The sequence below is a fragment of the Rhizobium sp. 10N414 genome (genome assembly GCF_056394785.1).
The window spans coordinates 1-57,671 of sequence record NZ_JBFTIN010000032.1 but is presented as its reverse complement, the minus strand read 5'-3'; the positions used below and the strand labels follow the sequence as shown (position 1 = coordinate 57,671).

Here is a 57,671-nt window from a genome sequence, read left to right as displayed (position 1 = left end):
TGAAATGCTGGAGAAGGGCTGCCATTGCCCGGTTGCCACAACAATGGCGCTGATGATGAAGATGATAACGACAGTGCGGATCAGCGTGGCGAGATCGGAATTGATGCCGACGACGCCGATCTTTGCAAAGATCGCCGTCAACGCAGCAAACGCCGCCGAAAGCACCGCCCAGAAAATCCAACTCTGTGTCATCAGAACTCCACGCCGGGCTGTCCCTTGATGCCGGAACGGAACGGATGCTTGATCAGCTCCATCTCGGTGACGAGATCGGCGATCTCGATCAGCTCATCCTTGGCGTTGCGCCCGGTCAGGACGACGTGGGTCATATACGGCTTCTCGTTCTTCAGGAACTCGACCACTTCGTTGATATCGAGGTAGTCGTAGCGCAACGCTATATTGATCTCGTCGAGGAGCACCATCGAATTCCGTTCGTCGCGGATCAGTTCTTTCGCCTTCTCCCAGGCTGTACCAGCCGCAGCCACATCGCGAGCGCGATCCTGCGTCTCCCAGGTGAAGCCCTCGCCCATGGTGTGGAACTGGCAGATGTCGGAGAAGTGCTTTTCGATCAGGTCGCGCTCGCCGGTCCACATCGCGCCCTTGATGAACTGAACGACGGCAGACGGCTTTCTGTGCGCGATATGCCGGAAAATCATCCCGAATGCGGAGGACGACTTGCCCTTGCCCTTGCCGGTATGGACGATGATGAGGCCCTTTTCGTCCGTCTTCGTCGCCATGATCTTGTCGCGGGCGGCCTTCTTCTTCGCCATCTTCTCGGCGTGGCGCGCGTCGTCGTGGCCAGCGGTTTCGGTATTTTCGGCAGTCATCTCAATTCTCCCCGGATGCAAGCTTGAATGTGTCTGAAAGGTCGAAGCGCGCGGAATTGCTGCGCGGCGTCCAGAGATGGCGATCGATGGCCTCGAGCAGCCGCTCCTTGATATCCTCGAAGGCGGCTGGGTTCTTCTCGATCATGAAATCGCGCACCTTCGGATCAACCACGAAGGCCTGGTAGACGGCTTCGAAATGATGATTGCCCACAGCGCCCGTCGTTGCCGCAAAGGCAAAGAGGTAGTCGACGGTCGCGGCGATCTCGAAAGCGCCCTTGTAGCCATGGCGCATGACGCCGTCGATCCACTTCGGATTGACGACACGGCCGCGCACGACACGCCCGATCTCCTCTTCCAAAGACCGGATCACCGGCTTCTCGGGCCTGGAGTGATCGTTATGGTAGATCGCTGGCCGATCACCCGCGAGCATTTCGGCCGCAGCCGCCATACCGCCCTCGAACTGGTAATAATCGTCGCTATCAAGAAGGTCGTGCTCGCGATTGTCCTGGTTCTGCACGACCGCCTGGATCGAGCGGAGGCGCTCTTCGAAGACACCACGCTCTGCCCGGCCCTCTTCGCCGGCGCCATAAGCGTAGCTTCCCCACACGAGATAGGCTTCAGCGAGATCGGCCCGGCGTTCCCATCCCTTCTCGTCGATCAATGCCTGCAAGCCGGCACCGTAGGCGCCTGGCTTCGAGCCGAAAACGCGATAGCCGGCCCGACGGCTTGCTTGGGCCGGGTCCAGTCCGGCCGCTTCAAGCCGTGCAGCCTCGCCGCGCATGCGCTGCGCAATCGGGTTGTCGGTAGCATCTTCTTCCAGCGCCCCGACGGCACGGATTGCCTTGTCGAACAGTGCAATCTGTTCCGGAAAGGCATCCCGGAAGAAGCCTGAGATACGCAGCGTCACATCGACACGCGGATGCCGCAGCAATGCGGGCGGGATGATTTCATAGCCGGTGACGCGCCGCGAGGTCATGTCCCACACCGGCTTCACGCCGATTAAGGCCAGAGCCTGGGCGATGTCATCGCCGCCCGTGCGCATGTTCGAGGTGCCCCAGGCGGTCAGGCCGAAGGAGACCGGCCATTCGCCGTGATCCTGCACGTAACGGCGGATCACGAGTTCAGCGGACTTCTTCCCGAGCTCGTAGGCCGCCGGCGTCGGCACGGCACGGCTGTCGACCGAGTAGAAATTCCGCCCTGTCGGCAGCACATCGGGACGTCCTCGCGTGGGCGCACCTGACGGACCGGGCGGCACGAAACGCCCATCGAGCCCGCGGAGCAGACCTTCGATCTCCGCCGTCCCACAGGCGAGAATGGCTGGCCTGAGGCGCATCTCGATCTCCTCAAGAACGGCGCGCGTCGCTGCCCAGTTCTCCGGGCAGGTGAACTCAGCTGCCACCAACTTTGCGGCAAGAAGTTCGATCCGCTCGACTGTATCGCCGTTCGTTCGCCAGACAGCGTCCGTGATGCCCACGAGAAAATCCGGATGCGGTCCAGCCCAGGCCTCGGCCATATCGCAATCGAGCGGGTCGAACGCCAAGTCGAGATCCGCGGCAATCGCACGCTGAAGGCTACGGTCACCTCCCTGTCCGAGCCCGCGCGGAACCCGGGCCAGCGCGACCGTCAGATCCGTCAGCAACCGTCCCTGCGGCGAGACGCCGAAAACATGCAGGCCGTCGCGGATCTGCATCTCCTTGAGATCGCAGAGATAGGCGTCGAGCTTCTTCAAAGCCTCCGTCTCGCTCTCACCCTTGTCAATGCCGGCATCGCGATCGAGGCCGATGTCGGCCACGAGATCGAGGATCTGCTTGCTGAGAAGCCGGATGCGGCGCGGATCACCGCCCGACGCCTCGTAGTATTCGTCGACCAGCGCTTCCAGATCCTTGAGCGGCCCGTAGCTCTCGGCACGCGTCAGCGGCGGCGTCAGATGATCGATGATCACGGCGCCGGCGCGACGCTTGGCTTGCGTCCCCTCGCCGGGATCGTTGACGATGAAGGGATAAAGATGCGGCATGGGGCCGAGGACAGCTTCGGGGTAGCATTCCACTGACAAAGCCAGCGCCTTGCCCGGCAGCCATTCCAGATTGCCGTGCTTGCCCATGTGAATAACGGCGTGGGCACCGAATTCGTGGCGAAGGAAAGCGTAAAAGGCAAGATAGCCATGCGGTGGCACGAGATCCGGGGAATGGTAGCTTTCCTTTGGATCGACGTTGTAGCCGCGCGCCGGCTGGATGCCGACCAGCAGCTCACCAAGACGCATGAACGGCAGCGCAAAAGCGCCCTCCACGACATAGGGATCGGCCTCGGGTGCGCCCCAACGCCCACAGATTTCATCCTGAATCTTTTTGGGAAGACTTCCGAAGAAAGCCTTGTATCGACTCACTGAAAGCGATTCGCGAACAAGCTTCCCATCCTGTCCTGAACTTGTCGGCCCTTCCATCAGGCGTCGTATCAGCGCATCGCCATCATCGGGAATATCCGCGACTGGATAGCCGGCGCCACCCATTGCCTTCAGCACCTCAACGGTGCCGGCGGGCGTGTCCAACCCGACGCCGTTACCGAGTCTGCCATCGCGGTTCGGATAGTTCGCCATGACGAGAGCGATGTGTCTCTTGCCGACGGGTGTCGTCCGCAGATTGGCCCAGTTGGCTGCAAGCCGCGCTGTATAGCGCATCCGCTCGATATCCGGCTCGCTGCCGACAATATTGGCCTCGACGCGCGCGTCGTAGCGCGATGCCGACTTGAATGAAACCGCTCGGGCAAGCACCCGTCCGTCAACCTCCGGCAGCGCAACATTCATTCCAAGGTCGCGTGCGGAGAGCCCCTGCGAGGAAGCGGCCCACGCTTGGCGCGACGACGCCGAAAAGATCGCCTGAAGCACCACCGCGTCGTTCGCCTCGAGCACGGTCTGCTCGCGATCCGCACCAGGCGCAGACACGGCAAAGCCTGTCGTATTGATCACCACCTCGGGCTTGATGGCGTTAAAAACACTTTCGAGAATGCCCTTCGAGACAGGATCCTTGAGGCTGTAAGCAAACACCGGCAGCGGCCGGATGCCTTCAGCCAGCAGCGTATCGATCAAGGCTTCGACAGGCTTGGTCTCTCCGCTTTGCACGAGCGCGCGATAGAAGCTGACCGCGACCACAGGCGTTTGTGACACTCCCTGTACGAAGCGCACCCGTTCGTCGCACGCCGACCTCCACTCGTCGACGCCGACGACGCCCTTGCCCGGCCACCAGATCCCAGCCTTCATCAGCGGCGATGCCGCTTCCGGCTTTTCAGTTCCCGAGAGCATCGCACCGGCATAGTCCAGAAACGCCCGCGAATTGGCATCGCCGCCTTCGATGAGATAGGCCCAAAGGGCGTTCAGGTCTTCAAGCGGTACATTCGAAAATGGTGTCAACCCCGCATCGGACTTCGAATCTCCGGGCAGCACGGCGATGAACGCGCCAGATCGAGCTGCCGCCGTATGGAGCGCCTCCAGCGCATAGTGGAAGTAGCTGGCGCCACCCAGCGCCCTCACGACGATTAGCTTGGAGTGGCGGGCCGTCCGCTCGATATAGGCATTGACCGACATTGGATGCTTCAGGCTCATCAGGCTTGCCAGCCGCAGCGAGAAGCCGGCCGACGGTTCGTCATAAGCGGCGGCTATCGCGGCAAGCTCGGTATCGGCAGCCGACAGGAACAGGACATCGCCGGGCGATTGACCGAGATCGATCGCCTCCTCGGCGTCACTGATTGTTCCCTGCTGTGCCAGAAGCAGATGCATCGGTCTTGCCTTATGCCAGCGCTTCGATCGCCTTGCGCACCGCCGCTTCGTCCATCTCGTGCAAGCCGATGACGACAAGACGGGTGCCGCGTGCTTCGCCCGGCGACCAGGCGCGATCGAAATAGTGGTCGATCCGGCTGCCGACCGCCTGCAACTGCAGGCGCATCGGCTTGCCGGGAACATCGATGAAGCCCTTGAGCCGCAGCACGTCATGTTCCCCGATGATGCCCCTCAGCGCATCCACGAAGGCTGCCGGATCGGCAACAGGACCAAGCTCGACCACGAAGCTGTCGAACTCGTCATGATCGTGCGGCACGCCGTCCTCGTGTTCGAGTTCATGGTGGGACTTGCGATTGACCACATCGTCTTCCGTACCGACGCCGAGCCCGAGCAGCACGCTTGCCGGAACCTCGCCATTGCGCGCCTCGATCATGACAGGCTTGCGAGCGATACGGGAAGCAACCTCATCGCGCACGCGACCAAGGCCGGCGGTGTCGAGAAGGTCGGTCTTGTTGAGTACGATCAGATCGGCGCAGGTCAGCTGGTCCTCGAAAAGCTCCTCGATCGGGCTCTCATGGTCGAGCGACTCGTCTTCGACCCGACGAGCCTCGACGGCATCGTGATCGTCCGCGAAGCGGCCCGCGGCAACGGCGGCGCTGTCGACAACGGTAACGACGCCATCGACGGTGACCTGCGTGCGGATATCAGGCCAGTTGAACGCCGCAACGAGCGGCTGCGGCAGCGCGAGACCGGATGTTTCAATAACGATATGGTCGGGGCGCTGTTCGCGCTCCAGAAGCTTGGTCATCGTCGGAATGAAGTCGTCGGCAACCGTGCAGCAGATGCAGCCATTAGTGAGCTCGATGATGTCATCCTCGGTGCAGTTCTCCGCGCCGCAGCCCTTGAGCACGTCGCCGTCGACGCCGAGATCGCCGAATTCGTTGATGATAAGCGCGATCTTCTTACCGTTGGCATTGGAGAGCAGATTGCGGATCATCGTCGTCTTGCCGGCGCCGAGGAAACCCGTGATCACGGTCGCCGGAATTTTCTGCTGGTTCATGAAATTCAACCCTTCATCTTCAACGGCAGTCCAGCCGCGATAAAATACACATCCACGGCCTCGGCCGCGATCATTTGATGCAGACGGCCGGCATGGTCCCGAAACTCCCGCGCCATGCGGTTTTCCGGCACGATACCGAGACCGACCTCATTGGAAACGATGACGAGACGGGCTCGTGCCGTCGGCAGATACGCCACAAGCGAGGCAAATTCCGCCCCTATGTCGCGGTCTTCCATCATCAGATTGGTGATCCAAAGCGTCAGGCAATCCACCAAAACTGCCCGCTTCTCGCCATCGATCGCCCGCAGGCAGCCGACAAGATCCAGCGGCTCTTCATGGGTATGCCAGAGATCGCCGCGATCGGCTTTGTGCTTGTCGATCCGGGCGCGCATCTCGTTGTCCCAAGCCCGACCGGTCGCCACGTAATGGTGCTCCAGGCCGCTCGAGACGACCAGTTGCTCGGCAAAACGCGATTTGCCCGAGCGCGCGCCGCCCAGGATGAAAGTCGCGCCTGATGATATCGGGCTCATGGAAAACGCTGACCGATCTTCGGAAGCCTTCCGCGAGAGACCGGAACGACTGCGGAGCGCAGCCGGCAAATCTGTCTTTCAGCCATGACAACCTCCGTGCTGGCAGCGGGCATCACCCAGGAATGGGCTTTTCGCCCGGCACAGTTGGCAGGTCTCCTGGCTCGCGGGTCTTGGCCGCGATCGGGGCAAACCGGAAACCGGTCGCCCCAGATCGTGCCAGCGGATCTTCCTCGCCTTCCCGGCTGCATTTCATGAAAAGGCGGACGATTCGTAGACGTAAGAGGCGTCCTGCCCCGGTTGATCATGATGCACTGCCAGTGACTTTTCCGTCGCCACTTTCGCACAGCCCGCCTGCACCCTTGCAGGCTGTCAGCCACGCGAAACCAACGCCGGACGGAAAACCCTGACCGCTCTACAGTCGCGGGGTCGGCTCTGATGACGGTGCCCGAATTGGGTCCACCGCTTCACATTCCCTTTTCATCCGCACCGATTCAACCGGTCCGGAACCATCCGTTATGGCGTCATCGTTAGGCAAGGCCACTCCTGAAGTCAATCAAAAGCCGTCGCTCCTAAGATTGCCGTCATCGCCGCGAAACGCTGTCAAGTCGACCTACTCTACAAGATTTATCGTCTTTTATCAGTGGCTTACGTCATAAATAATTATTGTCCGCGCCGGTCTTTTGCCGCAATTGCATCGCAAGCGGGTCGCGCCACTGATTTGCCCCTCCCTTCCTCGCACTTGAACGCGCCTGCGCCCGCCTAGTTTTCCTGCCATGCTCCTCAAAATCGATATTCGCCGCTTCGGTCCGTTTCATACCCTTCTCGATATCGGGCGGATGCGCGCCCTGCTGCGCCGCAGCGAGATGGGGATGGTCATCGCCGGCGCGATCGTCGGTGTCATATCGGGTTTGGCGGTGACCGGTATGGGTCTCATTTCCCGCGAAATGCACAGCCTGATCTTCGGAATCAGCGACGTCGAGAGACTGAGTTCGTCGCAGATCGACAACAAGCTGCTGTTGCTGACGGCGCCGGTCTGCGGCGGCATTCTCCTGGGTCTGTTGCTGTTCGTGCTTGCCAAGACCCGCAAGAAGCCGATGGTGGATCCGATCGAGGCGAACGCACTGCATGGCGGTCGGCTATCTCTCACCGATAGCATTCTGGTCGCAGTCCAAAATCTTATTTCTAATGGTTTCGGGGCCTCCGTCGGCCTGGAAGCCGGTTACACGCAGCTGGCGGCCGGACTGGCCTCGAAGCTCGGGCTGAAGCTGCAGCTTCGCCGCTCGGACCTGCGCGTTCTCGTTGGGTGCGGCGCAGCGGGTGCGATTGCCGCTGCCTTCAATGCCCCGCTGACCGGCGCATTCTACGCCTTCGAGCTCATCATCGGCTCGTACACCATCGTCTCGCTAACGCCGGTTGTGGTTTCTGCGCTGGTTTCGACGCTGGTGGCTCGGCTGCTCGGTGGCAGCGATTTCCTGATCGACGTTGGCGAATTCGGTACGGTCATGCCGGCTGATTACGTCCCGGCTCTCCTGCTCGGCGCATTCTGTGCGGGTGTCGGTATCATGATCATGCAGGGCGTTGCCTGGATCGAGGAATTGGCTCGCCGGAGTTCGATCGCGACGCCGCTGCGCCCTGCCCTTGGCGGCATCGTCGTTGGCCTCCTCGCGCTGATCACACCGCAGGTGCTGTCGGCAGGACATGGCGCGCTCCACCTCAACCTCGGGCGCGACGTCGCGATTCCGGTGCTCGTGGGCCTGTTCCTCCTGAAAGCCTTCGCCTCCGCGATCTCGATCGGTTCGGGCTTCAGAGGCGGTCTGTTCTTCGCGTCGCTGTTCATGGGCGCGCTGGTAGGCAAGTTCTTCGCCTATTCCGCCCCCTACTTCGCTCACGCTACGCTGACACCGGTCATCTACGCGGTCGTCGGCATGAGTTCGCTTGCGGTCGCCGTCATCGGCGGGCCGCTGACGATGACGTTCCTTGCTCTCGAAATTACCGGCGACTTTCCGATCACGGCGCTTGTGCTGGCGGCGGTCATCACCTCCTCGCTCGTCGTCCGCAGCACCTTCGGCTACTCCTTCGCAACATGGCGCTTCCACCTGCGCGGCGAGAGCATTCGCAGCGCGCACGATGTCGGCTGGATCCGCAACCTAACGGTTGACCGGCTGATGCGCGCCGATGTGAAGACCGCCAATGCCGCTCTCTCGATCGATGAGTTCAAGGAACGCTTCCCCATCGGCTCGGCGCAGCGGGTCGTCCTGGTCGATGGTACCGGCAAGTACAGCGGCCTCGTGCTCGTTCCGGAGATTTACGCGAACCTGACCGATACCGACGAAACCGGCAAGGATCTCAGCGAATTCATCCGCTACAAGAACGATTTCCTGCAGCCGCAGATGAACGCCAAGCAGGCAGCTGCCATCTTCGACAAGACCGAAAGCGAAGCGCTCGCCGTCGTCAACAATCTGATTGAGCGCAAGGTTGTCGGCCAGTTGAGCGAGGCGCATACGCTGCGCCGTTACAGCGAAGAACTCGATCGCCGCCGCCGCGAAATATCCGGCGAGATCTAGCCGAGAAGTTCGTCCAGCCAGCGCCGGTCAAGACAGGCTTCCAGCTCGGCCGCAACGTCGTCCAGGGCTTTCTCGACGCCGGCACGATAGTCATTCGTGTCGCCCGAAAGGCCAAAGCTGCGCAGCAAGCGAGAACGGTAGATGTCGCTGGCGAACAGCCCATGCAGATAGGTTCCCGCAATCCGGCCGTCTGCCGATACCGCGCCATCCGGCCTGCCATCGACGATCGCGAACGGCCGGCCACAGTCTTCGCCGGAGGTGATACCGAGATGGATCTGGTAGCCGGAAAGCGGGGACCCGTCCTCCACTGCTGTCGCAACACTGTTGCGGACGGTCTTTTCAGGCGCCATCTCCGTCTCGACGTCAAGCAGCCCGAGGCCCGCCATATCCACCGCATGTCCCTCGATGCCCAGGGGATCATGGACCTTGCGCCCGAGCATCTGATAGCCGCCGCAAATCCCGATCACCCGACCACCCCGCTTCACATGGGCCAGTATGTCGGCATCCCAACCCTGCGCACGCATATCAGCCAGGTCTGATATCGTTGATTTCGAACCGGGCAAGATCACCAGCCGCGCGTCCGCAGGCAGCCGCTCGCCCACGCGGACGAAAACCAAATCGACATCCGGCTCCGCCTTCAAGGGGTCGAGATCATCGAAATTTGCGATGCGGGTAAAGACCGGCACGGCGACCTTGAGTGCCCCCGTGCCGCCGCGTGCGAGGCGTTCCAACGCCACCGAGTCCTCGGCCGGCAGACGCGAACCGTGCTTGAGCCACGGCACGACACCGAAGCATGGCCATCCGGTGAAGCGGCGCACCGCATCGATACCCGTATCAAAGAGCGAGACGTCGCCACGGAACTTGTTGATGAGGTAGCCGGATATCATTGCCCGGTCGTCCTCGGAGAGGATCGTATGCGTCCCAACCAGCGAGGCGATCACGCCCCCGCGGTCAATATCGCCGACAAGCACGACAGGCACACCGGCACGGGTGGCAAATCCCATATTGGCGATATCGCCGGCCCTGAGATTGATTTCGGCGGGCGAACCTGCGCCTTCCACGATCACAAGATCCGCTCCGGCCGAAACGGCCGAAAAGCTCTGCATCACGTAGTCGAGGAGCGCTGGCTTGAGTTTCTGATAGTCCCGTCCCTTGGCCTGCCCCCAGACCTTGCCCTGAACGATGATCTGGCTGCCGTATTCGGATTGCGGTTTGAGCAATACAGGATTCATGTGCACCGAGGACGGCACACGCGCGGCAAGCGACTGCAGCCATTGCGCCCGGCCGATCTCGCCGCCGTCGTCGGCGACCGCGGCATTGTTCGACATGTTCTGCGGTTTGAAGGGACGGACCGAAAGGCCACGATTGGCAGCAAGACGGCAAAGCCCCGCGACAAGAACGGTCTTGCCGACATCGGAGCCGGTCCCTTGCAGCATGATGGCCTTGGTCATTGTCACGGAACTCCGGAGAACCCGACCCCCGCCTACAACGGCCTCTCTGCCGTGGTCAATCGCGAGCGCCGAAAATGCGAAGGCCACGTCACCCGCTTAGGGTAGCGCGGCCTGCCGAAATACGCTGGCGCATTCGCCCATACACGGCGAAGCTCACGTTCTCCGGGACGCATTACCTGATCCGGAGAAGCGGCGGTGTCCCCCGCCACGGAAGAACAGATACCGCCACATTGTTACCGGACGGTTAGCAACTCCCTAAGCAAAGATGAATTTCGGCATTTTCCGGCTTTGGGACGCTCGTAGTAACCTTTTGGTGGGGCTGGCAATACGTTTTCAAATCAGACGCTTAGACTTCACGCCTCATGCACAGAAGAACGATTGATTTCCACAGCCGAACGCGTAGGCTGCCATTCCAAGGCATCAAGACGAGCGCCACAGCAATAGCCGGACAAACAGGATAAAGTCTCCGCAAGACGCGGAACGCCTAGTTGTGGCGGGGCAGCAAGAATGGGAAGGCAAATGAGATCTCTCTGCACGTCGATCCTGCTCGCCGCGGGAATCTGTGCGGCCGCTACGACTGCGCAGGCTGCCGAATGCGGCAACGTCACCATCGCTGAAATGAAGTGGGCTTCGGCGGGTATTGCGGCCAACTTCGACAGGTTCATTCTTGAGAAGGGTTATGGCTGCTCTGTCAAAATCGTCCCGGGCGACACGATGCCGACCTTCCTGTCGATGAACGAGAACGGTGAGCCGGATATCGCTTCGGAGTTCTGGATCAATTCCGTCCGCACAGAACTCGACGGTGCGGTCAAGGAAGGCAGGCTGATCCTGGCGGCGGAAATCCTTTCGGAGGGAGCTGTCGAAGGCTGGTGGATACCCAAATTCGTCGCCGACGCTAACCCCAATATCCGCAGCGTACAGGATGCGCTCAAGCATCCGGAACTCTTCCCCGCGCCGGGAAATGCATCGCAGGGCGCCGTCTTTAGTTGCCCCGTCGGCTGGAGCTGTCAGATTTCGACATCCAACCTGTTCCGCGCGCTGGACGCCGAGAAGAGCGGGTTTCAGTTGATCGAAACCGGCAGCCCACAGGACCTTGATGATTCTATCGCAAACGCCTTCCAGAAAAAGGAGGGCTGGCTTGGCTATTACTGGGCACCCACGGCCGTCCTCGGCAAATACGACATGACGCGCCTGAGCTTCGGCGTGGGTCATGACAAGGCAGAATGGGATAAGTGCACATCTGTCCCCGGCTGCGCGCGGCCGCAGGTGAATTCCTATCCCGTCTCACGGGCCTTTACGATTGTCACCAAAGCCTTCGCCGACCGTGCCGGACCGGCCATGGATTACCTGAAGCTCCGCTCGTGGGACAATACGACAATCAACGAAGTGCTCGCCTGGCAGGATGACAACCACAAGAGCAACGAGGAAGCCACCGTCTACTTCCTCCAGAACTACGCCGCGCTATGGACCAAATGGGTTCCTGCCGATGTCGCGCAGAAGGTCAAGGCCGGGCTCTAGGAAGAGCAAAGCAATCGCTCACCAGACGGTGCAATATTCTTCGATTGGTCAGCGCAGGATTCGCGCAAGAGTGAGCGGGCAAAAGGAGCAGCCGTCTTCTGACGGTATCGGTTTCCTGTAAGCGGCGGCACCCAATCGTGCCAAGCTGCTTGCCCAGACGAAGAGAAAAAAGATGACATCCACCCCGTTTCCCGACCGCGACACAATCGCCTCGAAGCTTGCCAGCCTGGAGGAGCAGGAAAAATCCTACGTCTCCCTGCTGATGGAAAATGCGGCACAGGACGAGAACGTCATCGATGGTCTTCACCGTCACCTGAACAATGCCGCGAGCGCGCCATTCCTGAATACGCTGAAACTCGAGAGCCTTGGGAAATGGATTGGCGGCGCAGCGCCGGCCCGCCTGCAGATACGCCTCATGGAGGCAGCGAAATCAAGCCAGCACCCGGCCTATGCGGCGTTCCGGAGTGGGCTTTCGCGTCCCGGCGGGCTGGAAAGGGCCTACCCGCCGGCGGTGATCTGACGCCGTCTTACCTGGTGGCCGCGCGACCGACCGAACGACCTGCATCCTGAGTCGCGTTTACGGCATTTGCCGTGTCGCGACCGATGCCGCGGATTGTGTTTCCACACGAAGAAAGCACGAGCAGAATTGCGAGGGCGGAGCCGATCTTGGCCATTGTCGTCATTGCGAAATCCTTCTTTTCAATCGTCCACGCGCGGGCGACTCCGCGCGCATTAAACCCCGGAGGAAGAAAAGAGGTCCGTACTAAGTTGTCAAGCCGCTACGGCCTTGGCTTTTTCCGCAAAGGCAAAGCGGATGCTATCGGCTACCGCCCGCATCGGGTTGTTCATCTGTGACGCAGTGAGCAGCCTGATGTCGAAGGAACCGAGTTCGGGCAGCCCCTCCTGCACGCCGAGAATTGTCATCTCATCAGTGACATAGGAGCGCGGCAGGGGCGCGATCGCGAGGTCGGAAACGACGGCCGCTCGCTGGGCCATGGTGTGGCCGCTAAGAAAAGCGACACGATAGCCGCGCTTCATTCGCTCAAGCTGAGACAGTGCCTCAGAGCGCCAAATGCAGCCATCCTCCCAGATCGAGATCGGCAGCGGATCGCGGCGGTGCGCCGTACCACATTTGGCACCGGCCCATACAAGCCTCTCGCGGAAGACGATCTCCCCATCCGTCGGCAGCGGACGCGTCGCGCAATTGATCAGTGCCAGGTCCAGGCGCTGCTCTTCCATGCGCTTCTTGAGGCCGATGCTCATGTCTATGGTGACATCGACCATGATGCTCGGGAAACTCTCGGCGAAGCTTTTCAGGATATTCGGCAGCAGCCGTTCGCCGATATCTTCAGGCGCGCCGAGCCGCACCACGCCGCTCAGCTCGGGCATGATGAACCGCGAGACGGCCTCGTTCGACAGAGCGAGGATGTTGCGCGCGTAGGAGAGCAGCACTTCGCCATGCTGGGTCAGACTGACCGATCGCGCATCACGCAGAAACAGCGTGGCGCCGAGTTGCTCTTCCAGCTTCTTGATCTGCATGGATACCGCCGACGGCGTCCGATAGACGGCTTCCGCGGCCGTGGAAAAATTGCCGGTCTCTGCAATGGCAACGAAGGTGCGCAGCACGTCGTTGTCAAGCAAAGGAATGGGACGGCGAAAGGGAATGCTCATCGTCACATCTTTCAATTTTTCTGAATTTGACTTCCATATCATTTTGTTTGATTGAAAGTCAACCCGACAATACCCTTGGTTCATAGCGGCTAGTACTGATGAAAGGAGGCCGCGATGAACACGCTCATTGTAATCTTCGACATCTTCTACGCATTCAGATCTCGTCAGATCTCACGTCAGACACGCAATCGCACACGAGATCAGTTGGCTCGACTGCCGAGGCATCTCGCTGATGACCTCGACCTACAGGCACTAGGTATGACCGTCCCTCGCTGAAGATGCGAGCGCCGCCAGCGGCTTCAAAGACGCATCGAAAGGTTCTAATATACGCTCCGGGCGCGGCGACGGAGCGTAAGGACCATCGCGATGAACGATGCGTGTTTCCAAGGCGATATCCCTGCAGCATACGATCGGTATCTGGTGCCGATCCTGTTTGACCCTTATGCCGCCGATCTGGCGCAGCGCCTGGCATCGGTTCATCCGCACCGCGTTCTCGAAGTCGCAGCAGGGTCCGGGGCCCTCACGCGCGCGATATCGTCGGCGCTTCCGCACGCCCAAATCATCGCCACCGATTTGAACCAGGCGATGCTGGATGTCGCCGCATTGAGACATTCTGGCGGGCATATCGCATGGCGACAGGCTGACGCGTTGAGCCTGCCCTTTCCCGATCACATCTTTGACACCGTCACATGCCAGTTCGGCGTCATGTTCTTTCCCGATAAGCAACGCGCCTACCGCGAAATCCTCCGCGTACTCAAGCCGAAAGGGACCTTCCTCTTCAGCACCTGGGACTCCCTCGAGAGCAACGCCTTCGCAAAGGTCATGATGACTGAGACGGATGCATTGTTTCCAGAAGATCCGCTGGACTTCTTCCGGCGAACGCCGCACAGCTATTTTGATGCCGAGGCGATCCTCTCGGAACTCGAACGGGCCGGATTCGAGTCGGCCGCTTTCACCAAGGTCGAAAAGACTGCCCATGCGTCCTCGGCAAGGGACGCCGCAACCGCCTTCTGCAAGGGCAGCCCGCTCCGCATGGAAATCGAAGCCCGCAACCCGAAATTCGACGTCGTGGCACGAGTCACGGCGGCTCTCGAGCAGGCTTTCGGCAAAGGTCCGATCGAAGGGCCGATGTCAGCGCTGGTGTTCACCGCCGAGGCGCCACGGTAGATATCACGCGCACGGCAGCCGCTCATTGTGCCGACGCGCGAAGGCGCGCACCAAAACACGGCTCGTCCGACAATGCCTCGAATTGTCGGAACATCCGATGCTAGGAGGCGTTCCTTGTGGGCAACGCACGCTTTGCTTTGTCGTTGCGCTGACTGCGTTTCCCTCAACTGCAGTCGCAGAGGCCCGGCGCTGTCCAAACCAGCACCGGGCTTTGTCCGCTCATCTCGACGATCTCCCCTCCATCTATTTCAGTATTGACTAAAATAAAACTTGAAATCGCCGCGTCGGAAACGATGATGCTTGCTGTCAGCTAGGAGGGGCGTTGATGTCACAGTATCAGGAGACGCGGCGGTTCAAATGCACGGGCGGCGCAGGAAATCCCTGCATTGTCATCGAACAGATCAGGGTTGCCGATGAAGCCATCCCTAGGCCCAGAACCGATTACATGACAATGGATGGCGAGGTCGCCAATCGCCTCGACAAGAAGCACTTCCTGATCTTGATGAAGGGTGAGGTTGTGAAGATCCAGAGGGCGCTGAGGAAGAAACTCTGAGCCGGGGCCCGTCGGCATCGGCGTCGCGGCGGGCAAGCCGGTCCTCTTCGGCAGACAGATCCTGTGGATCTTCGCATGACTAAGGCGTCACCGTTGGGTAGATGTCATCATCGCGTCATCTGACGGTGATGTTTTGACTCACCGAGCGCTGAGACTCGTTTTCATTCCGGCGCTGTTCACCGCTGGAATGACTGATGCTGTATATCATTGCCGTCGCCGGTGCCCTGCTGGCAGCCAATACCCTCAGCCTTATGATCGCGGGATGGCGAATTCGGTCCCGCCAAGACAAGACGCCAAGTGTCGCTGTGCGTCCGCCTGTCTCGATCGTGATACCCCTTTGCGGCATAGAACAGTTCTCGCGGGAAACACTCGAAAGCGCGCTGATCCTGGATTGGCCCGACTACGAAGTCATTTTTTGCGTTGCAGACAAGGCCGATCCGATCATTGGTCTGGCGGAGAACACCCTCCGAGCAAGGCCGCTGGCAAATGCAAGGATTTTGATCGGGGATGACCGCATCAGCGCAAATCCGAAACTCAACAACTGCGTCAAGGGCTGGAGCGCGGCGGCGCATGAATGGGTCGTCCTTGCCGATTCCAATGTCCTGATGCCGGCGAACTATCTCGCACGCCTTATGGCCGCATGGCGACCCGACAGCGGCCTCGTTTGCTCGACGCCACTTGGCTCCCGTCCGAGCGGATTTTGGGCGGAGGTCGAATGTGCTTTTCTCAACACCCACCAAGCCCGTTGGCAATATGCCGGGGAAGCGCTTGGATTCGGCTTCGCGCAAGGCAAGAGCATGCTCTGGCAAAAGACGATCCTCGACGCCCACGGTGGCATCCAAGCCCTTGCGGCCGAGATCGCAGAAGACGCCGCCGCCACAAAGCTGGTCAACAGCATGGGCCTCAAGGTGCATCTCGTCGCCGGACCATTCGAGCAGCCCCTAGGCAGAAGGACCTTCCGCGAGCTCTGGGCCAGGCAGTCTCGTTGGGCGCGGCTGAGACGCGTCACTTTCCCGCACTTCTTCGCGCCGGAGATCCTGCTTGGCGTGGTTCCTCCCCTATTGCTGGGCCTGAGCGCTGCCGTCGTTTCCGGCACCAGTCTCGTTACTACAACCCTGGCAGTCTTATGCACCGCCTACGCGCCGGAACTTATTCTTGCAGCCCGCAAGCATTGGCACCTATCCCTGCTGTCACTCCTCGCAATGGTTACCCGCGATGTCTTGCAGCCAGCGATCTGGACACGGAGTTGGTTGAGAGGCAGTTTCGATTGGCGCGGAAACATTATGGTGATCAGATCGCAGGAATCGCGCCTGGAGGGTGGAGTAGCCGAACCGATTGCAGACCCCTAAACTAGGGCAATCGACATACCGCGGCGGCCGCCAGCCGCCCAAGTTGCCCTCGGGACATATGAATCCGCCCCGCCAGATCGGCCACTGTTCCGCCGGCAGCGCTGTGCCCGCATCTCCCTTTAGATCAACACCATGCGTGGCGGCTCCTCCCCGCGCCGCCGGTAGGCACGACGCCCCTCGAATTGAATTGGCCGTGTCGGCAGATATCAATCCGCCGCGCGTCGCCATCGTTCAAAATCACTGATGATATCCATAAATGCTATTCGTTTGATTGATGGGACGAAAACACCCATATTTTACTCATCAAACAAGGCGTCATCCGACGAAGAAAGGAACGGCTATGACGACGATTACCTTCAGGCACACCAAGGCGTCCTCAAGCGAAGCTCATGCGCATATTGTCGACTATGCCCGCAAGCTGGTTCATGCTTGGCACCAGTGGCAGGCCGCCCGCGAAATCGAATCCATGCCCTTCGACATGCGTAAGGACATTGGCTGGCCGTCGGCGGATGGCGAGGATGAACGCAAGGTTATGTAATGAATCCGACATTCCTCCCCGCGTGAGAGCGGCGCCCGCCTTCGTGCAGCGCCGCTTTCTCCGTCTTTAGGGGCTCCTAATTAAATCTTGAATTTCAGAGACATATATTTTCTTCGAGCGCCTTTTTCGAACTTTTGAAGAACGCAAACGTCATTTGACCATCGTCAATTTCAGCAATGTCGCAAATTTGCTCTTTGCGGCCGCATTTATCCATGAGAATGTCGCTTTCAGGATATCGAAACGACGTATTCCAAGCAACGAATAGTGCATTCGCACCTCCAGCACGGATTTGTCTCATGAACAAGATGTCGCACAAGCAACGCTCTCTCGTCTTCTTCATGGTTCCGCAGTTTACGATGCTGCCCTTTTCAGCGGCGATCGATACCCTGCGCATAGCCAACCGCATGCTCGGCTACCAGGCCTACACGTGGCGGCTGACCTCGGTTGACGGGCAGAAGGTCTATTCTTCCTGCGGCATCGGCGTCGAGGCAAATACGTCGCTGGCCGATGAGCGCCGCAATCTCGGCGGCGAATATCGCCCGAGCATGGTGCTGGTCTGTTCCGGCATCGATGTCGAAGACTTCAACAACAAGTCCGTCAGTGCTTGGTTGCGCGAATCCTACAACCGCGGCGTCGCCGTCGGCAGCCTTTGTACCGGCGCGCACATCCTCGCACAGGCGGGGCTTCTGAACGGCAAGCGCTGTGCTATCCACTGGGAAAACCTGCCGGGCTTTTCGGAAGCCTTTCCGCAGGCCGAGGTCTATGCCGATCTCTATGAAGTGGACAGTAATCTCTACACCTGCGCCGGCGGCACGGCGTCGCTGGACATGATGCTGAATCTGATCGGCCAGGATTTCGGCGAAACGCTGGTGAACCGGGTCTGCGAGCAGCATCTGACGGATCGCGTCCGCAGCCCGAACGATCGCCAGCGCCTGCCGCTGCGCGCGCGCCTCGGCGTCCAGAATGCCAAGGTTCTCTCCATCATCGAACTGATGGAAGGCAACCTCTCCGAACCGCTCTCGCTGCTTGAGATCGCGGACGGCGTCGACCTGTCACGCCGCCAGATCGAGCGGTTGTTCCGTCAGGAAATGGGGCGCTCGCCGGCGCGGTATTATCTGGAAATACGGCTTGATCGCGCCCGCCACCTGCTGGTGCAGTCCTCCATGCCGGTCGTCGAAGTCGCCGTCGCCTGTGGCTTCGTTTCGGCCTCACACTTCTCCAAGTGTTATCGCGAACTCTATCATCGCTCGCCGCAACAGGAGCGCGCAGAACGCAAGATGACGATGGCAACCGCACGCCAGGCCATCGCCGCGTGATCTCAGCCCGGGCGGCTATTGAGCCGCCTCCGCCGTCATCCGCGCGTCGGAATAGACCTGATTGCGCCCTTTGTGCTTGGCCATATAGAGAAACTGGTCGGCGGCATTGAGATAGTTGTCGAAGGTTTCATAGTCGGAAATCTCGGCAACGCCGATCGACACGGTGACGGAAAGCTCCTCGTCATCGGCCATCACCTTCATGCGTGAGATATCCGACCGTATCTCATCACACAGCTTGCTCGCGGCCATTGAATCCATCATCGGGAACAAGATCGCAAACTCCTCACCACCGAGGCGCGAAAGAAGGTTGTCGCTTCCCTCGAAGATCGTTGCAAGACGGTCTGCGACCGCCTTCAGCACCTCGTCTCCGATCTCGTGCCCGTATGTATCGTTCAACCGCTTGAAATGATCGATGTCGAGGATCGCGACAGCGGCCGCGGTCTTCTGGCGCAGGCAGTCATTCACCAGCTTGGGCCCGAGATCGTAGAAGTAGCGGCGATTGTAGAGGCCAGTGAGGTAGTCGCAGGCCGCAGCCGCCCGAAGCTGCTTCAGCTGCGCCAAAGTCTCGACGTTGTTGGCGACCCGGCACTGCAGTTCCTCAGCCACGAACGGCCTATAGAGAAAATCCGAAGCGCCGGCCTTCAGAAAGCTCACAGAGAGCAGGCGATCGCTCGAAGATGAAACCCCGATGATCCGCAGCCGATCAGAGCCGAAGTGCCGCCGTATCCGCCGCGTCAGCTCGCAACCGCGCATGTCGGGCATATGATGATCAGTGATGACGACCTCGATATCGTCGTAGGTCTCAAGCGCGGCGAAGGCCTCGAGGCCGGAAGCGGCTTCCACAACCATATACTGTTGCGCTTCGAGCAACCCGACCAGGAGTTCGCGCGCGGAAGGGACATCGTCGACCACGAGCACCCGTATCTTCCTGTTCGATAATGCCCGCCTGACGCTGGCAACAACGCTATCGAGCGCGAACTCGTTGTCTTTCAGCACATAGTCGATGACATTGCGCTCCATGATGCGATTGCGCGTATCGAGGTCGAAAGTGGCGGTGAAGACAATGGTCGGGATACTGGCCTGTATGGTGCAGTCGAGCGCCTCGCCATAGGGTGCGTCCGGCAAATTGAGGTCGACAATCGCCATTGTGTAATCGTTTGGCGACTGGGCGATCGTCTCTTCGAGGATTTTCAGGGAGGCGCACGGTTTGACGTTCAGGCCGAGTTCTGCATGAAGCCGGTGGCACAGAACCGCTGAAAACATCCGGGAATCTTCAACCAGGAGCACCCGCTGGCCACCAAAACGTGGTCCGAATCCATCCCGATGGAGATCCTCCTGGAACGCCATTCACTCCTATCCCCCAGAAAGCCGCCGCAGTCCGAATCGACCGTCTTCTCGACTTTTATGAAGATAACTCACAGAAACACGCCTGAGAAGATATCGAGACTTGGCAACACCGGAAATTGCATAAATCTCCGTTTCCGGGGGCTTGAATGCGTCCCATCTACAATCCTCGAGCGCAGGAAGTGCGTCAGGCAACGGCCCGCTCCCTGCGCATCAACTGGATCTGCAGCAGCGTGTCGAGGTTCTGGTTGACGCGGCAGTAGAACTCTTCGTCGATGAATGGGCGCAGCATGAAGTCGTTACCGCCGGCTTTGAGGAACCGCGCCGACAGCAGCCGGTTGGACGATGACGACACGCCGATGATGCGCAACTCGTGCGAGCCGATGTTGGCGCGTATGCGTCGCGTCAGCTCGAAGCCATCGATATCGGGCATGTTGTAGTCGGTGATCATCAAGCCGATGTCGCGATTCGCCTTGAGGATTTCGAGCGCCTTGGCGCCGCTTTCCGCGGTGTTGACCCGGAAATTGTAGCGCTTGAGGCGGCTCGAGAGCAGCGCGCGGGCCGTAGCGCTGTCATCGACAATCAGAACATGATGACGATGATTGGTAAGGAAGCGGCAGATCGATTCGGCAAGAAGATCAACCGCGAAGACATTGTCCTTGAGGATGTAATCGACGATGTCCTTGGCGATCAGCTTGTCGCGCATACCTTCTTGGAACGTGCCGGTGAAGACGATGGTCGGGATGCTGAGATCGACCAGATATTCCAATGCTTCGCCATTTTCGGCACCGGGCAGATTGATGTTGGAAATGGCAAGCGTGATCGGGTCGGTGGACTTGTCATATGACAGCTGCAGCTCTTCGAAACTTCGGCAGATCTCCACGTCGATATCGAAAAGCTCCTTCAGCCGCCTGCCGATCATCGATGTGAAGACATTGGAATCCTCGGCGAGAATAATGCGCGCACCGGCAAACATGCCTCCGGAATATTGCATTCCTGAAATACCCAAAAACGCCATTTCGAAACCTTTTGATAAAATGGTATCCCCGCTTCAAAGCGGTACAGTAGCCGGTTTGAATAAGTATTAATCGGCTGCGGTCACTGACCAACAAAAAGGCGGCCACGAGGGCCGCCCTGACTTTCTTCGAAACATGCTTAAAGGACTATGCCCTCAGCGCGGCGTTGTCCGGATCGAAGGGGCTCTCGCCGACGACGGTGGCGTTGTACGTCGTGCCGAGGATCTTGATCTTCAGCTTCGTGCCTTCCTTGGCGTAGTCGGGACGCAGCATCGCCAGCGCCAGCGACCGATTGATGCGGAAGCCGAAGGTGCCGTTTGTCGCACGTCCGACGAGCTCGCCAGCCTCGTTGTAGATGGCTTCGGAACCGCGGGCATCGACATCGTTGCCGGTCTCGACGACGAGGGTCGCGAAGTTCCACTTCAGCCCCTTGTCCTTGTAGGCCAACAGCCCCTCACGACCGAGGAACTCCTTCTCCGGCTTGATGAAGCGATCAAGCGCCGATTCATAGGCGTTGTACTCGATCGACATCTCGCGGGGGATGAGACGGTAGGACTTCTCGATCGACATCGACAGCATCGCGCGAATACCGAACGGCTTGATGCCGAATTCGGCCCCGGCTTCCATCAGCTTGTCGAAGATGTAGTTCTGCATCTCGATCGGATGATGCAATTCCCAGCCAAGCTCGCCGACGAAATTGACGCGCAGCGCATGTGCGCTCGCAACGCCGATCGAGATCTCCTTGCCCGACAACCACGGGAAGTCCTTGTTCTCAAGGCTCGTCCGCGTGAGCTTCTTGAGCAGGTCACGCGACTTGGGACCGGCAAGCACCAGCACACCGAGTCGCTGCGTGATCTGCTGCAGCCGAACGGAACCATCGGTCGGCGCGAGCCTGCGCAAATAGTCATGGTCGTGCGCCTCGTAGGCGCCGGCTGACACAAGGTAGAAGCGGTTCGGAGCCCATTCATAGACCGTGAACTCGGCGCGAACGCCACCGTGAACCGTCAGCATGTGGCAGAGCGCGATGCGACCGCGCTTCTTCGGGATGGCGTTGGCAAAGATCGATTCCAACCAGGCGCGTGCGCCGGGGCCGGAGACTTCCATCTTGGCGAAGGCGGACATGTCGAGCACACCGACATTCTTGTGCACATTCATGACTTCGTTGCCGACATGCTCGAAGTAGTTCGAGCGCCGGAACGACCAGCGTTCAAGGATGCGACCATCCTCTTCAGGATCGGAGTGATTATGGTTGGTGAGGACATCCTCGCCAACGCCAATCTGATCCTTCGGCAGGTCGTAGCCTTCAGGTGCAAACCAGTTGGCGCGCTCCCAGCCATAGACGGAACCGAAAACAGCACCCAGCCTCTTCAGGCGATCGTAGACCGGCGTCGTCTTCAGCGGACGAGCGGCACCGCGCTCTTCATCGGGATAGTGCATGGTGAAGACGTTGGCGTAGGCCTCTTCGTTCTTGGCGATGAGGTAGCCTTCGGTCGCATAGGGACCGAAACGACGCGGATCGACGCCCATCATGTCGACGGTCGGCTCGCCATCCACGATCCATTCCGCCAACTGCCAACCGGCGCCACCGGCTGCGGTGATCCCGAAGGAGTGCCCCTCGTTGAGCCAGAAATTGCGGAGGCCCGGTGCGGGACCAACAATCGGGTTGCCATCGGGCGTATAGGCGATCGCGCCGTTATAGACCTTCTTGATGCCGACTTCACCAAAAGCAGGGACGCGGGCGATCGCGGTCTCGATATGCGGCATCAGGCGATCGAGCTCTTCCTGGAAGAGTTCGTACTCGCTCTCATCCGACGGACCGTTGACGTAACAGACTGGCGCGCCGTGCTCGTACGGCCCGAGAATGAGGCCGCCATTCTCTTCGCGCATGTACCAGGCGCTGTCGGATTCGCGGAGCACGCCCATCTCCGGCAGGCCCTTGGCCTTGCGCTCGAGGATCGCCGGATGCGGCTCGGTGACGATATACTGGTGCTCGACCGGGATAACCGGAATGTTGATCCCGACCATCTCTCCGGTCTTGCGGGCAAAGTTGCCGGTACAGGAGATGATGTGCTCTGCCGTGATCTCGCCCTTGTCCGTCGTCACCTTCCAGAGGCCATCATGCTGCTGCTCGATCGCGGTGACTGTGGTGTTGCGATAGATCGTGGCACCGCGGTCGCGCGCACCCTTGGCGAGCGCCTGGGTCAGATCTGCAGGCTGGATGTAGCCGTCATCGGGATGCTGGATCGCGCCGAGGAGACCATCCGTCTCGCAGAGCGGCCAAATCTCCTTGACCTGCTCCGGCGTCAGTACGTTGACCTTGACGCCAATCGTCTCCGCGATGCCGGCATAGTACATGTACTCGTCCCAGCGATCCTTGGTGCGCGCCAGACGAATGTTGGAAACCTGGCTGAAACCGACGTTCATGCCGGTTTCCTTTTGAAGCTCCTGATAGAACCGAACCGAGTACTTGTGGATCTGGCCGACCGAGTAGCTCATGTTGAACAAAGGCAGCAGACCCGCGGCATGCCATGTCGAACCGGAGGTCAGTTCCTTGCGTTCGATCAGGACGACATCGTCCCAGCCCTTCTTGGCGAGGTGATAAAGCGTCGAAACGCCAACGACGCCGCCGCCGATGACCACTGCGCGCGCATGTGTCTTCATGGAGAATTACCCTCTGTTCTACTAACCTGTCCGACGAATGCCGCCGACGGAAATCGCCTTAGCGAACTATGCAGCGAGGCCGGGCTTGCCAAATGCCTGTTTACGACATGCGAAAAGCTTGCCGCGACTGCATGCAAATAGGCAAGCCGCAAAAGGCCTTTGGTCGAAAATCCGTGGACAAAAATTGTGATCAGAGCGCGCCGTCGTTCACTTTACGACGGCCGATCCCTTGATGATGTCGATCGTTTCGCCGCCATCGAGCCCGATGCGATCACCGTCAGGCGTTGTGATGAAGCAGCCCGACTGGCAGAACGTCTCGGATGCACCAGGATCGAGCACGAGCTGCATCTTGTGACCGCCCTCGGAAAGGACGATCACAACAGCGGCGCTATCGGTATTGGTGATGGAAGCTGCGTGAGTTTGGCCTACGGCCATGAGCGAAAAAAGCAGTACGACGGCAAATCTTGCCATGCAGTGCGGCGCGGATGTTGCGCCCTCCCTCGGAGCGTCTCGGCGCTGCTGCCCCCAGCAGCGAAAACCCGATTGCAGGCGTTATACGGCGACCGCTCTGAACGATCGCTGAACAACGCCTTTACCCCTTGAGATTGCCATCAGCCGACTTACCGCGCAACCGGCGCACAGTGCCGGCCTCGTCGTCCATTTCGCTCGTCTCGGAGACATCTTCGATCTTCGCCGGCGCCTTGCTTGCGGGAATTGCCCCTCCGACTTGGTCCGGCTGGCGATGGAATACGACATCGCTTTGCGGAAGCGGGATTTGGACGCCCTCCTCCCTGAATCTCTTGAGGATCGCGATCCGGAGATCGTTCCGGACCTTCAGGCCGTCCCCCATGTCAGCAAGCATGAAGCGAAGCTCGAAATCCAGCGAATACGGCCCGAAGCGAAGGAACTCGACATGCGGCTCAGGATTGCGCAGGACGACAGGCACGGCATTCACCAGCTCCAGCAGGATGTCCATCACCTTCTGCGGATCGGAATCGTAGCTCACCGAAACCGGAATTTCGGAGCGCCCCATCTTGTTGCGATGGGTCCAGTTACCGACCGATGCGTTGATCAGCTCGGAATTCGGCACGATGATCGACTGCTTGCGGAATGTCTCGATCTCGGTTGCGCGCACGGAGATGCGCTTCACGATGCCCTCAGCGGTACCGGAAACCACGTGGTCGCCGACCTTGAACGGCCGTTCTACGAGCAAAATCAGACCGGAAACGAAGTTCGACACGATGTTCTGGAGGCCGAAACCGATGCCGACCGAAAGCGCCGAGGCAACGAGCGCGAGGTTTGAGAGGTCGATGCCCGCAGCGGAAACGCCGACAATCGCCGCAAGACCAACGCCAAGGTAGCCGATTCCTGTCTTGACCGAATTTCGAACGCCGAGGTCGACGTGGCTCCGCGCCATGACGTTGCTGTCGAGCCAGCGCTGGATCCAGCGCGTCAGCAGGTAGCCGCCTGCAAAGAGAAGGACACCAGTCATTATCCCGACCAGCGAAATGCTGATCCCACCCAGCCTGACCTCCGTGAGAAGGCGATAGGCGATAAGTTCAAGATCCTGGATGTGGAAGCCCCACAGGAGCAGCACCAGCGGAATCCCAACTATCAGCGCGACGGCCGAGATGCACATGCCAACCAACAGGCCCGCTTGGTCGATGGCAACAGGGCCGAGTTTGAAACGCTTTTGGAGGAAACGACCAAGCGATGTCTCGCCAAAAGTCTCGCTGCGTGAAATCGCTTTGCCCGACAGGAGACCGATATAGGTCGTGACGATGATCGCGCCGGTGATGATCAACTGGGTCGCAACAAAGCGCGCAAGCCCGACATAACCAGTCAGCGCGGTTATGATCAGCCCCGCACCCAGGACGCGCAGAATGATCGCCATGCCCCGCGGCCAATGGCGTCCCGGCGCGTCAGGATCGCCATTTCGCGCCAGCATCGGCCTGCCAAACGAGGCAGCAATCAGGATGAAGCCGATGATCAATGCCGCAATCAAACTTTTGACCACGGTCAGGACGAGTGGGGACCCCATCGCCTCGCTGATGCTGCCGAAGAGGTAGTCAAGCGCATTGACGATGGCCATCGCGAGCAAGCAGGCTCCGATGGAACTCGCACCGCGGTTGGAAAGCTTGACGAGACGCCATTGCGGCTCCTTCGGTGCGAACACCGCATTGGTGAAACGCCTGACGAAATAGATCAACCCGATCGCACCGAAGAGCGCCCCGATGATCGGCGCGATATCCGGTCTCAGAACGTTGAAACTGTTGAGGAAGAAATAGGAGGTCACCAGGAGCGTAGTAAGCGCGAACGTCCGGATCAGCGTCGACCAGAAAGCAATCGAGAGACGATTGATATAGGAGGGCTGCTCGTCCGTTTCCTTACGCTGCAGGTAGCGACCGAAGATGCGGTAACCGCCGGACAACAGCACCAACGCCGTCACAAGCGACATGAAGATGGCCGCGAAGAACGCGAAAGCCTTGAACTTCAGTACAAATCCCAGCCAGCTTCCAAGGGCTTGGACAAACTCCGACCCCTCTTGGACGAAGGCGCGCGCCGCATCGTCAATAACAGAAACCGAGACATCGGTGCGTCGCAGCAAGGTCGCGGCGAAAAGCTGTCGGCGTGTTTCAGCGATAACGTTACCAAGCTTGCTGATGGAAGCAGAGAGGGTCTCGGCATCACCGGTAACGGCGTTAATCTGGGCGCGCTCGGCCGTCAGGGCGTTGCGTTCGGTCGTAACGATCTCCGCTTCGGCCGGCTGCCCTTCCTTTGGTGGATCGCCTAGCTCGCCAAGGCGGTTCTTGATCTGGTCGAGCCGCGGCCGGAGGCCGACGGATATGTTGAGAACCGAGCGCCCAAGTTCGTCGGTCTTTCCGGCGAGAGCCACCAGCGCGTCGTCATCGTCGCCTTTCTGCCTTACGCCGTCCTCGAGCGCGACGAGGTCCTGCTTTGCCTTCTCCAGCGCCTTAGCGGCCTGCTCGATCGGACCGTCAGCAACTGAAGCCTGCTCGGTCGCCTGGGGCTGTTGCTCGGCCTGCGGTTGAGGCGCCTGCGCGCTTGCAAGGCTCGCGCCAACGGTCGCCAGCGCAGCGACTAGGAAAATGCGAAGCAAGAGTTGGGTCGGCCGCAAAATATCCCCGCTCGGAAGGTTCTGGATCAAAATTGGAGTCCAGTTTTTCATAAGAAAGAAAGGCAACAGAAAGGCGACGCGCTCAGAAGCCTGCACCCGGCTGTGCCAGATATTCTAGTTCTGCCACGGTCGATTGTCGTCCGACGATGGCGTTTCGATGCGGAAATCGACCGTGGGCGGCGATCACCTTATGGTGGCGAAGCGCATAGTCGATATATTCCTCATCGCCAAGCGCCCTGAATAGTGCCACGGCACGATCCTGCTCGGCCAGATCTTCGCAGTGCTCGAAGGGCATGTAAAAAAACGTCCGGCATTCCGGGCTGACCTGCTGGTCGGCGCCAGCTTCCACGGCAAGCTTTGCTTCCCGCAGCGCAAGCCCATCGGTGGCAAAGGCGAGCGGTGTCGTGCGGTAGATGTTGCGAGGAAACTGGTCCAGCACGATTACTGCGGCAAGCCTGCTGTGGGGCGTCGCACGCCACTCCTCCGACACGTCGCGCGAGAGCGCAAGATGCGTGTCGCGGAAGCGCTTGCGAATATCCCGATCAAGCTCCGTCGTCGCTTTGAACCATTGATCGCGGCCGCACTCCTCGAACCAGAAGTCGAAGACCTCCTGTGGCGTGCAGACATATCCGAGTTTCATATTTCCTCCCGCGAGAGCCGCCCGACTGCACGGCGGCCAACTATTTCGTGCCGATCTTGTGACCCGACACCTCGGCGCCTGCATCCGGCACCAGCCGCAGGAAGCTCACTGACGATATGATGCCGATTGCGCCGACGACAAGAAACGCCCATCGGAAATCGACGAGCCCCGGCCCCTCGACACCGCGCAAGGCGACGGAGATGTTGAGCACCGCCGCCGCGATCGCCACGCCGAGCAACATCGAAATCTGCTGCAGCATGCTCGACAGAGTGGAAGCCGAACTGCGTTGTGCAGAACTGATATCGGCAAAGGCCAGTGTATTCAGTGCCGTGAATTCCATTGAGCGCGAGAGACCCGCGGTCATCAACAGCACGTAGATAACAATACGCGGCGTCTCGGGTACGAGAAAGCCGCAGGCGGCAATCGCCGATGCAGCAATCAACCCGTTGAAGAAGAGCACCGCGCGAAATCCAAACCTGGCGAGCAGCGGTGTCGTGACGACCTTCATGCCGAGGTTTCCGAGAAAGTAGACCAGCAGATAGGCACCCGCTTCGATCGAGCTCAATCCGAATCCGAGTTGGAAGAGGAGCGGCAAGAGGAAGGGCGTCGCGTTGATCGCGAGACGGCTCGCCGTCCCGCCTGAAAGGGTCGCGATCGCAAAGGTTTGCACTTTGAAGGCAGAGAGATCGAGCAATGGATTGCTGACTCGCCGGAAATGCCGGGTCGCCATGACCGAGAGCACGAGCCCTGCCACCAGCATCAGCAAAATTGGTACCAGCCCGCCATGCCACTTCACCGAGAACTCAAGTGCTGCCAGCAGGAAGGTCAATCCGCCGCCGCTGAGAACGAAGCCAAGTAAATCCAGCCGCCCGGCATCTTCCTCGCGCTGTTCCGGCACGAAACGAAGAACCAGCGCCATGCCGAGCACCCCGATCGGCACATTGATGAGGAAGTTCCAATGCCAACTTGCGTAGGTGGTGATGAAGCTGCCGAGCAGCGGACCGACAACGGGAGCCGTCAGCGCCGGCCAGGTTATCAGCGCGATCGCCTGGACGAGCTCCGATTTGCGGGCATTCTTGAGGACAATGATCCGGCCGACCGGCGTCATCAGCGCACTGCCCGCGCCCTGCACCGCGCGGGCGATGACAAACTCCGCAAGCCCATCGGAGAGCCCACAGAAGAGCGATGCGATCGTAAAGACGGCGATCGAGGCCATGAAGACGCGCCGTGCGCCGTATCGATCCCCAAGCCATCCCGAAAGCGGAATGAAGGCCGCCATCGTCAGCATATAGACCGTGATGCCGATGCTCATGGATATCGGTTGAACGCCAAAACTCGCCGCCATCTGCGGCAATGAAGTGGTGACGATGGTGCCGTCGAGAATCTGCATGAAAAACGAAACGGCAACGACCAGCGCGACGATCTTTGCCCTGCGGATGCTCTCCACATCGTCTTTCTCAGTCGTCTGCATAGCTGTCATTGATCTGCCGATGTGGAATGGATGCATCCGGATAGAATGGACACAGAAGCGGGATCCGAGGCGTGCCGAACAGCACTACCGCTTGATAGGCCGATCGGCGCAACCCGAAAAGAGAAAAATCCTGAGATCTCAGAGGATTTTGTGAGTAGGGGCACCGATCAGCGGCGGTTGCGGCTTGCCCCCTACCCGGCTCTTGCACTTCTGGATAAGGCGTCAATCACCGCCTCGGACTCCGCTGTCCAACCGAAGAGCAGCTCGATTGCGAGCAGCGACGCTTCATGGTTGCTGCGCATTGTGTCAGCCGCGATTAGTTCTGCCGTACAGTCCCTAAGCACGATGCAACGATAGTCGCGAAAAGTCGCGTCACGGACTGTGGACTCAACGCAGATGCTGGTCGTGGCACCGGTGAAGATGAGCGTGTTGATCCTCCTGGCGCGAAGGAGGGTATCGAGCGACGTTTCGAAAAATGCACTGTAGCGATGCTTGGAGATCACGGCGTCGCCTGGCTGGGGCTCGAGTTCCGGGATAATTGCAGTGTTCCAGGTATCGCGCACCAGGATTTGGCTTTGGATGCCGTTTGGGGCTACCACGGCTGCCCCGATATTCAGGCGCTTGTGCTTGATGCGATGCGGAGCATCTTCGTTACCGGCATCGGAAAGGTCCGCATTATGCTCTTGCCTGGTGTAGACGATGAGCAATGCGTTACGCCGCGCCGCTTCGAGCAACCGCGAAATCGGCTGAACGAGATGCGCGATGGGCGCGACGTCAAGGCCGGCGCGATCGAACATTCCACCACGGCAGCCGAAGTCGTTCTGCATATCGATGACCATGACGGCAGTCCGGCTAGGATCGAAGCTGACCGCTTCAGGGCGAGCAGCAATGGATAGCTGCATTTCCATTCCCATCCCTCCCAAATCGAGTAGCGTGGCGCTCGAGCTGCCCACAACCATAACACGCTGGAGCCTGCCCGCATCGACCACGGCAAGTCCAAACCCTCGGGAATAGAGCCGGCGACCATTACCGCATAAAGGCAGGATTTGATCCACCGCAACGCCACCCGAGAAAGAACTCGTTATACGCGAATCCTGAAACAGAAACAATTTGACACTTGCATCTTCTGCGGCCACCCTGCCGCAGCAGAGGGGTACTCAGTGCCGGCGCAGGGCAATTGCGACGCCCTGACACACCGTCTCGCTTTTGTACTCTCTTGATCGGCCTCGGAGCACAATTCGATGATCGACACGCTGCTTGTTCTCAACACCGGTTCATCGAGCCTGAAGTTTCAGATCTTCGCGGAACGGGACCTAAACGTGCTGATGAGCGGCAAGGTCACCGGTATTGGTGACACGCCTGAGATGCGTGCGAAGCTTCCCAATGGTGAGGAGACGCGAAGTACCCTGCCCGCGAGCACTGATCACAATCTAGCACTCCGCGCGGTGACCGAGCTCATAGGCGGGCACGATCACGGCTGGCGCACAACAGCCGTTGCCCATCGCGTCGTCCATGGTGGGCAGACCTTCCGAGAGCCCGTCATTGTCACGCCGGATGTGATGCGCCGCCTCGAGGCGCTGATCCCGTTAGCGCCGCTTCACCAACCCCACAATCTCGCCGGTATCACCGCTTCGGCGAGAATCGCGAGCGGAGCGCCCGATATTGCCTGCTTCGACACAGCCTTTCACGCAGGCCACGACGAGCTGACCAGCAGCTTCGCACTACCGCAGGAGATGCGCGACAAAGGCATGCGCCGCTATGGCTTCCATGGGCTTTCCTATGATTGGATTTCTCAGGTGCTGTCCAAGGACTATCCGGACCTCCATGCCGGCCGTGTCGTTGTTGGCCACCTCGGCAATGGCGCCAGCCTCTGTGCGTTGAAGAACGGCGTCAGCGTCGATACGACGATGAGCATGACCGCGCTCGACGGCATTCCTATGGGAACCCGCAGCGGCTCAATCGATCCGGGCGCCGTTCTCTACATGATCCACGACCTGGAGCTCGGCGTCGAAGCGGTCCAGGATATCCTCTATGAGTGTTCGGGCCTGAAAGGCTTGTCCGGCATCAGCAACGACGTCGAGGCATTGCTTCAAAGCGACGATCCCAAAGCCGCCTTTGCGCTCGAGTATTTTGCCCGCAAAACGGCTCAGCATATCGCGATGATGGCCGTCTCCCTAGGCGGCATCGATGCGCTTGTCTTTACGGGCGGGATTGGCGAGCACGCCGCCCCTGTCCGCGAGGCAATCCTGCGAAGGCTGCGCTTCCTGGGTGATTTCAAAACGCTAGTGATCCCGACCAACGAAGAACGACTGATGGCAACACAAGCGAAAAAGCTTCTCCGTACGGTAGCCTGAGGATCTCCGATCAGGCAACACCGAGCTTGTCGATGAAGCCGCTGACGCCCTTGAGGTTCTCCACCAGGACACGGATGGCGCGCCGCTCCAGTTCGCTCGATACGGTCCCTTCAAGCACCGCTCTGGAATCCTGAACCGATACCTTGATCGCATCGGTGTCGAGACCAAGGTCACCCTGCAGTCGCGCGCGGATGGCGCGGGCGAGAGCATCGTCACCACTTGCCGTTCTCTCGGCCGGCGCCGCAACGATTGCTTTGAGGAGATCGATACGGCTGACGATACCGAGAAGGCGCTTGTCGCTGACGACGGGCACCCGCTTGATCTTGTGCCGGAACATCGCCTCGGCGATCGCCGCAACCGGCGTATCCGGCGTCACGCTGATCACGCTTGCGGACATGACATCCGATACCCGCCAGCTGCGGCTTCGGATATAGTCGTCGAGGTCGACGAGCGACGTCTCATCCGGCTTGCCGGCCGATCTGCCGCCACCGAACTCGATGCGCCGGAGGAGGTCTCCTTCTGTCAGCAGGCCACAAACATTGCCATCGTTGTCGATAACAGGCAGGCCGCTGATATTCTTGGCAACCATCAGGTCTATTGCCTGATGGATGCTGCTATCGGCGCTGATCGTTGTGATGTCGGTGTTCATGATGTCTTGAGCAAACATGCTAATCCCATTGCACTCTGGAGGAAGTCAAATGGTTCCGACGTGACGCTGCGCGAACCGCGCATGCATCCGATGCTGAAAATATTGCGCAAATCCACTCCCAAGTCGATCAGGGATTGCGATCTAATTTGACCGGAGATGCGAAGGCACCGCGCCGACGGAACGGAAGCAGGGTCCTCGCCATCGGCCAATCACCGGCGGGAATGTCCGGCAGCTACTACAGGGGCCGCCGGAGGGTAGCTCGGCCGAGAATGTTCCTGATGGCGCGCATGAAGACCCGCGATCCGGTCGCGATCAGCTCATCGGGAAAATCGTAGTCGGGGTTGTGCAGTCGCGGATGATCTTCACCCGCCCCGAGAAAGAACATCGCTGCGGGCGCCACAGTCCGGAACAGACCGAAGTCTTCAGAAGCTTTCATTGGCAGCAGGCTACTGACATCGTCATGGCTGACGCCCTCGTCATCCAGGGCACGCCGCAGCTCCTTGACCGCTTCGGCGGAATTGTAGCACTGGCGGAACACGTCCTCGTAACTGATCTCCACCTGCAATTGCCCGGCCTTCGCCTGGGTCTGCACCAGTTCCTCGGCGCGGGAAACCAACGCTGCCATCGCTTCATCGGTCAGCGTCCGCAGGGTCGCCCAGATCTGCGCTTCGCCGGGACTGATCCCAAATGCCGGCTCCCCGAGCCGCGCATGTGTGACCGTAACCAGCGAGTAGTCCGGCCCCAGCGGCCCATTGTTGCCCAACGCCGTCAGATCACCGAGCAACCGCGCCAGCACGAAAGTCGGCGCAATGCCCTGCTCCGGATAAGAGGCGTGCGATGTCTTACCCTTTAGAATGATCTTCATTCCGCGCGATGCGCAATTGACCGGCCCCTCCTTGAGAAGGACGTGTCCGAGCCGGATACCCGGGAAGTTATGAAGCGAGAGCGATAGATCCTGCGTCAGCGTCGCAAACTTCGGATCGGCAAGCACGGCCGCTGCCCCTGCACCGTTCTCCTCGGCCGGCTGGAACATCAGGATAACCCGCCCCTTCGCAGGCCGCTCGTGCCCAAGACCCTTCGCGAGTGCCATCAGGATCGCCATGTGACCGTCATGGCCGCAAAGGTGGCCCTTGCCCGGCACCGTCGAACGGTGCGCGACATCGGAGATTTCCTCGATCGGCAGGCCATCCAGTTCCGCACGGATCATGATCGTCGGACCTGATGCCGCTCCTTCATAGACGGCCGCGAGGCCATGGCCGCCGATGCCGGCAACGATGCGATCTGGCCTCGTGCGGCCGAGTTCCTCTGTAACGCGGGATGCGGTTTCCGCCTCCTCACCCGAGACTTCCGGATTGCGATGAAGTTCCCGTCGAAACGCTTTGATTTCGCTTAGTTCTCCATCAGTCAAAAATATCACCAGAATCCTCGGAACACGAACAGCCTCACCTCAAGAGCGCGAGCCTAACCTGCCCGTTTTCCATAGTCGATGAAGAAGTTCACTACTAAGGTCCGCCACGCGCTGCGGATCGGCAGTTCGCGCCGGCAAGCACCTACCCATATATGAGGTTCTTTTTCATATACAGGCGACGCTACCGACCGAACCGAGCTGCACACTGCGCTTTTCGGCAGCTACGCATTTGTATATGTAAGGTGGCATTCACAGGAGAAATTGATGGAAGCAGATGACGCTGATCGGTACCGCGCTCCGGCGCTGGACAAGGGGCTCGATATCCTCGAGCTTTTGGCCAGCGTCGAGGAAGGGCTGACCCAGGCGGAGATCGCCAAGCGTCTCGATCGTAGCCCCAACGAATTCTATCGCATGCTCGATCGCCTCGTCCGCCGCGGCTACGTGACGAAGCTGGAGGGTGACCGGTTTACACTGACACTCAAGCTATTCGGGCTGGCCCAGTTGCACGCGCCAACACGCCGGCTGGCGTCTTTCGCAATGCCATTGATGCGTGAACTAGCGCAGAAGACCAAACAGGCGAACCACCTGGTCGTCTTTGACCGCGGTTCGGCGGTGGTGATCGCGCAGCACGAGGCGCCGGATTACTGGGGTCTCTCGATCCGCATCGGGTCGCACATCAGTCTCTTCGACACCGGCTCCGGCCACGTGCTTCTTGCGTTCCGAAGCGATGAAGAGCGGCAGATGATGATCGCGGAACACGTGCGCAGCCGCGCGGAAGTGAATCTCGGACCAGAATTTTACGAGCGCCTCGCCCAGATCCGCGAACACGGTTACGAAATGATGGCGAGCGCCCAGACGGCAGGCGTCAATAACCTTTCCGCTCCTATCCTTGGGCCGGACGGACGCTGCATTGCGGCCCTCACCTGCCCCTATATCGCGCTGGTCAATGCCTCGGCAGCGCCCGATATCAGCCAGACGATCACCATGGTGATGAAGACCGCCAACGAGCTTTCGCTGCTCGCCGGTTCTGACGTCGGAATGCCGACATGACCTGGCAGCACGCCGACATATATTCTCACCTGCAGGCCAGTGCCGAGGAAGCCGGGATCACAACCGCGTTTAATGCCGATCCCCGCAAAGCCTTAAGGTCATTGTCAGCTAGCGATCTCATTAGAAATCCTGGCGACGGATAGACGCCGTCATGGCCATGGAGGATGCCGCCGGAAGGCAGGCATTCAAGGGAGATAGCGTGTGAACGTATTGCTGGTCGAGGACAACGTCCTTTTGGGAGACGCCGTGCGCGATCACATCGCGGCCGACGGTCATTCGGTCGATTGGTGCCTCAATCTCGCGGAAGCAACCCAAGCGGCCGAAACCGGCAAATACGGCGTCATCCTGCTCGACCTGCGCTTGCCCGATGGTAATGGCTTAACCCTATTGAAGGCGCTTAGACGACAAGCGAACTCCGTCCCCGTCATCATTCTGACGGCGCACGACCAGACTTCGGATCAGATCGAGGGCCTGCGAAGCGGCGCGGACGATTTCCTGGTGAAGCCCTTCGGGCTCTCCGAGCTTTCAGAGCGGATGAAAGCGGCAAACCACAAGCACTGAGAGCTGGATTGGCATCCCGAGGCAATCGATACAACGATAGAGCCTATTCCGGCTGTTGCGTTGCAGCAGCCTCGCTGTCTCATCGCTGAAGGCTTGCGAGTTTATCCGCCTGTCGGCGGCATCCGGCGAAAACATCCAGATTCGGATCGTAGGCCTTGGTCGCCACGTCCATGAGCCCGAGCACACTGTGGAAGAAGTTGTCGTGCGAACGGTCCCTGTCTGCCTGCTTAGCCATACAACTCATATCGAAGCCGGCCCCCTTCGCGAGATCGTCACTGACCCACGCCAGGAACGGCACGTGCGTCTGCTGCGACGGCGCTACGATATAGGGCGCGCCATGCAGGTAGATTCCGTTTTCGCCAAGCGATTCACCGTGATCCGACACGTAGATCGCTGCACCGGCAACCTTGTCGGAATGCTGCTTGAGCTTATCGATGACCGTCGAGACAATGTGGTCCGTGTAGAGGATCGTATTGTCATAGGCGTTGGTAATCTCTTCGGCCGTGCAGCTGCCGAAATCATTCGCCTGGCAATCAGGAACGAAACGTCGGTATTCATCGGGATAACGAGCGAAGTAGGCTGGCCCATGGCTTCCGAGCTGGTGCAAGACCAGCACGCTGTCACCCTTTACGTGGTCGAGCCAATCGTCGACCTTGTCGAGAAGGATAGCGTCGAGGCACTCACCATCCTTGCAAAAACGTGGATCGGCCGACTCCGGCAAGAACGTGAACGGGACCCGGTCGGTGACATGATAGCTGCCGGTGTCATTATCCAGCCAGGATACGTCCACCTTGGCATGGCTCAGCACGTCGAGGAGGTTCTCGGTCGCAAGGCCCTTCCGGTGCGTATAGGCTGTTCGCGGATAGACCGAAAACATGCACGGGATAGAAATTGCCGTCGCTGTGCCGCAGCTGGTCGTTTTCGGAAAATAGACAACGTTCCGCTTTTCGAGCTCCGGATTGGTTTTCCGCGCATAACCGCCAAGCGAGAAGTCATCGGCACGCGCTGTCTCGCCCGCAACGATGATCGTTACGCGCGGCTTGTTAAGGCCGGCAGTGTTCACCCGATGCGCATCCGTACCGAGCGGCTCGGCGACGACATGCGCATCCTGCTCGGACGAAACCGCAAAGCGAATGGTGCTGGTGATCGGTACGAATGGGTTCAGCCGGTCGAGGATGTCTCTGTGGGCGCGCCCGACGCCCGCAAAGGCACGGTAGTCGCCGAATCCGACCACGACGAAGACAGCCAGGCAAGCCACGATCACGCCGGTATTATGAGCAAGTTTGGACAGCACCGGGCGATGCCGGATGCGTACCCAGAGGATGACGAGTGACGGAAGTATACCAGTGAGCATCAAATAAAGGGCAAAACGCGTCGTTATCAGATGCCCTGCCTCCGCGCCCGTCGACACCGCCGCGTTGCGGATCATTTCCTTGTCCACGACCACGCCGAACTGATCGGTAAACCAGGAGCCGGCGGCTGCCGCGAGAACGAAGAAGATCAAAAAAGGCTTGGTGACATATTTGGCGGAGAAAGCCGTGATGATTGCCATGCTCACAGCCGAAATGCCGACGACAAAGAGCACGAACGAGAGATGATCGGACGCAAAATAGCTAAAGGCCGTGCTCCAGAACGATCTGTTTGTCACAAGAAGCAGGTAGAGAGTCGTAGCAAGGCAAAGCGTCACGCTGCCGATTGCGGGCCGCCGCTCGATCAGGCGGACCTTGGTGGCATTATCTTCCAATTGGTCGTCTCCGCGTCCAGATTTTGGCGTCGACGGAACCAGGATCGAATCATCTGTAGTTGATGGCCGTCGAAGAATATTCGCCAGCCATGACCGGATTTTCTGACAGTCACCTGAATAACCTTGGCAAGCGCTGCGGCCGTTCGGCTACCCCTGGATCCCAAAATACCTTTCGAGGCCCTTCCAGCTCCTGTCCATCGCGTAGGTTCCCGACAGGTAAGGAATGGCAATATGGCCGTAGTAGACCGAGAGCTGACGCTCGGCGACGTCCTCATTGATACCGGCCACTTGTTGGCTGTAGAGGACCGACACGAGCCCTGTCCTATCGGCGCCAGATTGGCAGTGGAGAAGGATGGGCTTTGGTGCCGCTCTCATGATCGCCAGCAGCTGCTCGGCGCGCTCGGGCGACAAGACCTTGGACGGCGACATTTCGAAGTCGATATGCTGAACGCCGAGACCGCGTGCAGTTGCAATCTCGTCGGCATACCATTTCTTGCCAACGTGCATCCCGCGCAGGTTTATGACCGTCTCGATGCCATGACTACGCACGTAAGATGCCAGCTGCTCAGGCGAGGGTTGCGCCGAACGGTAGAGCTGATCCGCGATGACGGCGTGAAAATTCCCGCTCGCTTGGAGATAAACAATATAGCCCCCGAACATCGCGCCAATCGTAACGGTGCCGATGAGGGATGCCTTCCACCACCGAAAATTCCACAGGCGTTTCATGCCAACCTCGTCGCAACTTTTGCAGCGAGCTAGCATTGCCGGTTTGGCCTGACAACCACCTGAAAACGGCGTCCTGATGGTGGCGTGACGACGGTCAGGCCAACTGATTGCTGAATTGCGCGCCCGACAAGGTGCGTGAGACCGCATTGCGCCAGCCAGCGATCTTCCTCTGTCGCTCTGCCTCCTCCATGGAGGGTTGGAACCGCCGGCTGCACGCCCATGCTTTTCCGAAACTCTCCTTGTCGGGCCAAACCCCTGCTCGCGAACCGGCGAGCCAGGCCGCGCCGAGCGCCGTCGTCTCGACGACAGCCGACCGATCCACCGGGTTTCCGACAACGTCGGCAAGACGCTGCATCGTCCAGTCGGAACTTGCCATGCCGCCATCGACACGCAGGACCGTCTCAATGTGATGGCCGCCCCAATCCTTCCGCATCGCGATGAGGAGATCGAGCGTCTGGTAGGCGACAGACTCGAGCACGGCGCGCGCCAATTCCGCCGGCCCGCTGTTCCTGGTCAAACCGAAGATCGCACCCCTCGCCTCCGGGTCCCAATAGGGAGCACCGAGGCCGGTAAAGGCCGGCACCACATAGACCTGCTGATTGGGATCGGCCCTCATCGCCAGCGTGCCGCTCTCCGATGCGTTTGAAATCAAGCCGAGGCCGTCGCGTAGCCATTGCACCGCCGCACCGGCGATGAAGATCGATCCTTCCAGCGCATAGGTGGTTTCGCCGCCGAGCCGATAGGCGATCGTCGTGATCATCCGGTTGCTGGATGTTACGCAATCCCGCCCCGTATTCAGCAAGGCAAAGCAGCCCGTCCCATAGGTCGATTTCATCATGCCCGCTTCGAAGCAGGCACTACCGATAGTTGCTGCCTGTTGGTCGCCCGCAACACCGAGGATCGGTATCGGCGCACCGAAGATATCCGGATCAGTGACGCCGAAATCGTCCGCGCAGTCCTTGACCTCCGGAAGCATGGATGCCGGGATCCTGAGCAGGCCGAGAAGCTCCTCGTCCCACCTGCCCTCGGTAATGTTGAAAAGCAGCGTTCGCGACGCGTTGGTGGCATCAGTTGCATGAACGCGTCCGCCAGTCAGATTGAAGATCAGCCAGCTGTCGACCGTGCCGAAACAGACCTCGCCTGCCTCGGCGCGCTCCCGCAATCCGTCGACGTTGTCGAGCAGCCAGCGCAGCTTGGTCCCGGAGAAATAAGGATCGAGCAGCAGACCCGTCTTCGCGCTGAACAGTTTCTCATATCCATCCGCCTTGAGACTATCGCAGACTTCAGCCGTCCGCCTGTCCTGCCAGACGATCGCCTTGTTAAGCGCCCTGCCCGACTTGCGTTCCCAGACGACCGTTGTCTCGCGCTGGTTGGTGATGCCAATCGCGGCGATATCGGTGAGTGGAATGTTGGCATTCGCCAGCGCTTGCCGCGCCGTGCTAACCACGCTCGTCCAGATCTCATTCGGATCATGCTCGACCCAGCCTGGCTGCGGATAGGATTGTTTGATCTCCTCCTGTGCTGACGAGATCATCTTCATCCCGGCGTTGAAGACGATCGCACGCGAGGACGTCGTGCCCTGGTCGATCGCGAGAATATGGCCGCTCATTGTCTTCTCCGGCGCAATAGCTCACCTCGCCGGCGCGAACGCGCCAGCGGAAGCGATAGGTCATTCATAGGAGGGTGTAATGCCGACGTTATGCGGTCGGCGGTTGGCCGGGGCACACACCCCGGCCAACCTTGCTGATCAGTTCGACTGCCAGCTCTTGACCAGTTCGTCGTAGTTGACGGTAACCGGCTTTTCCTTCTCGTTCTCGATCTTCAGCTGCGGCGCGAGGTTGCCCTTGGCGACCGCATCCTTGTTCCAGAACTCGAGATCATGCTCTTCGGCGAGCTTCGGACCGATATCGCCCTGCACTCCGGCGCGTTCCAGTCGCTGCATCACCTTTTCCTGTTCGGAGCAAAGCGAGTCCATCGCTTCCTGCGCGGTCTTCGCACCGGACGACGCATCGCCGACCGCCTGCCACCAAAGCTGAGCGAGCTTCGGATAGTCAGGAACGTTCGTACCGGTCGGCGACCACTGGACGCGGGCGGGCGAGCGGTAGAACTCGACCAGACCGCCAAGCTTCGGAGCGCGCTCCGTGAAGCTCTTGTCGCGAATGGTGGACTCGCGGATGAAGGTCAGACCGACGTGGCTCTTCTTCACGTCGACCGTCTTCGAGGTCACGAACTGCGCATAGAGCCAAGCGGCCTTGGCGCGATCGTCAGGCGTCGACTTCATCAGCGTCCAGGAACCGACGTCCTGGTAGCCGAGCTTCATGCCGTCCTTCCAGTAGACGCCGTGCGGGCTTGGCGCCATGCGCCACTTCGGCGTACCGTCCTCGTTGACGACTGGCAGACCGGGCTTGACGGCATCGGCCGTGAAGGCGGTGTACCAGAAGATCTGCTGGGCGACTTCGCCCTGCGCCGGCACAGGACCGGATTCGGAGAAGTTCATGCCCTGCGCTGCCGGCGGTGCATAGGCCTTCAACCAATCCAGATACTTCTGGATCGAGTAGACGGCAGCCGGGCCGTTCGTATCGCCGCCACGCGCAACGCACGAACCAACCGGACGCGAGTTCTCGTCGACCTTGATGCCCCACTCGTCGACCGGAAGGCCGTTCGGAAGGCCCTTGTCGCCGTTGCCGGCCATCGATAGCCAGGCATCGGTGAAGCGCCATCCGAGTGATGGGTCCTTCTTGCCGTAGTCCATGTGGCCGAAGACCTTCTTGCCGTTGATCTCACGGCCGGTGAAGAATTCGGCGATGTCCTCGTAGGCAGACCAGTTGACCGGAACGCCGAGATCGTAACCATACTTCGCCTTGAAGTCGGCCTTGTTCTTCTCGTCGTTGAACCAGTCGTAGCGGAACCAGTAGAGGTTCGCGAACTGCTGGTCGGGAAGCTGGTAAAGCTTCTTGTCCGGTGCAGTCGTGAACTTGGTGCCGACGAAGTCGTTGATATCGAGGCCCGGGTTGGTGACATCCTTTCCTTCGTTCGCCATCCAGTCGGTCAGCGAGCGGGCCTGCTGGTAGCGCCAATGCGTACCGATGAGGTCCGAGTCATTGACATAGGCGTCATAGATGTTTTCGCCCGACTGCATCTGCGTCTGCAGCTTTTCGACAACGTCGCCTTCGCCGATGAGATCGTGCGTGATCTTGATACCGGTGATCGCGGTGAAGGCCGGCGCCAGAACCTTCGATTCATATTCGTGCGTCGTCAGGGTTTCGGAAACGACCTTGATGTCCATGCCGGCGAAAGGCTTCGCCGCATCCATGAACCACTGCATTTCCTTTTCCTGGTCCGCGCGGGAAAGCGTCGAAAGATCGCCGATTTCCTTGTCCAGGAAAGTTTTCGCTTCATCCATGCCGGCATAGGCGGCGCCCGCCATGGTCAGCAACATGCCTGCTGTTGTCGCTAGTAAATGCCTTCGCATAATATCCTCCCAGGGTTGCGATTGCAGTCTTCACGTTCAGGCGGCCAGTACCCCCGGCCATCTGTATTTCCCTGCCGTCACACGTAGCGGAAGACGCCGATGGCGTAGACTACGGAGAGGGCAAGAGCCCACCACAGGTTGGGTCCGACAAGACCCAGCCATGCGAGATGTATGTATGCTGCGCCAAGCAGCGACACGAAGAGCCGATCCCCTCGCGTGGTTTCGAACCTGAGGATTCCGACGCGCGGCGAGCCGCCAGGCACGAAATACTCCCAGATGCTCATGCCAACGAGCAGCATGAAAATCGCCAGGAAAAACAATGCAGTCGGCAGCGTCCACGCCATCCAGGAAAAGTTCATGAGTGGTCCTCCCTTGTCAGACGCGGCCGAGCGCGAAGCCCTTGGCGATGTAATTGCGTACGAAGTAGATGACGAGCGCGCCGGGGATGATGGTCAGCACACCGGCAGCCGCCAGCACACCCCAATCCATCCCTGCAGCCGAGACGGTGCGCGTCATGATCGCCGAAATCGGCTTTGCGGCAGTCGTCGTCAGCGTGCGGGCCAGCAGCAGTTCCACCCACGAGAACATGAAGCAGAAGAAGGCGGCGACACCGATCCCTGACGCGATCAGCGGCATGAAGATCCTCACGAAGAACCGCGGGAAGGAATAGCCGTCGATATAGGCCGTTTCGTCGATCTCCTTCGGCACGCCGGACATGAAGCCTTCCAGGATCCAGACTGCCAGCGGCACGTTGAACAGGCAGTGGGCGAGCGCCACGGCGATGTGCGTATCGATCAGCCCGAAAGCCGAATAGAGCTGGAAGAACGGCAGCGCGAAGACGGCCGGCGGTGCCATGCGGTTCGTCAGCAGCCAGAAGAACAGATGCTTGTCGCCCAGGAACCGGTAGCGCGAGAAGGCATAGGCCGCAGGCAGCGCCGCCAGCACCGAGATCACCGTATTCATGACCACGTAGATGATCGAGTTGATGTAGCCGTTGTACCAGGAGGGATCGGTGAAGATCACCATGTAGTTCCCGAGCGTCGGGTTCTGCGGCCACAGCGAGAAGGCGCCGGTGATCTCGGCATTCTCCTTGAAGCTCATGTTCATCAGCCAGTAGATCGGCAGCAGCAGAAAGATGATGTAGACCGTCGAAACGACCCAGGAGAAGTTGCCCGCAGGCTTGTATTTCATTGTTTGAGCCATGGTCCTCTCCTTTCTCAGGCGTTCGCGTCGCTGCTGGTCATGACGGTGTAGAAGACCCATGACAGGAGCAGGATGATAAGGAAGTAGATGATCGACATTGCCGCGGCCGGACCGAGGTCAAACTGGCCAACGGCCATCTTCACAAGGTCAATCGACAGGAAGGTGGTCGAGTTGCCGGGACCGCCGCCGGTGACGACGAAAGGTTCGGTGTAGATCATGAAGCTGTCCATGAAACGCAGCAGGACGGCGATGAGTAGCACGCGCTTCATCTTCGGCAGCTGGATGTAGCGGAAGACGGACCAGCGCGACGCGCCGTCGATCTTCGCTGCCTGATAATACGCATCCGGGATCGAAACGAGGCCGGCATAGCAGAGCAGCACCACAAGGCTCGTCCAGTGCCAGACGTCCATCAGGATGATGGTGATCCACGCATCGAGGGGGTCGCGGACATAGTTGTAGTCAAACCCCATTGCCTCAAGAGTATGACCAAGCAGGCCGATGTCGACACGCCCGAAAACCTGCCAGATGGTGCCGACCACGTTCCACGGAATGAGCAGCGGCAGCGCCATCAGCACGAGGCAGATCGGTACGCCGATCCCCTTCTTCGGCATGTTGAGGGCAATGAAGATGCCAAGCGGGATCTGCAGCGCCAGAACGATCAGCGAGAAGACGAGATTGCGCTGCAACGCCGCCCAGAAGCGGTCGGAATGAAGCGTCTGCACGAACCAGTCAGTCCCCGCCCAGAAGAACTCGTTGTTCCCGAACGTATCTTGGACCGAGTAGTTCACAACGGTCATCAGCGGAATGACGGCCGAGAAGGCGACCAGCACAAGGACCGGCAGAACCAGAAACCAGGCTTTGTTGTTCCAGGTCTTTTCCATGCTCAGCCCTCCCTGCCGACGCGCCAGGAATTGACGTAAATATTGATGGCAGCCGGATCGAAGGTCACCCGCGCATCAGCCGGGATTTCGGAGTCCTCCGTCACGACGATGGCGATCGGCTGGCCGGCAAAGGTGGCGCGCACGATCTTCTGCCGTCCAATGTCCTCGACCCTGTTGACGGTGACCGGCATTCCTTCGCGGCCGATATTGACGAACTCCGGGCGTATGCCGAGCTCGGTCTTGGCGCCGGCAGCCGCTTGCGGCGCGTAGTCCAATGACAGCGTCTCGCTGCCGATACGCACCGCGCTGCCCTGCAGTTGCACCGGCAGGACGTTCATGCCCGGCGACCCGATGAAGTAACCGACGAAGGTATGGCTCGGCCGCTCGAAAAGCTCTGCCGGCGTGCCGATCTGGACGATTTGTCCTTCGTACATGACGACAACCTTGTCGGCGAAGGTCAGCGCTTCCGTCTGGTCGTGCGTCACATAGACCATGGTGAAGCCGAACTGCTTGTGCAGGCGCTTCAACTGCGAACGCAGTACCCACTTCATGTGCGGGTCGATCACGGTCAAAGGCTCGTCGAACAGGATCGCGTTGACGTCGTTGCGCACCAGTCCGCGGCCGAGCGAGATCTTCTGCTTCTGGTCGGCCGTCAGGCCCTGTGCCTTGCGCTTGGCCATACCGCCGAGATCGATCATCTCGAGAATGTCGCGAACGCGCCGATCGACTTCCGGCTCGGGGACCCTGCGATTGCGCAGCGGGAAAGCCAGGTTGTCGTAGACAGTCATGGTGTCGTAGATGACCGGGAACTGGAACACCTGCGCAATGTTTCGCGCCTGCGTGGAAAGGTTCGTCACATCCTGGCCATCGAAGAGGATACGGCCGTGCGACGGCTGCAGCAGGCCGGAAATGATGTTGAGTAGCGTCGTCTTTCCGCAGCCGGATGGTCCGAGAAGCGCGTAGGCGCCGCCGTCCCGCCATTCGTGATCGACTTCACGAAGCGCATAGTCTGCGTCGGACTTCGGGTTCGGTCCGTAGGCGTGGCGGATGTGGTCGAGCGTGATGCGTGCCATGTCCTTCTCCCTTACGCCTTTGCGCCAGTTGCGATTGCCCGGCCATCGGTGCCGAACGCCATGACGTGACGGGTGTCGAGGTAGATGTCGACCTCGGTATCCGGATCGATGTTGTGAATGCCGTGGGCAAGCATGACCCAACGGACACCGTCGAAATCCATATGCACAAAGCTTTCGGAGCCTGTGATCTCGGAAACCTGCGTGCGTGCCTGCAGTTTTGCTGCCGTCTGAGTCTGCGGCGAAAGAGCGAGGTGGTGCGGATGGAAGGCGATCGTGACCGGACCATCGGCCATGTCGTCCAAATGCGCGGGCACCGGCAGGATATCAGCTCCTTGCCTCTGGAACGAACCGCCGGCCTTTATCACATCCATGAAATTGAGCGGCGGATCGGCAAAGGTCTTTGCAGTTACGAGGTCGAGCGGATTTCGGTAGACGGCGATCGTCGGTCCGAACTGCGTCACGTGGCCTTCCGAAAGGGTGGCCGTGTTGCCGCCGAGCAGAAGCGCTTCGGAAGGCTCCGTTGTGGCGTAGACGAAGATGGCGCCGGACTGCGCAAAGATCCGCGGCAGTTCGGCACGCAGTTCCTCGCGCAGCTTGTAGTCGAGGTTCGCGAGCGGCTCGTCCATCAGCACAAGGCTGGCATTCTTCACAAGGGCACGCGCAAGCGCCGTGCGCTGCTGCTGGCCGCCGGAGAGATTGAGCGGGGTGCGATCCAGATAGGGCGTAAGGCGCAAGAGTTCGGCGGCCTTGCGAACCTCACGATCGATCGTCGCGGTGTCCTTGCCTGAAATCCGCATTGGCGAGGCGATGTTTTCGTACACCGTCAGGGCCGGATAGTTGATGAACTGCTGGTAAACCATCGCGACGTTGCGCTTCTGCACCGGCATGCCGGTCACGTCTACGCCGTCGAAATGGACGGAACCGCTCGTCGGTCGATCGAGCCCGGCCATCAGTCGCATCAGCGATGTCTTGCCGGACAGCGTCGGCCCCAGCAGCACATTCAATGTGCCTTTTTCAAATGCAAGATTGGTTGCGTGGATGTGATACTCCCCGCCCACCATCTTTGCAGCGTTCCGCAATTCAAGCATTCCGGTTCCCGTGCCTCCTCAACAGCGGGGACATTACCGCTTCAACCAGCCATCTGCGCCGGTCGCGCGGCCATGTACTCCTCCAATAGCGCAGCCTGTTCCTTGGTCAGGCGCAGGCCGACTTTCGTTCTTCGCCAAAGCACATCCTCTGCGCGTCTGGCCCATTCGTGATCGATGAGATAGCGAACCTCTGCCTCGAAGAGATCGCCTCCGAAACAGTGTCCCAGGTCCTCCGCGCTGGCGGCCCGCCCGAGCAGGACCGACGCCTTGGTGCCGTAGCGGCGCACCAGTTGGCGCGCATGCCGGTCCGCCAGGAACGGATAACCGCCCTTCAGCTTAGCAACCTCCGCCTCATAGCCGGTCGCGGCGAAATCCCCGCCCGGCAGATGGCTCTTCGCTGTCCAGGACGCGCCTTTGGCGCCGATCGCCTCGGCGATCCTTTCCAGTGCGTGTTCGGATAGGCGCCGATAGGTCGTGAGCTTGCCGCCGAAGACATTGAGCAGCGGTGCGCTTTCACCCTCGCCTTCGATCTTCAGCACGTAGTCGCGGGTCGCCTCCTGCGCCTTGGAAGCGCCGTCGTCAAATAGAGGCCGCACAGCCGAATAGGTCCAGACGATGTCTTCCGGCCGTACCGGCTCCTTGAAATACTCGCTCGCCGCGTTGCAGAGATAGATCGTCTCTTCCTCGGATATTTTCACATCCTTCGGATCGGCCGAGTAGTCGCGGTCGGTGGTACCGATCAGCGTGAAGTCCTGCTCGTACGGGATCGCGAAGATGATGCGGTTGTCCGGGTTCTGGAAGAAATAGGCCCGCGGATCGTCGAACTTCTTCTTTACGACGATGTGGCTGCCCTGCACGAGCCGCACGTGGCGGGCCTCGTTCTGCCCGAAGGCCGTGCGAATGACCTGATCGACCCATGGCCCGGCAGCATTCACCAGCATCCGCGCCTGAAAACTGTTGCCCTGCCCGCTGACGGTGTCGACCGTCTCGATCGACCACAATCCGTTCTCGCGCCGCGCCGAAACGACTCTCGTTCTCGGCATGATCAGCGCGCCGCGGTCGGCCGCGTCCCGCGCATTGAGCACTACCATACGCGCATCGTCGACCCAACCATCCGAATACTCGAACGCCTTCGTGAAGAGTGCCTTCAATGGCTTGGAGGCCGGGTCGCGGCGCATGTCGAGAACCGCGGTCGGCGGCAACAACTTTCGTCCGCCGAGGTGATCGTAGAGAAACAGCCCGAGACGGATCAGCCATGCCGGGCGGATGCCACCCTTGTGATAGGGCAGCACGAAGCGCATCGGCCAGATGATGTGCGGCGCCATCGCCCAGAGCACTTCGCGCTCCATCAGAGATTCGCGCACCAGACGAAACTCGTAGTGCTCGAGATAGCGCAAGCCGCCATGGATGAGCTTGGTCGCGCCGGAAGACGTGCCCGAAGCGAAATCGTTCATTTCCGCAAGCGCGACCGAATAGCCCCGCCCGATCGCATCCCGCGCGATCCCGCAGCCATTGATGCCGCCGCCGATAATGAAAAGATCGTGAATCTGACGGCTCACGTTCCCCCTCCGAGCCAGAATATGCCGCAACGCAACATGCTCACGCATTTGCGAAAGTCAGAGCAATTAAAGCGAAGATTATTCGAATGTCAAACGAATGTTTTTCGAATTCTTAAAACTCACAGATTTGCCGTGAACGTAAACGTCAAATCGAGGACGCAGCGCGTCATCGCCCGGTCCTGCGAGACGGCGGATCCATGCTTGGGCAGAGGCTCAATATTGTTCGGGTGCCCTGAAATACGCGCGGGGAGCGGCTCCCATCGTCCGCCTGAACATCGTGGTGAAGGCGGCGACGCTGTCGTAGCCAAGGTCGAGGGCAACGGCTGTAACCGCCTCCCCGGCTGCGAGGCGGGGCAAGGCGGTGAACACCGCCGCCTGCTGCCGCCAGGTTGAGAGACTGATACCCGTTTCCTTGCGAAAGAACCGAGTAAAGGCGCGCCGGCTCATGGCAAGCCGCTCCGCCCAATCGTCGATGACCAGCCTTGCACTCGGACTTTCCATGAAGCCGCGGCAGAGCGTCGCCAGGCGCGTATCTGAGGGGAACGGCAATCCCAACGGCCGGTCGGGAAGCCGCAAGACCTCCTCGAGCAGCAGCGCCATGATGAGATCCCGTCTGCCGCTCTTGGCCTCGGGCGGCGCAACAGCCTCGGTGATCAACGCTCTGGCAAGATCAGTCAGCGCCACGACGCGGATGGCCGTCGGTGGATCGGCCAAGGCCTGGGGCGAGACATAGGCCGAAAGCATCGCAACATCGCCGAGCATGTCGACGGTGTGGACAAGTCCTGCCGGTATCCACAACGCATGCTGCGGCGGCACCATCCAGCGCCCCAGTATCGACGACACCATAAGCACGCCGGACCGAGCATAGACGAACTGTGCACGGCTGTGACTATGGGGTTCCACATGGTAGCCGGCCGGATATTCCGAGGGGATGGCATAGACCGGCTCTGAGGCTGCCTCGATGGCAGCAAGACGCTCCACATGGAGCTTGGCCAACTCACTCGTCGCCAGGCTTTGCTTGGATTTCACCATTTTTGGCCCACTTGCGAAATAGCAAGACCAAAACACGAAAGCGGGACGACCACAAGTCGGTTATTCCAAAGCCTCGTAGGACGGAGCAGAATCGTGACAGACAGCGCAATGACGGCAGAGAGGCACTCTGCGGAACAGACGGTTTTCGGCATTATCATGGCGGTAAGCTTCTGCCATCTTCTCAACGATACCATGCAGTCGCTGATCCCCGCGCTCTATCCGATGATCAAGGACGGCTACGGCCTCGACTTCACGCAGATCGGCTTCCTCGGCCTCGTGTTCCAGGTCACCGCGTCGCTCCTGCAGCCGCTGATCGGCATTTACACCGACAAACGCCCGTTGCCTTACTCATTGTCTGTCGGCATGGGCTTCACGCTGATCGGCCTGGTGCTGCTCGCATATGCGCACGCCTATTGGGTCTTGCTCATCGGCGCGGGTGTCGTCGGCCTCGGCTCCGCCGTGTTCCATCCGGAATCCTCGCGCGTTGCCCGGCTGGCATCAGGCGGACGCCATGGCCTTGCCCAGTCACTGTTCCAGGTTGGCGGCAACTTCGGCTCGGCGATAGGTCCGCTTCTGGCCGCCTTCATCGTACTACCGCGGGGCCAGCATAGCGTTGCATGGTTCTCGCTCGCAGCTCTGACCGGCATGATCGTCCTGTGGCGCGTCGGCGTCTGGTACGCCGATCACCGCAAGAATAACGCCGGTCGCAAGGCGGCGGCACCCGCGGTCCATCTCCCACGCAACAAGGTCATTGCGGCGATCGGTGTCCTGGCACTGCTAGTGTTCTCGAAATACGTCTACATGACGAGCCTTTCGAGCTACTACACTTTCTATATGATCGAACGCTTCGGAGTGTCGGTGCAGCACGCGCAGATTCTGCTGTTCGTATTCCTCGGCGCCGTGGCCATCGGCACCGTCGCCGGCGGCCCTGTCGTCGACTGGTTCGGCACCAAGTTCGTCATTTGGTTCTCGATCCTCGGCGCCCTGCCCTTCACCCTTGCCCTGCCTTATGCCGACTACAACTGGACGGTCTTCCTGACCTTCCTGATCGGCATCATCCTGGCCTCCGCCTTCTCGGCCATCGTCGTCTTTGCGCAGGAGCTGGTTCCGGGTCGTGTCGGCATGATTGCCGGCCTGTTCTTCGGCTTTGCCTTCGGTATCGGCGGCATTGGCGCAGCAGGCCTCGGCATGGTGGCCGACCACATGGGCATCGAGTTCGTCTACAAAATCTGCTCGTATTTACCGCTGCTCGGCCTGTTGACCATCTTCCTGCCGGACATCGGCAAGGGCCGCCGCCACACCACGAAAGCGGGCAAGTAAGCGAACACCCGCAGGATTACCAATCGGCATTGGGGGCGATCGATGTGATCGCACCCCTGCCACACCACCCGGCATGCGGGTCCGCACCGGGTGGTTCGAGAGATTGAGGTTAGACGAGCCTGGGCATTCCAAGTTGGTCAGCCCATCTAATGGTGAGGGTGGCGTTAAGGAGCTTGCCGCTGTTGCGCCACCAGCGACCGGCATTTGCTGCCACTTGCTGGGCCACCCCAGGTTACGGTGGGACTTCCACCCACAAGAATGCGCCCATGTTGGGCGCACAACGACAAGGGCCGAGATCACCATCTCGGCCCTTTTCAGCCTTCGGCAGCTGGCGTGTACCTAAACCCTTTCGCACTCAGTCTGCAGTGGTTGGCACTTGCTGGACTGCGTGCTTTCCAATCCGAAAACTTTCGATTCGCACGGCAAAAGGATGCAGTGCCTGGCGATTGCGTTGACTCTGCGCACCACCGATTGTACCGATTGACATACTGTTTACCGATCGGTACAGAAACGAGCACTAGGAGATCGAAACCATGCCTGAACACCGCCCACCACTCCCTCCCTTCACCCGCGAAACCGCGGCTGCCAAAGTCCGAGCCGCAGAGGATGGATGGAACAGTTGCGATCCCGACAGGGTGTCACTCGCCTATACCGTTGACAGTTACTGGCGCAATCGCGCGGAATTTGTCCAAGGGCGGGAAAAGATCGTCGAGTTCCTGACCAGGAAATGGCGCAAGGAACTCGAGTATCGGCTGATCAAGGAACTGTGGGCCCACGACGGCGACCGCATCGCGGTTCGCTTCGCCTACGAATACCGCGACGACTCCGGGAACTGGTATCGGGCATACGGCAACGAGAACTGGGAGTTCGACGCGAGCGGCCTGATGCACCACCGCTATGCTTGCATCAACGATATGCCCATCAAGGAATCCGAACGCAAGTTTTTCTGGGATCGGTCCGGCCCCAGGCCTGCTGACCACCCAAGCCTTTCTGAATTGGGACTGTAACACATGCCAAAGATCGTCGCCGAGCGCTCCGACGCAATCCCATCCCTGGCCGAAGTCTTTCGGGAGTATGGCTTCGAGGGCGCAAGTCTTTCAACCATCACGGAAAAAACAGGACTCGGAAAGGGAAGCCTCTATCACTTCTTTCCCGGCGGAAAGGAAGAGATGGCCATAGCCGTGCTCGGCGAGATCGACGAATGGTTCGTGACACAGGTTTTCGAACCGTTACGGAACGCGGATGATCCGCGCTCCGCTATCTCCGACATGTTTCGCTCTGTTTCCCGGTATTTTCGCTCCGGCAGCCGAGTGTGCCTCGTTGGTGCGTTCGCACTCGATAATGTCCGCAACCGGTTCAGCGCTCAGGTCAGGGACTACTTCGCCGAATGGCATAGCGCGCTTGCCTCAGCTCTCACGCGAGCCGGATGCCTCGAGCCGGATGCCGCCGCGCTGGCCGAGGAGACCGTCGTTGCCGTTCAGGGAGCCCTAGTGGTCGCCAGAGCACTCGACGAGCCTGAGGTTTTCGAACGGACCCTTCAGCGGGTCCAGTCCCGACTTTTTGCCGCGACCAGTGGAGAGAAGCAGAGATGAAGAAGCACCGGAATAATTCCGTCATCCTCGCACCCTGGCGGGTTAAGCGCGCCGTGGATTTCATCGAACTCAACCTGGCGACCTCGCTTCGGCTCGCGGACATCGCGCACGCGGCGGGGCTCAGTCCAATGCACTTCGCAGCAGGGTTCCGGTCGGCGACGGGCTTCAGTCCACGCGTCTATCTGCAGGAACGTCGGATAGAGCGCGCGAAAGCGAAGCTGATCAGCGATGGCCTGAGCATCGATGAAATCGCGATCGACGTCGGATTTCGATCGCGGACCCATTTCATCACAGTGTTCCGACGCCAAACGGGGCATCCTCCGGCACGCTGGCGGCGTTGCAGCGTTTAATTTAGATAGCGGTGAAGCCGTTGTCGACGAAGAGATGCGCGCCATTGACGAACATCGACTCGTCGCTAGCGAGATAGAGCGCGGCGCGTGCCACGTCCTCGGGTTCGCCGATCCGTCCCTGCTGGGCGGCAATAGCCGCGTCCGACACATCGACGCCGAGTGCCTGCAATTCGCTGACCTCGCGCAATCCGTGCGGCGTGCGGATGAAGCCGGGGCAGACGGCGTTGCAGCGGATGTTGCGATCCCTGAATTCGACCCCGATCGCACGAGCAAACATATGCACAGCGCCCTTCGTCGTGTCGTAGAGCACTTCCATCGGCGTTGCGGCCACGGCCGAGATTGATGACGTGCAGACGATGGAACCACCGCCCGCGGCGATCATCCCCGGCAGGACCGCCCGCGTCATCAGGAACATCGATCGCACGTTGACCGCGTGCAGCCACTCCCACTCCTCGAGCGTGGTCTCCAGGAACGGCTTGATGACGATAGTGCCGGCGTGATTGAAGAGCACGGTGACGGCGCCGAACCTATCCTCCACACCCCTGACGGCCGCGACGACGGCGGCCTCCTCCGACACGTCGGCGACCCAGTAGTCGGCGACATGACCGGCGGAACAAATCTCCTCCGCCGTTTGCCGTGCTGCCGCTTCATTCCGGTCAATGATCGCTACCCTGGCGCCCTCGGCAGCGAAGAGGCGCGAGGCCGCTCCGCCCATGCCGGTCGCGCCGCCTGAAATAATTGCAATCTTCCCCTTCAGCCGGTCGACCATGACCCCAATCCCCTTGCTCCCGTTGTTCGCCGTCACTCACTCGTCGTCGAGTGGGCGTCTGCCGATGCAGTGTTGAAGAGAGTCCCGGTCAATGTCCAGACGCACCTGCGTCGCCCGGTAACCTTACCAAATAACCAACAAAACAGCTTTCGGTTGTCTCAACACGCAACACCGGGCATGTGTGTTTCCAGCGGCTCACCATCAGCCGCGGTCCGGAAGGGGTCCGGATCGATAGAGCCCGCCCCCGAGGGGCCTGGGGCGGGCTTCCCAACTATTACAAAGACATACGTGTCTGTGACAACCTACTAGGCGGGCCTGCGCCTTACTGATTTGGCGCCGCCGACGCTCCACGCAGGACGTCGGCAGCTTGGCACACGCTAAAGCTGCTCGGCCTTGTGGCGCGCTATTCTACAAGAAAAGCGCGGAAATCATTCACGTTGGTACCTGTCGGTCCCGGAACGAACAGATCGCCCGCGAGGTTGAAGGCCGACCACGCATCATGGCCCGCCAGGAACGCGCGCGCATCGCCGCCGGCGCTCCTGATCCGCGCCACCGTCCCGCCGTCACAGAAGGCGCCAGCATTGTCTTCGGAGCCGTCGATACCGTCGGTATCAGCGGCCATCGCTACAACGCCATCGACTCCTTGTAGATCGATCGCCGCCGAGAGGAGAAGCTCGGAATTTCGCCCGCCCTTGCCATATGTTCCGGTTCCGATGCTGACCGTAGTCTCCCCGCCCGAAAGCAGCACGAGAGGCTTTGGAGCCGGCGGTCTCGTCAAAAACTCCCGAGCAAGCGCCGCATGCATCCGGCCGATATCCTTCGCCTCCCCCTCGATCGAATCCGAAAGGATGAGGGGTTGCACGCAGAGAGATCTTGCCCGATCGGCAGCCGCCTCCAGGGACACCCGCGCCGAGGCGATCACATGCACTTCGTTGTTGGCGAAGACGCGGTCACCGGCACTTGGCGCTCTGGTATTGCGAATACAATCGATCACGCGCGCCGGGAGATCGATCCGGTAGTCCCGGATCACTCGCAGCGCCTCCTCCGCATCGCTGCTGTCGGGAACCGTCGGCCCCGACGCAACGAAGGCCGGATTGTCGCCCGGAACATCGGAGACGACGAGGCTGACGACCTTTGCCGGATGGGCAAGTGCGGCAAGCCGTCCCCCCTTGATGCGGGAGAAATGCTTCCGCACCACATTCATCCCGGAGATCGGCGCGCCCGACGCCAGCAGCGCTTCGTTCAACGCGCTCTCGTCGGTGAGGGTGAAACCGGTCGGCGGGGCCGGCAGCAAGGCCGAGCCGCCGCCGGATATCAGTGCGATCACCAGATCATCACACGTCAGCCCATGCAGATGGTTCATCAGCGCCTCGGCGCCGATAAGACCGCCTCTGTCTGGGACCGGATGAGCCGCCTGGAGAATCTTCGTCGATCGGCACTCTGCGATTGGCCCATGCCTGGCAACAACGAGACCTTCGAAGGGATGAGACCAAGCGCGTTCGAAAGCGGCCGCCATCTGGCTTGCGGCCTTCCCTGCCCCAACAACGATTGTCCTGCCTTTCGGCGGATCCGGAAGATGGCGAACCAGGGCCTCGTAAGGATCGGCGGCCTTGACGGCTTGGTGAAACAGGGTTTGCAGGAAAGCTCGTGGATCGGAAATCAAACCCTACTCCATTTTCAAAGTTCGCAGTCCGAACACCTGCCTGGTCTGGCGGGCGATTGCCCTGCCCTCTGGCGCGTTTCATTTGCGCTCGTGAGCGAGGATCGCGGCAGGCAACGGCGGAAGTCTCCGGATAAGTCGGAGCCTCGTTCGCCAACCATGATGGTTGGTGCGTTGTTGTACGATGGAATTCGCGGCATGACCAACGAATCACGCACGCGAAGCCTCTCGGGTTTGGCTTTGCGGATCGAAGAACACGGCCTTGTCGAGGTTGAAGGCGAGGCGGGCGTGCTGGCCGGCCTGGATGCGGGCGTCGGCCCTGAGCCGCGCCACGACCTCCTTGCCGCCGAGCTTGGTGACCGCGAAGGTGTCGGATCCGGCCGGTTCCACCACCTCGATCAGGCAGTCGCTTTCGGCCAGCGCCTTGGCGTTGCGGTCCGCACCGTCAGGATCGGTCAGCGCCTCGGGGCGGATGCCGAAGACGATCTCGCGGCCGGTATGCGCTTCGAGCGCGCCGTTGCCCGCCGTGACAGGCAGCCGGATCGGCTCGCCCTGCGGACGCGAAAGCGACACGGTCAGGCCGGACGCCCCCTTCTCGATCGTCCCCGCGAGGAGGTTCATCGCCGGCGAGCCCATGAAGTCGGCGACGAACATGTTGGCCGGGTTGTTGTAGATCTCGGCCGGCGTGCCGAACTGCTGCACCTCGCCGTCGCGCATGACGGCGATCTTGGTGGCCAGCGTCATCGCCTCGATCTGGTCGTGGGTCACATAGACGATCGTCGTGCCGGTCGCCTGGTGCAGCCGCTTGATCTCGATGCGCATGTCGACGCGCAGCTTGGCGTCGAGGTTGGAGAGCGGTTCGTCGAACAGGAACAGCTTCGGGTCGCGCACCAGGGCGCGGCCCATGGCGACGCGCTGGCGCTGGCCGCCCGACAGCTGGCTCGGCTTGCGATTGAGCAGGTGGCCGATCTGCAGCACCTTGGCGACCTTGTCGATCGCCTTGTTGCGCTCCTCGACCGGCACGCCGCGCATCTCCATGCCGAAGGCGATGTTTCCGGCCACCGTCATGTTCGGGTAGAGCGCGTAGCTCTGGAACACCATGGCGATGTCGCGCTTCGACGGATGCAGGTCGGCAATGCTGCGGCCATCGACGCGAATGTCGCCCTCGGTGATCGATTCCAGGCCGGCAATGGTGTTGAGCAAGGTCGACTTGCCGCAGCCGGACGGGCCGACGAGCACGAGGAAGCCGCCCTTTTCCAGGTCAAGGTTGATGCCCTTGAGGATCTCCAGCGAGCCGAAGCGCTTCTTGAGACCTGAGATTTCGAGGAAAGCCATTGGATTATCCTTTGACAGCGCCCGCCATCAGGCCACGCACGAAGTAGCGGCCGGCGAGAATGTAGACGAGGAGGGTCGGAAGCGCTGCGATCATCGCCGCCGCCATGTTGACGTTGTATTCGACGACACCGGTGGAGGTGTTGACAACGTTGTTCAGCGCCACCGTCATCGGCATGGAATCGCCCGTGCCGGCATAGGCCGAGGCAAACAGGAAGTCGTTCCAGATGTTGGTGAACTGGTAGATGACGGTGACGACGATGATCGGCAGCGAGTTCGGCAGCATGATGCGGCGGAAGATCTGGAAGAAGCTGGCACCGTCGACCTGCGCCGCCTTCACCAGTTCGGTCGGAAAGGCCTCGTAATAGTTGCGAAAGAACAGCGTCGTGAAGCCGAGGCCGTAGACGACGTGAACGGTGACGAGGTTGACGGTCGGATTGCCGAAGCCGAGCGACATGCCGATCTGGTCGCGCAGCGTCGCCCCGAAGCGGCCGAGGCTGCCAAGGATGGTCGCCATCGGCAAGAGCACCGACTGGAACGGGATGAAGCAGGCAAACAGCATCAGGCCGAACACCAGCGTGTGGCCGGGGAAGCGCCACTTGGTCAGGATGTAGCCATTCAGCGCGCCCATGATCGTCGAGATCGCCACGGCMGGAACGACCATCTTGATCGAGTTCCAGAAGTAGCCCTTGATGCCGGCGCAGGTCAGCCCGACGCAGGCCTGCCCCCAGGCCTTGAACCAGGGCTCGATGGTCGGCGACTGCGGCAGCGCCAGCATGTTGCCGTTCTGGATCTCGTCCATCGTCTTGAACGAGGTCACCAGCATGACGAACAGCGGCATCAGGTAGATGATCGCGAAGATGACAAGCAGCCCGTAGATGAAGATCCGGCTGAACAGTCTGTTGCGCGAGGCGCTGGCCGCACTCGGCAGGGTCGAGGTGACGGCGCTCATCGCGATTTCTCCCTGAGTTCCGAATAGAGATAGGGAACGATGATCGCCGAAATCGTCATCAGCATGATCACCGCGCTCGCCGAGCCGACGGCCATCTCGTTGCGCTTGAAGGTGTATTCGTACATGAAGTTGGACGGCAGCCAGGCCGAGCCGCCGGGGCCGCCCGAGGTCAGTGCCACAACCAGATCGTAAGACTTGATCGCCATGTGGGCGAGCACGATGAAGGCCGACAGGAAGATCGGTCTGAGCAACGGGATGATGATGCGGCGATAGAGCTGCACGGTCGTCGCCCCGTCGATCTGCGCCGCCTTCATGATCTCGCTGTCGATGCCGCGAAGGCCGGCAAGGAACATCGCCATGACGAAGCCGGACGCCTGCCAGACACCGGCGATCACGACAGTATAGATCACGAAGTCCTTGTTCTTGATCCAGTCGAAGTGGAAGCTCGTCCAGCCGAACTGATGCAGCGTCTGCTCGAGCCCGAGCCCCGGATCGAGGAACCATTTCCAGGCAACGCCTGTCACGATGAAGGAGAGCGCCATCGGATAGAGGAAGATCGGCCGCAATATGCCCTCGCCGCGGATCTTCTGGTCGAGCAGGATCGCCAGGAACAGGCCGAGCGCCAGGCAGATGCCGACATAGAGCACACCGAAGATGCCCATGTTGGTGATCGAGGTGTACCAGCTGGACGGCGGATCGCTTTCGAACGTCCAGCGCCACAGCCGCTGATAGGCGCGCGGGCCCGTCAGCACGTAGGACGGAAAGGTCTTGGAATTGGTGAAGGACAGATAGATCGTCCAGAGGATGAAGCCGTAGACGAACACAAGCGTGATGGCGAAACTCGGCGCGAGCACGATCTTCGGCAGCGCGTCCTGCAGGCGCGCGCGGATGGAAATGGGCGTTCCACGGTGCGGCGTGAGAACGGTTTTATCGGTAGCGATGGTGCTCATGGGGTCATCTCCTCCAACGAGATCGTCCGTGGCGGAATCTTCCCCGCCGACACCGGCGGGGAAGACCGTGGGAGGCCTTGATTACTTGGCGTCGTCGATGGCCTTGACGAGCTCTTCGACCGCCTGGTCGGAGGTCTTGATCTGGCCATGCACGAACTTCGAGACGACGTCCTTGTAGGCATTGGCAACCGCCGGAGGCGCGCCATAGCCCTGGGCCAGCGAGCCGTACAGCGTGCCGCCTTCATTGGCCTTCTTCAGGTCGGCGATACCCTTCTTGCCGCAGGCGTCGAAATCGGTATCCGGAACGTCGGTACGGGCCGGAACCGAGCCCTTGACGACGTTGAACGCCGACTGGAAGCTCTTCGACAGCGTTGCCTTGGCAAGCGCCACCTGTGCTGCCTTGCGGTCGTCAGGCACGTTGAACATGCCGAACATGTCGGAGTTGTAGATCACGCTGCCGTCGGTGCCCGGGAAGCGGTAGCACAGGAAGTCGGTGTTCGGTGTCTTCTTGGCGGCGACGAACTCGCCCTTGGCCCAGTCACCCATCACCTGCACGAGCGCATCGCCCTTGATGACCATGGCGGTCGCAAGGTTCCAGTCGCGTCCGGAGAAGTTCGGGTCGACGTACTGGACGATCTTCTGCAGGTTGTCGAACGACTTCTTCATCGTGTCCGACTTCAGCGACTCCTCGTCGAGGTCGTTCATCGCCTTCTTGTAGAACTCGGGGCCGCCCGTCGACAGCACGATYGAGTCGAACATCGTCGCTTCCTGCCAGTTCTGGCCGCCGAGCGCCAGCGGCGTCACGCCGGCAGCCTTCGCCTTGTCGAGCAGCGCGAKCAGGTCGTCGAAGGTCTTCGGCTCGGTGCCGCCGATCTTGTCCATCACACCCTTGTTGATCCACAGCCAGTTGACCGAGTGGACGTTGACGGGGGCTGCGACCCACTTGCCGTCATAGACGGAGAACTTCTGCAGYGCCGCCGGAACCGCCTTGTCCCAGCCCTCGGCCTTCGCCGTCTCCGTCAGGTCCCCCATGACGCCGGCCTGGGCRTAGTCGAGAACGGTGTAGCCGAGCATCTGCGAGGCCGTCGGATAGGTGCCGGCCGCAACCATCGCCTTCAGCGCCGTCATCGCCGCATCACCGCCACCGCCGGCAACCGGCACGTCCTTCCAGGCAAACCCCTCCTTCGACAGATCCTCCTTCAACACGTTCAAGGCCGCAGCCTCGCCGCCGGACGTCCACCAGTGCAGCATCTGCACTTCCTTCACATCCGCAGCCTTGGCAGCACCCAAGCCCGCAACACTCATCGTCACCAACGCTGTCGTCAGCAAAAACTTGCGCATCGTTTCCTCCCGGTTTGCAAGTTC

50 protein-coding genes, 1 pseudogene and 1 riboswitch (1 of these 52 running past the window's edge) are annotated in these 57,671 nt (G+C 60.2%); of the genes and pseudogenes, 15 read left to right on the top strand and 36 right to left on the bottom strand.

Annotation, left to right across the window (positions count from 1 at the left end; genetic code table 11):
* The 5 genes in view from AC1DE4_RS23805 to cobU are tightly spaced (at most 10 nt apart) and all read right to left on the bottom strand, a layout consistent with a single transcriptional unit that may run on beyond the window.
* A protein-coding gene (locus AC1DE4_RS23805; protein ID WP_192240560.1) for an EamA family transporter crosses the window boundary here: on the bottom strand, positions 1-192 show its beginning. 234 nt of this gene lie to the left of the window's left edge; only the first 192 of its 426 coding nucleotides appear in the window; its start codon is at positions 190-192; its stop codon lies beyond the left edge, outside the window.
* On the bottom strand, positions 192-824 hold the full coding sequence (gene cobO / locus AC1DE4_RS23800) for a cob(I)yrinic acid a,c-diamide adenosyltransferase (protein ID WP_018854712.1): 633 nt from the start codon (positions 822-824) through the stop codon (positions 192-194). Before cobO ends, AC1DE4_RS23805 begins: the two co-directional genes overlap by 1 nt.
* A gap of 1 nt (position 825) precedes the next feature.
* Positions 826-4,593 (bottom strand): cobaltochelatase subunit CobN, encoded by a 3,768-nt coding sequence (gene cobN / locus AC1DE4_RS23795; RefSeq protein ID WP_477883362.1) that lies wholly within the window; start codon positions 4,591-4,593, stop codon positions 826-828.
* 10 nt (positions 4,594-4,603) lie between these two features.
* A complete protein-coding gene (cobW, locus tag AC1DE4_RS23790) occupies positions 4,604-5,653 on the bottom strand; it encodes a cobalamin biosynthesis protein CobW (protein ID WP_477883360.1) in 1,050 nt (349 codons plus the stop codon).
* Positions 5,654-5,658: 5 nt separating this feature from the next.
* Complete coding sequence (gene cobU, locus AC1DE4_RS23785; protein ID WP_192240558.1) at positions 5,659-6,183, bottom strand: bifunctional adenosylcobinamide kinase/adenosylcobinamide-phosphate guanylyltransferase; 525 nt, start codon at positions 6,181-6,183, stop codon at positions 5,659-5,661.
* Positions 6,184-6,312: 129 nt separating this feature from the next.
* Positions 6,313-6,709: riboswitch (cobalamin riboswitch) on the bottom strand.
* A 247-nt stretch (positions 6,710-6,956) separates the two neighbouring features.
* Here cobU and AC1DE4_RS23780 point away from each other — a divergent pair.
* Positions 6,957-8,747 carry a chloride channel protein gene (locus AC1DE4_RS23780; protein ID WP_018854708.1) on the top strand — a complete coding sequence of 597 codons (1,791 nt, stop codon included), beginning with the start codon at positions 6,957-6,959 and terminating at the stop codon, positions 8,745-8,747.
* On the opposite strand, the gene AC1DE4_RS23775 is transcribed toward AC1DE4_RS23780, so the two are convergent.
* Positions 8,744-10,198 carry a cobyric acid synthase gene (locus AC1DE4_RS23775; protein ID WP_477883357.1) on the bottom strand — a complete coding sequence of 485 codons (1,455 nt, stop codon included), beginning with the start codon at positions 10,196-10,198 and terminating at the stop codon, positions 8,744-8,746. The two genes, AC1DE4_RS23780 and AC1DE4_RS23775, sit on opposite strands and share 4 nt — an antisense overlap.
* Positions 10,199-10,717: 519 nt before the next feature.
* Between AC1DE4_RS23775 and AC1DE4_RS23770 the strand changes: the two genes are divergently transcribed.
* Positions 10,718-11,716: a glycine betaine ABC transporter substrate-binding protein gene (locus AC1DE4_RS23770; RefSeq protein ID WP_062371170.1), complete on the top strand. Its 999-nt coding sequence runs from the start codon at positions 10,718-10,720 to the stop codon at positions 11,714-11,716.
* A gap of 172 nt (positions 11,717-11,888) precedes the next feature.
* Positions 11,889-12,236, top strand: a complete 348-nt coding sequence (locus AC1DE4_RS23765) for a hypothetical protein (RefSeq protein ID WP_477883355.1) — start codon at positions 11,889-11,891, stop codon at positions 12,234-12,236.
* A gap of 7 nt (positions 12,237-12,243) precedes the next feature.
* On the opposite strand, the gene AC1DE4_RS23760 is transcribed toward AC1DE4_RS23765, so the two are convergent.
* Positions 12,244-12,399: an entericidin domain-containing protein gene (locus tag AC1DE4_RS23760; protein ID WP_007788385.1), complete on the bottom strand. Its 156-nt coding sequence runs from the start codon at positions 12,397-12,399 to the stop codon at positions 12,244-12,246.
* A gap of 88 nt (positions 12,400-12,487) precedes the next feature.
* Positions 12,488-13,429, bottom strand: a complete 942-nt coding sequence (locus tag AC1DE4_RS23755) for a LysR family transcriptional regulator (protein WP_025660718.1) — start codon at positions 13,427-13,429, stop codon at positions 12,488-12,490.
* A gap of 324 nt (positions 13,430-13,753) precedes the next feature.
* On the opposite strand from AC1DE4_RS23755, the gene AC1DE4_RS23750 reads away from it, so the two are divergent.
* The 5 genes from AC1DE4_RS23750 to AC1DE4_RS23730 all read left to right on the top strand — a co-directional run bounded on the left by AC1DE4_RS23750 (position 13,754) and on the right by AC1DE4_RS23730 (position 18,310).
* Entirely contained in the window at positions 13,754-14,554 is an 801-nt protein-coding gene (locus tag AC1DE4_RS23750) for a class I SAM-dependent methyltransferase (protein ID WP_018854702.1), read from the top strand.
* Between the two features lie 325 nt (positions 14,555-14,879).
* On the top strand, positions 14,880-15,107 hold the full coding sequence (locus AC1DE4_RS23745) for a hypothetical protein (RefSeq protein WP_477883353.1): 228 nt from the start codon (positions 14,880-14,882) through the stop codon (positions 15,105-15,107).
* Between the two features lie 194 nt (positions 15,108-15,301).
* Entirely contained in the window at positions 15,302-16,456 is a 1,155-nt protein-coding gene (locus AC1DE4_RS23740; protein ID WP_477883351.1) for a glycosyltransferase, read from the top strand.
* A 340-nt stretch (positions 16,457-16,796) separates the two neighbouring features.
* Entirely contained in the window at positions 16,797-16,994 is a 198-nt protein-coding gene (locus tag AC1DE4_RS23735; RefSeq protein WP_477883349.1) for a hypothetical protein, read from the top strand.
* Positions 16,995-17,290: 296 nt separating this feature from the next.
* A complete protein-coding gene (locus AC1DE4_RS23730; protein ID WP_018854697.1) occupies positions 17,291-18,310 on the top strand; it encodes a GlxA family transcriptional regulator in 1,020 nt (339 codons plus the stop codon).
* A 15-nt stretch (positions 18,311-18,325) separates the two neighbouring features.
* Here AC1DE4_RS23730 and AC1DE4_RS23725 read toward each other — a convergent pair whose 3' ends face one another.
* From AC1DE4_RS23725 to AC1DE4_RS23690, 8 genes are all read right to left on the bottom strand, one after another.
* Positions 18,326-19,657 (bottom strand): GGDEF domain-containing response regulator, encoded by a 1,332-nt coding sequence (locus AC1DE4_RS23725; protein WP_477815575.1) that lies wholly within the window; start codon positions 19,655-19,657, stop codon positions 18,326-18,328.
* Positions 19,658-19,841: 184 nt separating this feature from the next.
* Positions 19,842-20,672 (bottom strand): response regulator, encoded by an 831-nt coding sequence (locus tag AC1DE4_RS23720; RefSeq protein ID WP_192240551.1) that lies wholly within the window; start codon positions 20,670-20,672, stop codon positions 19,842-19,844.
* 145 nt (positions 20,673-20,817) lie between these two features.
* Complete coding sequence (locus AC1DE4_RS23715) at positions 20,818-23,331, bottom strand: GcvT family protein (protein ID WP_477883347.1); 2,514 nt, start codon at positions 23,329-23,331, stop codon at positions 20,818-20,820.
* A gap of 207 nt (positions 23,332-23,538) precedes the next feature.
* Positions 23,539-23,802, bottom strand: coding sequence for a hypothetical protein (locus AC1DE4_RS23710; RefSeq protein WP_192306538.1), 264 nt, complete (start codon positions 23,800-23,802; stop codon positions 23,539-23,541).
* Positions 23,803-23,923: 121 nt separating this feature from the next.
* Positions 23,924-26,521, bottom strand: coding sequence for a mechanosensitive ion channel domain-containing protein (locus AC1DE4_RS23705; RefSeq protein ID WP_477883344.1), 2,598 nt, complete (start codon positions 26,519-26,521; stop codon positions 23,924-23,926).
* A gap of 31 nt (positions 26,522-26,552) precedes the next feature.
* Positions 26,553-27,110, bottom strand: coding sequence for a DUF924 family protein (locus AC1DE4_RS23700; RefSeq protein ID WP_477815572.1), 558 nt, complete (start codon positions 27,108-27,110; stop codon positions 26,553-26,555).
* 40 nt (positions 27,111-27,150) lie between these two features.
* On the bottom strand, positions 27,151-28,590 hold the full coding sequence (locus tag AC1DE4_RS23695) for an MFS transporter (RefSeq protein ID WP_026371450.1): 1,440 nt from the start codon (positions 28,588-28,590) through the stop codon (positions 27,151-27,153).
* Positions 28,591-28,772: 182 nt separating this feature from the next.
* On the bottom strand, positions 28,773-29,489 hold the full coding sequence (locus AC1DE4_RS23690) for a cysteine hydrolase family protein (protein WP_477883342.1): 717 nt from the start codon (positions 29,487-29,489) through the stop codon (positions 28,773-28,775).
* 333 nt (positions 29,490-29,822) lie between these two features.
* Between AC1DE4_RS23690 and AC1DE4_RS23685 the strand changes: the two genes are divergently transcribed.
* On the top strand, positions 29,823-30,935 hold the full coding sequence (locus AC1DE4_RS23685; RefSeq protein ID WP_169680147.1) for an acetate/propionate family kinase: 1,113 nt from the start codon (positions 29,823-29,825) through the stop codon (positions 30,933-30,935).
* 10 nt (positions 30,936-30,945) lie between these two features.
* Here the strand turns inward: AC1DE4_RS23685 and AC1DE4_RS23680 are convergent, their stop codons facing one another.
* Together AC1DE4_RS23680 and AC1DE4_RS23675 are read right to left on the bottom strand one after the other, a co-directional pair.
* Positions 30,946-31,602 carry a CBS domain-containing protein gene (locus AC1DE4_RS23680; RefSeq protein WP_018854688.1) on the bottom strand — a complete coding sequence of 219 codons (657 nt, stop codon included), beginning with the start codon at positions 31,600-31,602 and terminating at the stop codon, positions 30,946-30,948.
* Positions 31,603-31,819: 217 nt separating this feature from the next.
* Positions 31,820-32,998 (bottom strand): amidohydrolase, encoded by a 1,179-nt coding sequence (locus AC1DE4_RS23675; protein WP_018854687.1) that lies wholly within the window; start codon positions 32,996-32,998, stop codon positions 31,820-31,822.
* Positions 32,999-33,256: 258 nt separating this feature from the next.
* On the opposite strand from AC1DE4_RS23675, the gene AC1DE4_RS23670 reads away from it, so the two are divergent.
* Together AC1DE4_RS23670 and AC1DE4_RS23665 are read left to right on the top strand one after the other, a co-directional pair.
* A complete protein-coding gene (locus AC1DE4_RS23670) occupies positions 33,257-34,042 on the top strand; it encodes an IclR family transcriptional regulator (protein WP_018854686.1) in 786 nt (261 codons plus the stop codon).
* A gap of 201 nt (positions 34,043-34,243) precedes the next feature.
* A complete protein-coding gene (locus AC1DE4_RS23665; protein ID WP_018117053.1) occupies positions 34,244-34,603 on the top strand; it encodes a response regulator in 360 nt (119 codons plus the stop codon).
* 79 nt (positions 34,604-34,682) lie between these two features.
* Here AC1DE4_RS23665 and AC1DE4_RS23660 read toward each other — a convergent pair whose 3' ends face one another.
* The 11 genes from AC1DE4_RS23660 to AC1DE4_RS23610 all read right to left on the bottom strand — a co-directional run bounded on the left by AC1DE4_RS23660 (position 34,683) and on the right by AC1DE4_RS23610 (position 47,381).
* Positions 34,683-36,347, bottom strand: coding sequence for a phosphoethanolamine transferase (locus AC1DE4_RS23660; protein ID WP_477815570.1), 1,665 nt, complete (start codon positions 36,345-36,347; stop codon positions 34,683-34,685).
* Positions 36,348-36,494: 147 nt separating this feature from the next.
* On the bottom strand, positions 36,495-37,073 hold the full coding sequence (locus AC1DE4_RS23655; protein ID WP_018854683.1) for a dual specificity protein phosphatase family protein: 579 nt from the start codon (positions 37,071-37,073) through the stop codon (positions 36,495-36,497).
* Between the two features lie 94 nt (positions 37,074-37,167).
* A complete protein-coding gene (gene glpK, locus AC1DE4_RS23650; RefSeq protein ID WP_477815569.1) occupies positions 37,168-38,682 on the bottom strand; it encodes a glycerol kinase GlpK in 1,515 nt (504 codons plus the stop codon).
* Positions 38,683-38,820: 138 nt separating this feature from the next.
* Positions 38,821-40,545 (bottom strand): ABC transporter substrate-binding protein, encoded by a 1,725-nt coding sequence (locus AC1DE4_RS23645; RefSeq protein WP_041912341.1) that lies wholly within the window; start codon positions 40,543-40,545, stop codon positions 38,821-38,823.
* Positions 40,546-40,622: 77 nt separating this feature from the next.
* A complete protein-coding gene (locus tag AC1DE4_RS23640; RefSeq protein ID WP_018117058.1) occupies positions 40,623-40,904 on the bottom strand; it encodes a DUF2160 domain-containing protein in 282 nt (93 codons plus the stop codon).
* A 16-nt stretch (positions 40,905-40,920) separates the two neighbouring features.
* A complete protein-coding gene (locus tag AC1DE4_RS23635) occupies positions 40,921-41,748 on the bottom strand; it encodes a carbohydrate ABC transporter permease (protein WP_018117059.1) in 828 nt (275 codons plus the stop codon).
* 14 nt (positions 41,749-41,762) lie between these two features.
* Positions 41,763-42,629 carry a carbohydrate ABC transporter permease gene (locus AC1DE4_RS23630; protein ID WP_018117060.1) on the bottom strand — a complete coding sequence of 289 codons (867 nt, stop codon included), beginning with the start codon at positions 42,627-42,629 and terminating at the stop codon, positions 41,763-41,765.
* A 2-nt stretch (positions 42,630-42,631) separates the two neighbouring features.
* On the bottom strand, positions 42,632-43,702 hold the full coding sequence (locus tag AC1DE4_RS23625) for an ABC transporter ATP-binding protein (RefSeq protein ID WP_477883340.1): 1,071 nt from the start codon (positions 43,700-43,702) through the stop codon (positions 42,632-42,634).
* 11 nt (positions 43,703-43,713) lie between these two features.
* Entirely contained in the window at positions 43,714-44,790 is a 1,077-nt protein-coding gene (locus AC1DE4_RS23620) for an ABC transporter ATP-binding protein (RefSeq protein WP_018117062.1), read from the bottom strand.
* Positions 44,791-44,831: 41 nt separating this feature from the next.
* Positions 44,832-46,349 carry a glycerol-3-phosphate dehydrogenase gene (glpD, locus tag AC1DE4_RS23615; RefSeq protein WP_018854677.1) on the bottom strand — a complete coding sequence of 506 codons (1,518 nt, stop codon included), beginning with the start codon at positions 46,347-46,349 and terminating at the stop codon, positions 44,832-44,834.
* Positions 46,350-46,562: 213 nt separating this feature from the next.
* Positions 46,563-47,381 carry an AraC family transcriptional regulator gene (locus AC1DE4_RS23610; protein ID WP_018854676.1) on the bottom strand — a complete coding sequence of 273 codons (819 nt, stop codon included), beginning with the start codon at positions 47,379-47,381 and terminating at the stop codon, positions 46,563-46,565.
* A gap of 108 nt (positions 47,382-47,489) precedes the next feature.
* Here AC1DE4_RS23610 and AC1DE4_RS23605 point away from each other — a divergent pair, with 108 nt between their 5' ends.
* The 4 genes from AC1DE4_RS23605 (at position 47,490) to AC1DE4_RS23590 (ending at position 50,643) form a co-directional block, all read left to right on the top strand.
* Positions 47,490-48,701 carry an MFS transporter gene (locus AC1DE4_RS23605; protein ID WP_018117065.1) on the top strand — a complete coding sequence of 404 codons (1,212 nt, stop codon included), beginning with the start codon at positions 47,490-47,492 and terminating at the stop codon, positions 48,699-48,701.
* 533 nt (positions 48,702-49,234) lie between these two features.
* Positions 49,235-49,708, top strand: coding sequence for a nuclear transport factor 2 family protein (locus AC1DE4_RS23600; protein ID WP_018854675.1), 474 nt, complete (start codon positions 49,235-49,237; stop codon positions 49,706-49,708).
* A gap of 3 nt (positions 49,709-49,711) precedes the next feature.
* Complete coding sequence (locus tag AC1DE4_RS23595; protein WP_112647741.1) at positions 49,712-50,293, top strand: TetR/AcrR family transcriptional regulator; 582 nt, start codon at positions 49,712-49,714, stop codon at positions 50,291-50,293.
* Positions 50,290-50,643, top strand: coding sequence for a helix-turn-helix domain-containing protein (locus AC1DE4_RS23590; RefSeq protein WP_477883338.1), 354 nt, complete (start codon positions 50,290-50,292; stop codon positions 50,641-50,643). Before AC1DE4_RS23595 ends, AC1DE4_RS23590 begins: the two co-directional genes overlap by 4 nt.
* 1 nt (position 50,644) lies before the next feature.
* Here AC1DE4_RS23590 and AC1DE4_RS23585 read toward each other — a convergent pair whose 3' ends face one another.
* From AC1DE4_RS23585 to AC1DE4_RS23555, 7 genes and pseudogenes are all read right to left on the bottom strand, one after another.
* Entirely contained in the window at positions 50,645-51,412 is a 768-nt protein-coding gene (locus AC1DE4_RS23585) for an SDR family NAD(P)-dependent oxidoreductase (protein ID WP_192306552.1), read from the bottom strand.
* A 403-nt stretch (positions 51,413-51,815) separates the two neighbouring features.
* Positions 51,816-53,075: a glycerate kinase type-2 family protein gene (locus tag AC1DE4_RS23580; protein WP_477883336.1), complete on the bottom strand. Its 1,260-nt coding sequence runs from the start codon at positions 53,073-53,075 to the stop codon at positions 51,816-51,818.
* Between the two features lie 14 nt (positions 53,076-53,089).
* A pseudogene (locus AC1DE4_RS23575) lies at positions 53,090-53,302 on the bottom strand (hypothetical protein); the annotation flags it as partial.
* Positions 53,283-54,407 carry an ABC transporter ATP-binding protein gene (locus tag AC1DE4_RS23570; RefSeq protein ID WP_477883334.1) on the bottom strand — a complete coding sequence of 375 codons (1,125 nt, stop codon included), beginning with the start codon at positions 54,405-54,407 and terminating at the stop codon, positions 53,283-53,285. The pseudogene AC1DE4_RS23575 and the gene AC1DE4_RS23570, both read right to left, overlap by 20 nt.
* Positions 54,408-54,411: 4 nt before the next feature.
* Complete coding sequence (locus AC1DE4_RS23565) at positions 54,412-55,356, bottom strand: carbohydrate ABC transporter permease (protein ID WP_018117075.1); 945 nt, start codon at positions 55,354-55,356, stop codon at positions 54,412-54,414.
* Positions 55,353-56,306: a carbohydrate ABC transporter permease gene (locus AC1DE4_RS23560; protein ID WP_029792362.1), complete on the bottom strand. Its 954-nt coding sequence runs from the start codon at positions 56,304-56,306 to the stop codon at positions 55,353-55,355. The genes AC1DE4_RS23565 and AC1DE4_RS23560 overlap by 4 nt, the downstream gene beginning before the upstream one ends.
* A gap of 81 nt (positions 56,307-56,387) precedes the next feature.
* Positions 56,388-57,647, bottom strand: a complete 1,260-nt coding sequence (locus AC1DE4_RS23555) for an ABC transporter substrate-binding protein (protein WP_477883370.1) — start codon at positions 57,645-57,647, stop codon at positions 56,388-56,390.
* Between the last annotated feature and the right edge of the window lie 24 nt (positions 57,648-57,671).

Coding starts and splice junctions, on each gene's coding strand:
- cobO (WP_018854712.1), bottom strand. CDS start 824: ATGACTGCCGAAAATACCGAAACCGCTGGCCACGACGACGCGCGCCAC.
- cobN (WP_477883362.1), bottom strand. CDS start 4,593: ATGCATCTGCTTCTGGCACAGCAGGGAACAATCAGTGACGCCGAGGAG.
- cobW (WP_477883360.1), bottom strand. CDS start 5,653: ATGAACCAGCAGAAAATTCCGGCGACCGTGATCACGGGTTTCCTCGGC.
- cobU (WP_192240558.1), bottom strand. CDS start 6,183: ATGAGCCCGATATCATCAGGCGCGACTTTCATCCTGGGCGGCGCGCGC.
- AC1DE4_RS23780 (WP_018854708.1), top strand. CDS start 6,957: ATGCTCCTCAAAATCGATATTCGCCGCTTCGGTCCGTTTCATACCCTT.
- AC1DE4_RS23775 (WP_477883357.1), bottom strand. CDS start 10,198: ATGACCAAGGCCATCATGCTGCAAGGGACCGGCTCCGATGTCGGCAAG.
- AC1DE4_RS23770 (WP_062371170.1), top strand. CDS start 10,718: ATGAGATCTCTCTGCACGTCGATCCTGCTCGCCGCGGGAATCTGTGCG.
- AC1DE4_RS23765 (WP_477883355.1), top strand. CDS start 11,889: ATGACATCCACCCCGTTTCCCGACCGCGACACAATCGCCTCGAAGCTT.
- AC1DE4_RS23760 (WP_007788385.1), bottom strand. CDS start 12,399: ATGACGACAATGGCCAAGATCGGCTCCGCCCTCGCAATTCTGCTCGTG.
- AC1DE4_RS23755 (WP_025660718.1), bottom strand. CDS start 13,429: ATGATATGGAAGTCAAATTCAGAAAAATTGAAAGATGTGACGATGAGC.
- AC1DE4_RS23750 (WP_018854702.1), top strand. CDS start 13,754: ATGAACGATGCGTGTTTCCAAGGCGATATCCCTGCAGCATACGATCGG.
- AC1DE4_RS23745 (WP_477883353.1), top strand. CDS start 14,880: ATGTCACAGTATCAGGAGACGCGGCGGTTCAAATGCACGGGCGGCGCA.
- AC1DE4_RS23740 (WP_477883351.1), top strand. CDS start 15,302: ATGCTGTATATCATTGCCGTCGCCGGTGCCCTGCTGGCAGCCAATACC.
- AC1DE4_RS23735 (WP_477883349.1), top strand. CDS start 16,797: ATGACGACGATTACCTTCAGGCACACCAAGGCGTCCTCAAGCGAAGCT.
- AC1DE4_RS23730 (WP_018854697.1), top strand. CDS start 17,291: ATGAACAAGATGTCGCACAAGCAACGCTCTCTCGTCTTCTTCATGGTT.
- AC1DE4_RS23725 (WP_477815575.1), bottom strand. CDS start 19,657: ATGGCGTTCCAGGAGGATCTCCATCGGGATGGATTCGGACCACGTTTT.
- AC1DE4_RS23720 (WP_192240551.1), bottom strand. CDS start 20,672: ATGGCGTTTTTGGGTATTTCAGGAATGCAATATTCCGGAGGCATGTTT.
- AC1DE4_RS23715 (WP_477883347.1), bottom strand. CDS start 23,331: ATGAAGACACATGCGCGCGCAGTGGTCATCGGCGGCGGCGTCGTTGGC.
- AC1DE4_RS23710 (WP_192306538.1), bottom strand. CDS start 23,802: ATGGCAAGATTTGCCGTCGTACTGCTTTTTTCGCTCATGGCCGTAGGC.
- AC1DE4_RS23705 (WP_477883344.1), bottom strand. CDS start 26,521: ATGAAAAACTGGACTCCAATTTTGATCCAGAACCTTCCGAGCGGGGAT.
- AC1DE4_RS23700 (WP_477815572.1), bottom strand. CDS start 27,110: ATGAAACTCGGATATGTCTGCACGCCACAGGAGGTCTTCGACTTCTGG.
- AC1DE4_RS23695 (WP_026371450.1), bottom strand. CDS start 28,590: ATGACAGCTATGCAGACGACTGAGAAAGACGATGTGGAGAGCATCCGC.
- AC1DE4_RS23690 (WP_477883342.1), bottom strand. CDS start 29,489: ATGGAAATGCAGCTATCCATTGCTGCTCGCCCTGAAGCGGTCAGCTTC.
- AC1DE4_RS23685 (WP_169680147.1), top strand. CDS start 29,823: ATGATCGACACGCTGCTTGTTCTCAACACCGGTTCATCGAGCCTGAAG.
- AC1DE4_RS23680 (WP_018854688.1), bottom strand. CDS start 31,602: ATGTTTGCTCAAGACATCATGAACACCGACATCACAACGATCAGCGCC.
- AC1DE4_RS23670 (WP_018854686.1), top strand. CDS start 33,257: ATGGAAGCAGATGACGCTGATCGGTACCGCGCTCCGGCGCTGGACAAG.
- AC1DE4_RS23655 (WP_018854683.1), bottom strand. CDS start 37,073: ATGAAACGCCTGTGGAATTTTCGGTGGTGGAAGGCATCCCTCATCGGC.
- glpK (WP_477815569.1), bottom strand. CDS start 38,682: ATGAGCGGCCATATTCTCGCGATCGACCAGGGCACGACGTCCTCGCGT.
- AC1DE4_RS23645 (WP_041912341.1), bottom strand. CDS start 40,545: ATGCGAAGGCATTTACTAGCGACAACAGCAGGCATGTTGCTGACCATG.
- AC1DE4_RS23640 (WP_018117058.1), bottom strand. CDS start 40,904: ATGAACTTTTCCTGGATGGCGTGGACGCTGCCGACTGCATTGTTTTTC.
- AC1DE4_RS23635 (WP_018117059.1), bottom strand. CDS start 41,748: ATGGCTCAAACAATGAAATACAAGCCTGCGGGCAACTTCTCCTGGGTC.
- AC1DE4_RS23630 (WP_018117060.1), bottom strand. CDS start 42,629: ATGGAAAAGACCTGGAACAACAAAGCCTGGTTTCTGGTTCTGCCGGTC.
- AC1DE4_RS23625 (WP_477883340.1), bottom strand. CDS start 43,702: ATGGCACGCATCACGCTCGACCACATCCGCCACGCCTACGGACCGAAC.
- AC1DE4_RS23620 (WP_018117062.1), bottom strand. CDS start 44,790: ATGCTTGAATTGCGGAACGCTGCAAAGATGGTGGGCGGGGAGTATCAC.
- AC1DE4_RS23610 (WP_018854676.1), bottom strand. CDS start 47,381: ATGGTGAAATCCAAGCAAAGCCTGGCGACGAGTGAGTTGGCCAAGCTC.
- AC1DE4_RS23605 (WP_018117065.1), top strand. CDS start 47,490: ATGACGGCAGAGAGGCACTCTGCGGAACAGACGGTTTTCGGCATTATC.
- AC1DE4_RS23600 (WP_018854675.1), top strand. CDS start 49,235: ATGCCTGAACACCGCCCACCACTCCCTCCCTTCACCCGCGAAACCGCG.
- AC1DE4_RS23595 (WP_112647741.1), top strand. CDS start 49,712: ATGCCAAAGATCGTCGCCGAGCGCTCCGACGCAATCCCATCCCTGGCC.
- AC1DE4_RS23590 (WP_477883338.1), top strand. CDS start 50,290: ATGAAGAAGCACCGGAATAATTCCGTCATCCTCGCACCCTGGCGGGTT.
- AC1DE4_RS23585 (WP_192306552.1), bottom strand. CDS start 51,412: ATGGTCGACCGGCTGAAGGGGAAGATTGCAATTATTTCAGGCGGCGCG.
- AC1DE4_RS23570 (WP_477883334.1), bottom strand. CDS start 54,407: ATGGCTTTCCTCGAAATCTCAGGTCTCAAGAAGCGCTTCGGCTCGCTG.
- AC1DE4_RS23560 (WP_029792362.1), bottom strand. CDS start 56,306: ATGAGCACCATCGCTACCGATAAAACCGTTCTCACGCCGCACCGTGGA.